Origin of the sequence: Duganella sp. CY15W (assembly GCF_009857555.1) — a bacterium.
Lineage (GTDB): Bacteria > Pseudomonadota > Gammaproteobacteria > Burkholderiales > Burkholderiaceae_D > Rugamonas > Rugamonas sacchari.
The window spans coordinates 736,399-792,587 of the sequence record NZ_WWCQ01000003.1; the positions used below are offsets into that span (position 1 = coordinate 736,399).

57 protein-coding genes and 1 tRNA gene (2 of these 58 only partly in view) are annotated in these 56,189 nt (G+C 57.4%); 30 read left to right on the forward strand and 28 right to left on the reverse strand.

Going from position 1 to position 56,189, the window contains the following annotated elements:
• A protein-coding gene (locus GTP58_RS18350) for a DUF3108 domain-containing protein (protein ID WP_161078653.1) crosses the window boundary here: on the reverse strand, nt 1-198 show its beginning. 456 nt of this gene lie to the left of the window's left edge; 198 of the gene's 654 nt are visible here — the first part of the coding sequence; it begins with the start codon at nt 196-198; the stop codon falls past the left edge of the window.
• Nucleotides 199-397: 199 nt separating this feature from the next.
• On the opposite strand from GTP58_RS18350, the gene GTP58_RS18355 reads away from it, so the two are divergent.
• A complete protein-coding gene (locus GTP58_RS18355; RefSeq protein WP_161078654.1) occupies nt 398-1,141 on the forward strand; it encodes a hypothetical protein in 744 nt (247 codons plus the stop codon).
• On the opposite strand, the gene GTP58_RS18360 is transcribed toward GTP58_RS18355, so the two are convergent.
• The gene (locus GTP58_RS18360) at nt 1,142-2,041 is read right to left on the reverse strand and encodes a LysR family transcriptional regulator (protein WP_161078655.1); all 900 of its coding nucleotides are present in this window, start codon (nt 2,039-2,041) and stop codon (nt 1,142-1,144) included.
• Nucleotides 2,042-2,147: 106 nt separating this feature from the next.
• On the opposite strand from GTP58_RS18360, the gene GTP58_RS18365 reads away from it, so the two are divergent.
• Both GTP58_RS18365 and GTP58_RS18370 read left to right on the forward strand, forming a co-directional pair.
• Complete coding sequence (locus GTP58_RS18365) at nt 2,148-3,002, forward strand: aldo/keto reductase family oxidoreductase (RefSeq protein WP_161078656.1); 855 nt, start codon at nt 2,148-2,150, stop codon at nt 3,000-3,002.
• A gap of 243 nt (nt 3,003-3,245) precedes the next feature.
• Nucleotides 3,246-4,829, forward strand: a complete 1,584-nt coding sequence (locus tag GTP58_RS18370) for an isocitrate lyase (RefSeq protein WP_161078657.1) — start codon at nt 3,246-3,248, stop codon at nt 4,827-4,829.
• A gap of 153 nt (nt 4,830-4,982) precedes the next feature.
• Here GTP58_RS18370 and GTP58_RS18375 read toward each other — a convergent pair whose 3' ends face one another.
• Together GTP58_RS18375 and GTP58_RS18380 are read right to left on the reverse strand one after the other, a co-directional pair.
• Entirely contained in the window at nt 4,983-5,588 is a 606-nt protein-coding gene (locus GTP58_RS18375; RefSeq protein WP_161078658.1) for an NAD(P)-dependent oxidoreductase, read from the reverse strand.
• Nucleotides 5,585-6,367: an inositol monophosphatase gene (locus GTP58_RS18380; protein ID WP_161078659.1), complete on the reverse strand. Its 783-nt coding sequence runs from the start codon at nt 6,365-6,367 to the stop codon at nt 5,585-5,587. The genes GTP58_RS18375 and GTP58_RS18380 overlap by 4 nt, the downstream gene beginning before the upstream one ends.
• A gap of 76 nt (nt 6,368-6,443) precedes the next feature.
• Here GTP58_RS18380 and GTP58_RS18385 point away from each other — a divergent pair, with 76 nt between their 5' ends.
• The gene (locus GTP58_RS18385) at nt 6,444-7,076 is read left to right on the forward strand and encodes a TetR/AcrR family transcriptional regulator (RefSeq protein ID WP_161078660.1); all 633 of its coding nucleotides are present in this window, start codon (nt 6,444-6,446) and stop codon (nt 7,074-7,076) included.
• Here GTP58_RS18385 and GTP58_RS18390 read toward each other — a convergent pair.
• Entirely contained in the window at nt 7,049-7,969 is a 921-nt protein-coding gene (locus GTP58_RS18390; RefSeq protein ID WP_161078661.1) for a LysR family transcriptional regulator, read from the reverse strand. The genes GTP58_RS18385 and GTP58_RS18390 overlap by 28 nt on opposite strands.
• A gap of 90 nt (nt 7,970-8,059) precedes the next feature.
• On the opposite strand from GTP58_RS18390, the gene GTP58_RS18395 reads away from it, so the two are divergent.
• From GTP58_RS18395 to GTP58_RS18405, 3 genes are read left to right on the forward strand one after another with little or no spacing between them, the layout of a single operon-like run.
• Nucleotides 8,060-8,668: a glutathione S-transferase family protein gene (locus GTP58_RS18395; RefSeq protein WP_161078662.1), complete on the forward strand. Its 609-nt coding sequence runs from the start codon at nt 8,060-8,062 to the stop codon at nt 8,666-8,668.
• A 1-nt stretch (nt 8,669) separates the two neighbouring features.
• Complete coding sequence (locus GTP58_RS18400) at nt 8,670-8,993, forward strand: multidrug efflux SMR transporter (RefSeq protein WP_072789821.1); 324 nt, start codon at nt 8,670-8,672, stop codon at nt 8,991-8,993.
• Between the two features lie 44 nt (nt 8,994-9,037).
• On the forward strand, nt 9,038-9,823 hold the full coding sequence (locus GTP58_RS18405; protein WP_229215632.1) for a class I SAM-dependent methyltransferase: 786 nt from the start codon (nt 9,038-9,040) through the stop codon (nt 9,821-9,823).
• A gap of 318 nt (nt 9,824-10,141) precedes the next feature.
• On the opposite strand, the gene GTP58_RS18410 is transcribed toward GTP58_RS18405, so the two are convergent.
• The gene (locus GTP58_RS18410) at nt 10,142-10,873 is read right to left on the reverse strand and encodes an Imm52 family immunity protein (protein ID WP_161078663.1); all 732 of its coding nucleotides are present in this window, start codon (nt 10,871-10,873) and stop codon (nt 10,142-10,144) included.
• 397 nt (nt 10,874-11,270) lie between these two features.
• Here GTP58_RS18410 and GTP58_RS18415 point away from each other — a divergent pair, with 397 nt between their 5' ends.
• Entirely contained in the window at nt 11,271-16,226 is a 4,956-nt protein-coding gene (locus GTP58_RS18415) for an AAA domain-containing protein (RefSeq protein ID WP_161078664.1), read from the forward strand.
• A gap of 10 nt (nt 16,227-16,236) precedes the next feature.
• Nucleotides 16,237-17,694 carry a hypothetical protein gene (locus tag GTP58_RS18420; RefSeq protein ID WP_161078665.1) on the forward strand — a complete coding sequence of 486 codons (1,458 nt, stop codon included), beginning with the start codon at nt 16,237-16,239 and terminating at the stop codon, nt 17,692-17,694.
• Between the two features lie 169 nt (nt 17,695-17,863).
• Here GTP58_RS18420 and GTP58_RS31950 read toward each other — a convergent pair whose 3' ends face one another.
• The 13 genes from GTP58_RS31950 to GTP58_RS18485 form a co-directional block, all read right to left on the reverse strand.
• A complete protein-coding gene (locus GTP58_RS31950; RefSeq protein WP_161078666.1) occupies nt 17,864-18,073 on the reverse strand; it encodes an AbrB/MazE/SpoVT family DNA-binding domain-containing protein in 210 nt (69 codons plus the stop codon).
• 236 nt (nt 18,074-18,309) lie between these two features.
• Nucleotides 18,310-19,323: a hypothetical protein gene (locus GTP58_RS18430; RefSeq protein WP_161078667.1), complete on the reverse strand. Its 1,014-nt coding sequence runs from the start codon at nt 19,321-19,323 to the stop codon at nt 18,310-18,312.
• 681 nt (nt 19,324-20,004) lie between these two features.
• Nucleotides 20,005-20,403 (reverse strand): AlpA family transcriptional regulator, encoded by a 399-nt coding sequence (locus GTP58_RS18435; RefSeq protein WP_161078668.1) that lies wholly within the window; start codon nt 20,401-20,403, stop codon nt 20,005-20,007.
• Between the two features lie 152 nt (nt 20,404-20,555).
• Complete coding sequence (locus GTP58_RS18440) at nt 20,556-21,539, reverse strand: hypothetical protein (RefSeq protein ID WP_161078669.1); 984 nt, start codon at nt 21,537-21,539, stop codon at nt 20,556-20,558.
• A gap of 126 nt (nt 21,540-21,665) precedes the next feature.
• The gene (gene rng / locus GTP58_RS18445) at nt 21,666-23,132 is read right to left on the reverse strand and encodes a ribonuclease G (protein WP_072789831.1); all 1,467 of its coding nucleotides are present in this window, start codon (nt 23,130-23,132) and stop codon (nt 21,666-21,668) included.
• Between the two features lie 20 nt (nt 23,133-23,152).
• Nucleotides 23,153-23,773: a nucleoside triphosphate pyrophosphatase gene (locus GTP58_RS18450; protein WP_161078670.1), complete on the reverse strand. Its 621-nt coding sequence runs from the start codon at nt 23,771-23,773 to the stop codon at nt 23,153-23,155.
• Between the two features lie 11 nt (nt 23,774-23,784).
• On the reverse strand, nt 23,785-24,255 hold the full coding sequence (rlmH, locus tag GTP58_RS18455; protein ID WP_072789839.1) for a 23S rRNA (pseudouridine(1915)-N(3))-methyltransferase RlmH: 471 nt from the start codon (nt 24,253-24,255) through the stop codon (nt 23,785-23,787).
• Nucleotides 24,256-24,261: 6 nt separating this feature from the next.
• Nucleotides 24,262-24,945, reverse strand: a complete 684-nt coding sequence (gene rsfS, locus GTP58_RS18460) for a ribosome silencing factor (RefSeq protein WP_161078671.1) — start codon at nt 24,943-24,945, stop codon at nt 24,262-24,264.
• The gene (locus GTP58_RS18465) at nt 24,945-25,604 is read right to left on the reverse strand and encodes a nicotinate-nucleotide adenylyltransferase (protein WP_161078672.1); all 660 of its coding nucleotides are present in this window, start codon (nt 25,602-25,604) and stop codon (nt 24,945-24,947) included. The genes rsfS and GTP58_RS18465 overlap by 1 nt, the downstream gene beginning before the upstream one ends.
• A gap of 2 nt (nt 25,605-25,606) precedes the next feature.
• On the reverse strand, nt 25,607-26,521 hold the full coding sequence (hemF, locus tag GTP58_RS18470; RefSeq protein WP_161078673.1) for an oxygen-dependent coproporphyrinogen oxidase: 915 nt from the start codon (nt 26,519-26,521) through the stop codon (nt 25,607-25,609).
• 1 nt (nt 26,522) lies between these two features.
• Complete coding sequence (gene purD / locus GTP58_RS18475; protein ID WP_161078674.1) at nt 26,523-27,791, reverse strand: phosphoribosylamine--glycine ligase; 1,269 nt, start codon at nt 27,789-27,791, stop codon at nt 26,523-26,525.
• Nucleotides 27,792-27,797: 6 nt separating this feature from the next.
• Nucleotides 27,798-28,523 (reverse strand): YebC/PmpR family DNA-binding transcriptional regulator, encoded by a 726-nt coding sequence (locus GTP58_RS18480; protein ID WP_161078675.1) that lies wholly within the window; start codon nt 28,521-28,523, stop codon nt 27,798-27,800.
• A 73-nt stretch (nt 28,524-28,596) separates the two neighbouring features.
• Nucleotides 28,597-29,706 (reverse strand): glycosyltransferase family 9 protein, encoded by a 1,110-nt coding sequence (locus tag GTP58_RS18485; RefSeq protein WP_229215633.1) that lies wholly within the window; start codon nt 29,704-29,706, stop codon nt 28,597-28,599.
• A 195-nt stretch (nt 29,707-29,901) separates the two neighbouring features.
• Here GTP58_RS18485 and GTP58_RS18490 point away from each other — a divergent pair, with 195 nt between their 5' ends.
• From GTP58_RS18490 to GTP58_RS18510, 5 genes are all read left to right on the forward strand, one after another.
• On the forward strand, nt 29,902-32,412 hold the full coding sequence (locus GTP58_RS18490) for an alkaline phosphatase (protein WP_161078676.1): 2,511 nt from the start codon (nt 29,902-29,904) through the stop codon (nt 32,410-32,412).
• 111 nt (nt 32,413-32,523) lie between these two features.
• On the forward strand, nt 32,524-33,429 hold the full coding sequence (locus tag GTP58_RS18495; protein WP_161078677.1) for a DMT family transporter: 906 nt from the start codon (nt 32,524-32,526) through the stop codon (nt 33,427-33,429).
• 9 nt (nt 33,430-33,438) lie between these two features.
• On the forward strand, nt 33,439-33,822 hold the full coding sequence (locus GTP58_RS18500; RefSeq protein ID WP_072789866.1) for a methylglyoxal synthase: 384 nt from the start codon (nt 33,439-33,441) through the stop codon (nt 33,820-33,822).
• A gap of 12 nt (nt 33,823-33,834) precedes the next feature.
• Entirely contained in the window at nt 33,835-34,809 is a 975-nt protein-coding gene (locus GTP58_RS18505) for a quinone oxidoreductase (RefSeq protein WP_161078678.1), read from the forward strand.
• 8 nt (nt 34,810-34,817) lie between these two features.
• Nucleotides 34,818-35,261, forward strand: a complete 444-nt coding sequence (locus GTP58_RS18510) for a DUF6328 family protein (protein ID WP_373924757.1) — start codon at nt 34,818-34,820, stop codon at nt 35,259-35,261.
• Between the two features lie 96 nt (nt 35,262-35,357).
• Here GTP58_RS18510 and GTP58_RS18515 read toward each other — a convergent pair whose 3' ends face one another.
• Complete coding sequence (locus GTP58_RS18515; RefSeq protein WP_161078680.1) at nt 35,358-36,035, reverse strand: DUF4136 domain-containing protein; 678 nt, start codon at nt 36,033-36,035, stop codon at nt 35,358-35,360.
• A gap of 206 nt (nt 36,036-36,241) precedes the next feature.
• On the opposite strand from GTP58_RS18515, the gene pepN reads away from it, so the two are divergent.
• From pepN to GTP58_RS18540, 5 genes are all read left to right on the forward strand, one after another.
• Nucleotides 36,242-38,884: an aminopeptidase N gene (gene pepN, locus GTP58_RS18520; protein ID WP_161078681.1), complete on the forward strand. Its 2,643-nt coding sequence runs from the start codon at nt 36,242-36,244 to the stop codon at nt 38,882-38,884.
• Between the two features lie 22 nt (nt 38,885-38,906).
• Entirely contained in the window at nt 38,907-39,911 is a 1,005-nt protein-coding gene (locus tag GTP58_RS18525; RefSeq protein ID WP_072789881.1) for a class 1 fructose-bisphosphatase, read from the forward strand.
• Nucleotides 39,912-40,017: 106 nt separating this feature from the next.
• A tRNA-Thr gene (locus GTP58_RS18530) sits at nt 40,018-40,093 on the forward strand.
• 510 nt (nt 40,094-40,603) lie between these two features.
• The gene (locus GTP58_RS18535; protein WP_161078682.1) at nt 40,604-41,242 is read left to right on the forward strand and encodes a tyrosine-type recombinase/integrase; all 639 of its coding nucleotides are present in this window, start codon (nt 40,604-40,606) and stop codon (nt 41,240-41,242) included.
• A gap of 14 nt (nt 41,243-41,256) precedes the next feature.
• On the forward strand, nt 41,257-41,787 hold the full coding sequence (locus tag GTP58_RS18540) for a hypothetical protein (protein WP_161078683.1): 531 nt from the start codon (nt 41,257-41,259) through the stop codon (nt 41,785-41,787).
• Nucleotides 41,788-41,928: 141 nt separating this feature from the next.
• Here the strand turns inward: GTP58_RS18540 and GTP58_RS18545 are convergent, their stop codons facing one another.
• A complete protein-coding gene (locus GTP58_RS18545) occupies nt 41,929-42,159 on the reverse strand; it encodes a hypothetical protein (protein ID WP_161078684.1) in 231 nt (76 codons plus the stop codon).
• Between the two features lie 198 nt (nt 42,160-42,357).
• Nucleotides 42,358-42,513, reverse strand: a complete 156-nt coding sequence (locus tag GTP58_RS31405) for an ASCH domain-containing protein (protein WP_229215634.1) — start codon at nt 42,511-42,513, stop codon at nt 42,358-42,360.
• 376 nt (nt 42,514-42,889) lie between these two features.
• On the opposite strand from GTP58_RS31405, the gene GTP58_RS18555 reads away from it, so the two are divergent.
• Nucleotides 42,890-45,355, forward strand: a complete 2,466-nt coding sequence (locus GTP58_RS18555) for a hypothetical protein (protein WP_161078685.1) — start codon at nt 42,890-42,892, stop codon at nt 45,353-45,355.
• Nucleotides 45,356-45,456: 101 nt separating this feature from the next.
• Here GTP58_RS18555 and GTP58_RS18560 read toward each other — a convergent pair whose 3' ends face one another.
• Both GTP58_RS18560 and GTP58_RS18565 read right to left on the reverse strand, forming a co-directional pair.
• Nucleotides 45,457-45,969 (reverse strand): DUF4142 domain-containing protein, encoded by a 513-nt coding sequence (locus tag GTP58_RS18560; protein WP_161078686.1) that lies wholly within the window; start codon nt 45,967-45,969, stop codon nt 45,457-45,459.
• Between the two features lie 140 nt (nt 45,970-46,109).
• Nucleotides 46,110-47,318 carry a sensor histidine kinase KdpD gene (locus GTP58_RS18565; RefSeq protein ID WP_161078687.1) on the reverse strand — a complete coding sequence of 403 codons (1,209 nt, stop codon included), beginning with the start codon at nt 47,316-47,318 and terminating at the stop codon, nt 46,110-46,112.
• A 232-nt stretch (nt 47,319-47,550) separates the two neighbouring features.
• Here GTP58_RS18565 and GTP58_RS18570 point away from each other — a divergent pair, with 232 nt between their 5' ends.
• Complete coding sequence (locus tag GTP58_RS18570; protein WP_161078688.1) at nt 47,551-47,817, forward strand: hypothetical protein; 267 nt, start codon at nt 47,551-47,553, stop codon at nt 47,815-47,817.
• Nucleotides 47,818-48,204: 387 nt separating this feature from the next.
• On the forward strand, nt 48,205-48,348 hold the full coding sequence (locus tag GTP58_RS31955) for a hypothetical protein (protein ID WP_373924759.1): 144 nt from the start codon (nt 48,205-48,207) through the stop codon (nt 48,346-48,348).
• Here the strand turns inward: GTP58_RS31955 and GTP58_RS18575 are convergent.
• Nucleotides 48,290-48,565 carry a hypothetical protein gene (locus tag GTP58_RS18575; protein WP_161078689.1) on the reverse strand — a complete coding sequence of 92 codons (276 nt, stop codon included), beginning with the start codon at nt 48,563-48,565 and terminating at the stop codon, nt 48,290-48,292. The two genes, GTP58_RS31955 and GTP58_RS18575, sit on opposite strands and share 59 nt — an antisense overlap.
• Nucleotides 48,566-48,696: 131 nt before the next feature.
• Between GTP58_RS18575 and GTP58_RS18580 the strand changes: the two genes are divergently transcribed.
• A complete protein-coding gene (locus tag GTP58_RS18580) occupies nt 48,697-48,978 on the forward strand; it encodes a hypothetical protein (RefSeq protein ID WP_229215635.1) in 282 nt (93 codons plus the stop codon).
• A gap of 46 nt (nt 48,979-49,024) precedes the next feature.
• Complete coding sequence (locus GTP58_RS18585; RefSeq protein WP_161078690.1) at nt 49,025-50,098, forward strand: diguanylate cyclase; 1,074 nt, start codon at nt 49,025-49,027, stop codon at nt 50,096-50,098.
• Nucleotides 50,099-50,274: 176 nt separating this feature from the next.
• Here GTP58_RS18585 and GTP58_RS18590 read toward each other — a convergent pair whose 3' ends face one another.
• Nucleotides 50,275-51,231: a LysR substrate-binding domain-containing protein gene (locus GTP58_RS18590; RefSeq protein WP_072789907.1), complete on the reverse strand. Its 957-nt coding sequence runs from the start codon at nt 51,229-51,231 to the stop codon at nt 50,275-50,277.
• Between the two features lie 100 nt (nt 51,232-51,331).
• Here GTP58_RS18590 and GTP58_RS18595 point away from each other — a divergent pair, with 100 nt between their 5' ends.
• From GTP58_RS18595 to GTP58_RS18605, 3 genes are all read left to right on the forward strand, one after another.
• On the forward strand, nt 51,332-52,528 hold the full coding sequence (locus GTP58_RS18595) for an aminotransferase class V-fold PLP-dependent enzyme (protein WP_229215636.1): 1,197 nt from the start codon (nt 51,332-51,334) through the stop codon (nt 52,526-52,528).
• A 90-nt stretch (nt 52,529-52,618) separates the two neighbouring features.
• Complete coding sequence (locus GTP58_RS18600) at nt 52,619-53,302, forward strand: hypothetical protein (protein WP_161078692.1); 684 nt, start codon at nt 52,619-52,621, stop codon at nt 53,300-53,302.
• An 18-nt stretch (nt 53,303-53,320) separates the two neighbouring features.
• On the forward strand, nt 53,321-53,974 hold the full coding sequence (locus GTP58_RS18605) for a TonB family protein (protein WP_161078693.1): 654 nt from the start codon (nt 53,321-53,323) through the stop codon (nt 53,972-53,974).
• Here the strand turns inward: GTP58_RS18605 and GTP58_RS18610 are convergent, their stop codons facing one another.
• Together GTP58_RS18610 and GTP58_RS18615 are read right to left on the reverse strand one after the other, a co-directional pair.
• A complete protein-coding gene (locus GTP58_RS18610; protein ID WP_072789916.1) occupies nt 53,975-54,160 on the reverse strand; it encodes a hypothetical protein in 186 nt (61 codons plus the stop codon). It abuts the gene before it with no gap.
• A 43-nt stretch (nt 54,161-54,203) separates the two neighbouring features.
• Complete coding sequence (locus tag GTP58_RS18615; protein WP_161078694.1) at nt 54,204-54,614, reverse strand: response regulator; 411 nt, start codon at nt 54,612-54,614, stop codon at nt 54,204-54,206.
• Between the two features lie 196 nt (nt 54,615-54,810).
• Between GTP58_RS18615 and msrA the strand changes: the two genes are divergently transcribed.
• From msrA to GTP58_RS18630, 3 genes are all read left to right on the forward strand, one after another.
• On the forward strand, nt 54,811-55,314 hold the full coding sequence (msrA, locus tag GTP58_RS18620) for a peptide-methionine (S)-S-oxide reductase MsrA (protein WP_161078695.1): 504 nt from the start codon (nt 54,811-54,813) through the stop codon (nt 55,312-55,314).
• Between the two features lie 110 nt (nt 55,315-55,424).
• Nucleotides 55,425-55,823: a DUF1842 domain-containing protein gene (locus GTP58_RS18625; protein WP_161078696.1), complete on the forward strand. Its 399-nt coding sequence runs from the start codon at nt 55,425-55,427 to the stop codon at nt 55,821-55,823.
• 300 nt (nt 55,824-56,123) lie between these two features.
• Nucleotides 56,124-56,189, forward strand: the 5' portion of a protein-coding gene (locus GTP58_RS18630; RefSeq protein WP_161078697.1) for a glycosyl hydrolase family 18 protein. Its footprint extends 1,674 nt past the window's final position; 66 of the gene's 1,740 nt are visible here — the first part of the coding sequence; the start codon lies at nt 56,124-56,126; its stop codon lies off the right edge, out of view.

The following is a 56,189-nucleotide window of genomic DNA, read 5'->3' on the forward strand; positions in this document are numbered from 1 at the left end:
GATGCCATTCTCATCCACGGCCGTCACTTCCATCCGATTGGTGTTGCCTTTCACACCCTTCCAGACATCGGTGTACTGGTAGGTCCACGAATCGCCGACTACAGGGGCCGGGGACGACACCGATTCGCGGCTGCCCGCCTGCGCCAGGGCGCACGGCAGGATGAAACAGAGCACTGCAAACGAACGTTTGATGGTCATGCTGTCTCCTTTGTTGTGATTTGTTTATTGACTATATCGCCAACATTGAAAGAGTGCTAGTAGCAGTGCAGCAAAAAATAATGATTAGGAGTCTTGATTAATTATGCCGAAGTGATATGCTTCGCTCTCGGCAACGGCGCATGCAGCGCCGTTTTTCAGGTGTAATATATTTAGGATTCCTAATCAATAAAGGCATGGTATGAAAATTATTCCGCTCATCGCAGCAACAGTTTGGAGTGTTTGGGCCCTGGCGGCACAGGCCCATGACGAGCACAAGGGTGGCATCGCCACCACCTCGGCGCCGGCGGTCAAGGCGCCGTTTGACATCGTCCACACCAAGATCACGACCGAAGGCAACCTGGCCATCTTCCACATGGCCGTCTCGGGCAAGGCCGGCCAGTCCAAACCGGGCAAAACTGGCAAGCTGGCGGGCAGCAGCGTGTTTTCCTATGTGTGGCCGACCACCATCGACCCGTCCGTGGTGGGCTTCGACAAGGGCGCCGGCATCCTGGCCTTTGCCGTGACCTCGCATCCGGATTTCGACGACACCCCGCTGTACGATGAGAACGGCGACGGCAACCTCGGCAACGACGGCGATGTGTGGCACTCGCACTGGGTGGTGCTGAAGCCGGACGACAGCTGCGGCAAGGGCGCGCTCAAGGTGGTCGACATCCCCGAAGGCAGCAAGCCGAAACTGCCGCGCACCTGGCCCGGCCTGCCGCTGCTCATCGACAGCCCCGGCTACACGCCCGTGTTCAAAGGCCAGACGGTGGAAGTGAAAGTGCCGTTTGACGACATCGGCGTGGTGCATGCGTCCGGCTTTGATGGCGTGACGGCGGCACTGCGCGTCAACGCCAGCGTGCACAATCCCCTGCTGTGCGTGGTCGATGTCTTCAAGGTCGCTTCCGGCAAGCTCAGCCTGCCGGGCAAGGTCAACCAGTAATCACCAGCGCATGGTCTGGATGAAGTCGACAAACGCCCGCAGCGGTGCGGGCAGGTAGCGGCGGCCCGGATAGTACAGCATCGGTCCCTGGAAGGCTGGCCACCAGCGTTCCAGCACCGGCACCAGCTCGCCGCGGTCGAAGTAGGGCTGCAGCCAGTCTTCAAACAGGTAGACCAGTCCCGCGCCGCCCACCGCCACATCGACCTTCAGATCGGCCGCTGCGCCGAGGTTGACGATGAGCGGGCCGCTGGGCTCGATCACCACCTTCTTGCCCTTGTGCTCGAACTCCCACGGCGGCATGGTGCCGCTGTTGAAACGGCCGCGCAGGCAGATGTGGTGCAGCAGGTCTTCCGGCTTTTTCGGCGTGCCGTGCTCCTGCAGATAGGCGGGCGCGGCGGCCAGGGCAAAGCGCTGCTCGCGCGGGCCGATCGGCATGGCCACCATGTCCTGCTCCATCCGTTCACCGTAGCGGATGCCGGCATCGCAGCCGGTGCGCAGCAGATCGACAAAGCTGTCGTCCACAATCACTTCCAGCGTGATGTCGGGGTAGGCCTTGTGAAACGGCGGCAGGATGCGCGGCAGCACCAGCTTGGAGGCACTGGTCGGCACATTCAGGCGCAGCCGTCCGGCGGGGCGGTCGCGGAAGCCGTTGACCACATCCATGGCCGTGGCCACCGCATCCAGCGCGGGCGTGAGCTGCTCCAGCAGGCGCTGCCCGGCATCGGTGGCAGCCACGCTGCGCGTGGTCCGGTGCAGCAGACGGACACCGAGGCCCGCTTCCAGCCGGCGTACCGCTTCGCTCAATTGCGACGGACTGTTGCCGGTCTTGCGCGCCGCCTCGCGAAAGCCGCCGTTCCTTGCGACGGCGACAAACGCGCCGACATCCTGTAAATCCGCCATGGGTGATTGTCCTGTTTTTCGTACAAGCTGTGCGATTGTGCTGTATTGTCGCACAGCGCAAACGCTCCTAGACTGTGTCCATCAACCCGTCTAAAGGAGAAACACAATGCGTACTTTCCAACTTGGTGACCTGACTGTCAAGCGCATGGGCTACGGCGCCATGCAACTGGCTGGCCCACACGCGTTTGGCGCACCGCAAAACCGCGAGGAAGCGCTGGCGGTGCTGCGCGAAGCGGTCGAGAGCGGCGTCAACCACATCGACACCAGCGATTTTTACGGTCCCCACATCACCAACCAGCTGATCCGCGAAGCGCTGCATCCGTATGCCGACGACCTGGTCATCGTCACCAAGCTGGGCGCACTGCGCGGCGCGGATGCGGCGTGGCTGCCGGCGCAGTCGCCGCAGCAACTGGAATCGGCCGTGCACGACAACCTGCGCAACCTGGGCCTGGACGTGCTGGACGTGGTGAACATGCGCCTGATGTTTGATGTCATGAACCCGGCCGAAGGCGATATCGAAGCGCACATCACCACGCTGGCGGAATTGCAGCAGCGCGGCCTGATCCGCCACATCGGCCTCAGCAACGCGACCGCGCAGCAGGTCAGGCAGGCACGCAGCATCGCCAATATCGTGTGCGTGCAAAACCACTACAACCTGGTGCACCGTCACGACGACGCCCTGATCGATGAACTGGCCAAGGAGGGCATCGCCTACACGCCGTTCTTCCCGCTGGGTGGCTTCTCGCCGTTGCAATCGTCGATCCTGGCCGAGGTGGCTGCCGAGCTGGACGCGACGCCGATGCAGACGGCGCTGGCCTGGCTGCTGCAGCGTTCGCCGAATCTGCTGCTGATCCCTGGCACCTCGTCGCGTACCCATTTGCGCCAGAACCTGGCCGCCGCCGAGCTGGTGCTGCCACCGGAGGCCGTGAGCAAGCTAAATAGTGTGATTACCTCAGTATAAGAAAAGTCGTTTCATAATACGGGATGCGGCATGGTGGACTGCCGCATCTTTTTTCTCATTTTTTGAAAAGGCGTTTCGTATAGCAAAAAATTATATCTATCTATTTGAAAAATAAGGAATTAAATTAAGTTATATGTCTTATATAAGACTTGGTGCAACGCATCAGAATGGCCTACTATTTAGTCATGCAGTTCGGCACTCGAAGACTTACTAATTCCGCTTTTTTCTTTTAGGAGATACACCATGTCCCAGTACCAAGACGACATCAAGGCAGTTGCTGGTTTGAAAGAGCAACAAGGTTCTGCCTGGAACGCCATCAATCCCGAGTCCGCCGCCCGCATGCGCGCCCAGAACAAATTCAAGACCGGTCTGGACATCGCCAAGTACACCGCCAAGATCATGCGCGCCGACATGGCTGCCTACGATAAAGACCCATCGAAATACACCCAGTCGCTGGGCTGCTGGCACGGTTTCATCGGCCAGCAAAAAATGATCTCGATTAAGAAGCACTTCAACAGCACCGACCGCCGCTACCTCTACCTGTCGGGCTGGATGGTGGCCGCACTGCGTTCGGAATTCGGCCCGCTGCCAGATCAGTCGATGCACGAAAAGACCGCCGTATCGGCACTGATCAAAGAGCTGTACACCTTCCTGCGCCAGGCCGATGCGCGCGAACTGGGCGGCCTGTTCCGCCAGCTGGACGCCGCTGAAGGCAGCGCCAAAGCCGCGATCCAGGACAAGATCGACAACCACGTCACTCACGTCGTGCCGATCATCGCCGACATCGACGCCGGTTTCGGCAACGCCGAAGCGACCTACCTGCTGGCCAAGCAATTCATCGAAGCAGGCGCCTGCTGCATCCAGATCGAAAACCAGGTATCGGACGAAAAGCAGTGCGGCCACCAGGATGGTAAAGTCACCGTGCCACACGAAGACTTCCTGGCCAAGATCCGCGCGATCCGCTACGCCTTCCTGGAACTGGGCGTGGACGACGGCATCATCGTCGCCCGTACCGACTCGCTGGGCGCCGGCCTGACCAAACAGATCGCCGTGACCAACGAACCTGGCGACCTGGGCGACCAATACAACGCCTTCCTGGATTGCGACGAAGTGTCGGCCGATGCACTGGGCAATGGCGACGTCATCATCAAACGCGAAGGCAAACTGCTGCGCCCTAAACGCCTGCCAAGCAACCTGTTCCAGTTCCGTTCGGGCAGCGGCGAAGCACGCTGCGTACTGGACTGCATCACCTCGCTGCAAAACGGCGCCGACCTGCTGTGGATCGAAACCGAAAAACCACACATCGCCCAGATCGGCGGCATGGTCAGCGAAATCCGCAAAGTGATCCCGAACGCCAAGCTGGTGTACAACAACAGCCCATCGTTCAACTGGACCCTGAACTTCCGCCAGCAAGTCTACGATGCCTTCAAAGCCGAAGGCAAAGACGTGTCGGCCTACGAGCGCGCCCAGCTGATGAGCGTGGAGTACGACACCACCGAACTGGCGATTGCAGCGGACGAAAAAATCCGCACCTTCCAGGCGGACTCCGCCCGTGAAGCCGGCATCTTCCACCACCTGATCACGCTGCCGACCTACCACACCGCCGCGCTGTCGACCGACAACCTGGCCAAGGAATACTTCGGCGACCAGGGCATGCTGGGCTACGTGGCTGGCGTCCAGCGCAAAGAGATCCGTCAAGGCATCGCCTGCGTCAAGCACCAGAACATGTCCGGTTCGGACATCGGCGACGACCACAAAGACTACTTCAGCGGCGATGCAGCGCTGAAAGCCGCCGGCAAAGACAACACCATGAACCAGTTCCACTAATCCGGTTCCGCTCCAACCAGGCCCGCCACTTCGGCGGGCTTTTTTTATGCAAACAACGGGGTCAGGTCCGTCATTTCTACACGAGCTCGACACTAACGCAGCGCTACGGCTGAGGACGTGTAGAAATGACGGACCTGACCCCGGATTCGTTGTTTATGCGGACACTACAGGCGCCTGGCCGGTGAATTGTCCGCTGACTGCTTCCTGCAAAATAAAGGCAGCGAGATCGGCGCGCGATAATTTGCTGGTGAGGCCCGGCTGCAAATCTGTGCCGACGCGATAGCGGCCCGTCTGCGCGCCGTTGCTCAGCATCGGTGGCCGCACCAGTGTCCAGCGCATGCCGCTGTGACGGACCAACACTTCCATAGCGTCCTTGTCGCGCATTTTGCGGGCGATGATTTTGCGGATCAGGCGGATGAAGACGGAGTCCTGCGCGCTCTCCAGTGCGCCATACGCGCTGAGGGCAATCAGCCGCTGCGTGCCTGTCGCGTTCATCGCCTGCAGGATGCTTTGCATGCCGTTGCTGCAGACCGGCGCTGGATCACCGCTGCGCATGCCGAGCACGCTGATGACCACATCCGCTCCATGCACTACGGATTGCACCGCTTCCGGTTGATGCAGATTGCCGGCGACGATATGCACTCCCGGCAAGCTGCTCGCGTTCCTCGCCAGGGCCGTGACTTGATGCCCGGCTTGCAGAGCCTGCTCAACCAGATGGCGGCCTGTCGCGCCGGTGGCGCCGAAGATAGCCAGTTTCATTGCGCTTCTCCCAGGACGGCAACGGCGGCGGCGGTCAGTCCCGGCGCGCTGGCCAGGAAGGCGCTGCTGCCGGTATGCCACGGTGCGCCGTGCAGATCGGTGATGCTGCCGCCAGCTTCGGCGACCAGCAAGGCGCCTGCCATGAGTCCTGAACGGACCTGGCTGTGCTGCCAGAACACGTCCTGGCTGCCGGACGCCACATGGATCAGCTGTAGCGTGGCCGGCACGGACACGCGTACCACCAGCGCCGCTTGCAGCATGGCGCTCACGGCCGATCCGATGCGCTGATAGGTTGCCGCGCCTTCGTCCGGGGTGGCTTGGCCCGTGCCCACCATGGCGGCCCGCAATTCGGTTTTCTGCGACGCCTGCAGGCGCCTGCCGTTGAGATGGGCGCCGCCGCCTGCGCTGGCGGTGTAGAGGTCGCCTGTCATCGGCAGATAGACGGCTGTCAGCACTGGCGCATTGTCGCGCACCAGCGTGGCGGTGACACTCCATTCGCCGAGCCCGTGGATATGGTTGATCGCGCCTTCGACAGGATCGACCACCCACCATTCGCCGCCGGGCAAGGCGCCGCTGCCGCTTTCGTCTTCGTCCCAGCGGGCAGCAGGGAAGACTGGTGATAGCTGCGCGCGCAGAATCCGCATGGAGATGTCGTCGTTGGCCTGGATCAGGCCGACGATGTCTTGACGGTCCTGCGGACGGGAGGTGATGGTGAAACGGGATTTGATGGCGTCACCTGCGGCCTGGACTGCAGCGACGACTTGATTGAGCTGATGCATAAGTGAACTCCTGAGTGCGTCAGAGACTGGAATTAGCTCTTGACGTGGTCAGGAAATAATATGAGCATAAGCTCATATGAACAACTCGCAATCCCGCAAGGCTGCCGCGCGCGGCCTGGCGCCAAGAAAGGCGCCATCCCAGTCCCGTTCCGCGCAGACGGTGGAGACGATATTGGAAGGGGCAGCTCACATTTTGGAGCAGCTCGGGCTGGAAGGCTACACCACCAATGCCATTGCGGCCAAGGCGGGCGTCAGCATCGGCTCGCTGTATCAGTACTTCCCCAGCAAGGATGCCGTCACCATCGCGCTGATCGAGCGCGAGTCGTCCGAACTGGTGCGGGAAGCCAAGGCAGCCTTGCTCGGCGACGACCGGCGCAGCGCACTGCGCCAGCTGATCGAGATTGCCGTGCGCTACCAGCTGCGCCGTCCCAGACTGGCAAAGCTGCTGGACTTCGAACAGGACCGGCTGGCGCCACTGCTGCCAACCTCCGGCAACGTCGCTACCCTGCACACCGCGCTGGTCGACTTCCTGAACGGCTGGCCTGGCGCCAGCGCACGCCAGCCGCAAGTAGCCGCATCTGACCTGATGGCGATCATGAGCGCTCTGACAGACAGCGCTGGCCGCAGGGGCACAATGGATGCGGCAAAACTGGCCAACAGCATTGAAGGCGCCGTGCTTGGCTATCTCGCCGAACCGACCACCGGCTGAGCGGTGGGAGCGAGGATGCTCGTGAGTTCTTCGTAGAGGAAGCTTGTCAGCGCCTTGATACGGGCGGTGTCTTTGAGGTCGCGATGGGTGAGTAGCCACAGGCCGGTATCAAAACGCGGGTCTGGTTCGGTGATGCGTTGCAGACGGCGGTCGTTGTCTGCGAGGTGGCACAGGAGTGGCGCCATGCCGAGGCCTTCGCGCGTGGCGTCGGCCATCGCCAGCAGGCTGTCGACGCGCATGCGTATGCGTTCGGGCGGCACTGTCTGCGCCAGCCAGCGCGCCTGCTCCAGGTGCGCCAGCGTGTCGTCCAGTCCTATCCATTCATGCGCGGCCCAATTGTCCACGGCGATGCCGCGCTTGACGGCCGCTTTCAGATAGCTGCGCGAGGCGTAGATGGCGCTGGAGAGTTTGCCCAGCTTGCGGCCGACCAGCGTGTCGGGCGGTGTGTTGGATGGCCGCAGTGCGACGTCGGCTTCGCGCCGGTTCAAATTCAGGAAGGCATTGTTCATCACCAGTTGCAGGCGCACGCCGGGATGCAGCTGCTGGAAGCGCGCCAGGGCCGGTATCAGCATGCTGCGCGCCAGCGTATCGGTGGTGGTGATGCGGATTTCTCCGCTCAATTCCTGATCGTGTCCGCCGACCGCGCTGTGTGCCGCCGCGATCTGTTCATCCACGCCTGCCAGCCGCGCCTGTAATGTCTCGCCCGCGGCTGTCATGACGTAGCCGGACTGGAAGCGTTCGAACAGGCGCGTGCCGAGCGCGCGCTCCAGGCTGTCCAGCCGGCGCAGTACGGTGGAGTGATTGACGTCCAGCGCACGCGCGGCTGCGGACACGCTGCCCGCCCGTGTCATGGCCACAAAACAGCGTAGATCTTCCCAATCCAGGTTATGCATTTTTGCGGAATGATTTGGTAAATTTCGCTAATTTTAATGCGTTTTCACACAGGGCATACTGGCTTCATCCAATCACGAAGGAGCTTGACCATGATGACCCTGTACACCGCCAACACGCCCAACGGCCAGAAGGCCACGATTGCCTTGCAAGAGCTGGAGCTGGCCTGCGAGGTGCGTCTGCTAAACCTCGGCGCCGGCCAGCAACACGCGCCCGAGTTTGTGGCGATGAGCCCCAATCACAAAATTCCGTTGCTGGTGGACGATGGCCAGGCGATCTTTGAATCCGGCGCCATCCTGATCCATCTGGCTGACAAGGCAGGGCGTCTATTGCCAAAAGATGGCGCGCCACGCAGCACGGTGCTGCAATGGCTGTTCCTGCAGGTGGCGAGCGTGGGGCCGATGCTGGGCCAGTTGTGGTGGTTCCGCCATGCGTGCACCGAGCGTAATGAACAGGCGCTGGACCGCTACGGTAACGAAGTGCGCCGTCTGTACGGCGTGTACGAACAGCGCCTCGCCAGCAGCGCCTATCTTGCGGGTGACGATTACAGCATCGCCGACATCGCTACCTGGCCGTGGCTGGCGTCGCACACGGAGCTGGGACTGGACATGACGGCCTATCCCGCCATCTCGGCATGGCTGGCGCGGATCGCGCAGCGCCCGGCGACGGTACGCGGCATGGCGATCGCGAAAGGAGACTGAGATGGCCTGGCTGATCCTGCTGGCCGCTGCGCTGGTGGATATCGCCATGGCGGTGGCGCTGAAATATGCGGAAGGCTGGACGCGCTTCTGGCCCAGCGTCGCCGGCCTGGTCTTTGCCAACGGCGCCATCGTATTGCTGACGATCGCGCTCCGGCAGCTGCCAGTCGGGACAGCGTTTGCGATCTTCACGGGCGTGGGCGCGGCGGGTATTGCCTTGATCGGCATGGTCACGTTCGGCGACAGCGCCAGCCCGCTGCGGCTGTTGTTGATCGCGACAATTATCGCTTGCATCGCCGGCCTGAAATGGACGGCAGGAGTAAGATAGCGCAGCCGCGTAATGTGCGCGGAAAATCAGGAAAGGTCAGATCCATGAAAACTGTATTGTTCTTGAAGTCTGCGCTCGCCACGCTGGCGGTCGCGCCCTTGCTGTTGTCCATGCCCGCGCAGGCGCAAGCGCCTTCGCCCGCTGTCGTCGCGGCGGTTGCCGACAAAACGCGGCCGGAAAAAGACACCCAGCAGGATGCGATTCGCCGTCCGGCGGAGCTGATCGCCTTCGCCAACATCAAGCCGGGCGATGTGGTGATGGATGTGTGGCCGGGCGGCGGTTACTGGTCGCGCGTGTTCTCCACGCTGGTCGGACCGAAAGGCAAGGTGTACGCGTACGTGCCGGCTGAAATCACCGGCTTCAAGTCCGACCCGCTGGCATTGGCGAAAGCGATTCCCGCCGAGCCAGGCCATGGCAATGTGGAAGCGATTTCCTACCCGGCAGCCGAGCAGCCGCAGTCCGATATGCTCAACAAGGTGGATGTGGTCTGGACGTTTGAGAACTACCATGACCTGTACGACAGCTTCATGAAAGGCGCCGACGTCAACGCCTTCAACCAGGCTGTCTTCAAGCGCCTGAAACCGGGCGGCTATTACATCATCGTCGACCATGCTGCGGTTGCGGGCACGGGCTTGAAGCACACGGAAGATCTGCACCGTATCGATCCGGCGACCGTCAAGACGGAAGTGCAGAAGGCAGGCTTTGTGCTGGACGGCGAATCCAGCGTGCTGGCCATCGCTGGCGATGACCACCTGCTCAAAGTGTTCGATCCCGCAGTACGCGGCAAGACCGACCGCTTTGTACTGCGCTTCAAAAAGCCGTCACATTAAGATAGGGGAAACTAATGCGGCGGAGGGTTTGCAAACCCTCCAGCTGCAACACTGGATACGGGCAGCGACAAGGCAAGCGACCCCGCCATTGACAAGCGGCGCGCGAAAGCACTGGCGGTGAAGGGCTGGATCATGCGTGAGCTGATTGACGACTACTGCGACAAGATCATGGTTAGCCTGGGAGTGAGTACGCAAAAGGGCTATAGCCGCAACCTGATTCGCACAGAGTCCCGTCTAGGCGCGTATATGGCGACGCAGGTAGTGCCTAGTTCGCTTACTATCGATAATGGCGGCAAGCGAATTTGAACGGATAGCGCGCTAAAACTTCGTCACAAACTCCCTCAGCGTTGGAAGCAGATCCTGGTCCACAAGCCGAGTTTCTATGGCGTTTGCCTTCTTCACGTGTTCTGGGTCATTCACATCGAACGTGTCAGCGACCGTTACGATTAATGTTCCTTGTTGCTTTTTCCCTTTGTCGTCCATGATGGGAATTACATGGGCCGCTTCCGGCACCTGTGCTGCCACGACCGTGTAGGGCAGGTAAATCATCCAGCCTGCCGATGGGCGATCTGGGAATATTTTTTTGTCGCTATAGTCATCCGGGTCAACCTGTACAAGCATGGGCTTCCAGATAGCGATAATTGTTTGTACCAGCTTCACGACATTGCCGTAGTCTTTTAGCGGGGCGATACCCTTGCTGCTGAAGTCCAGATTGGAAGGGATGTAGCCGGTGTCCAGAGTTGTGGTGAAGGCCATTCCACCTTCGCCCTCTGTTCCGTTCCAGACGCCCAGATTTCTGAGGTCAGAAGCAAGATTGGCTTTGTCCGCCTTCGCCATGGCGATTGCCGCAGTGCTCGGACCTCCGTCGTTGAATGCTTTGTTCAGGCGCGAGTTTGCCTCTGTGTCGGCAGGGGGGAACCATTCGTCGAGTGGCACGTTTATGGTTTCAAGAAACTTGGCAAGCCTCCAAAGGCTTTCATAGTGTTCCTCGATGGTGGGTAAGCTGGCACCTGCTCGAAAGTTCGCGCTAATTGTCAGATATTGGCTCATGGCGTTAAAAACGTAGTGATGGGAAGAAATTGAGCCTCGAATCTCTTGCTGAAGTAAGAATGGCTCAAGGGATAACAGCTGACTAACGAAAAGCCACCATTATCGATAGTCAGCCTCGCACCTCAAACGCCCAATACCAACGATGGCGCACGCCGGAATCAGATTTCATAAAGTCGGAATGAAACCTCATGTCGCAGGTACGAAGCGCTCAGCGGCACGCGATGCAAATGTGGAGTGTGCCAGACGGCCAAGGCTAGGGGTCAAGGCAGCCGGATATCTCAGTCCGACGCATTGCCCGCAAGCACTTGAAGTACGCTAAACTCTAGGTAAGCGTGCAGATACCGAAAGTATTTGCCGGCGTTCGCATTCAAACTGGAAAACCGAGGTAGAAATCAACTTGGACATCGAAATCTGGGACGGCGGTCTGCAAGAAGAAGAGATCGAAGCAATCGAGCAAATCAAGGCCGCTTTCGCGGAGAGTCCCTCTGATGGCAAATCGCTCGGCAGGGGTGGTTCGCTACGGGATCAACTTCAAAGCAAGATTACGCGTAACGGCATGTACCCTTGGAAGGGCTACGCTGGCTTCCGCTTTGTTGACGCCAAAGGTAAGGAGGGCGAGTTCGACCTGGTGATCGTGACGCACTGTAACGTCATTATTGTCGAATTAAAGGATTGGAACCACGCGCCGGTCACTTCACGTAAGGACATCTGGTTTAAGGGGACCAAGGACATGGGACGGTCGCCCGTCTCAGTTACCCGAAACAAGAAATTTTTATTGGAAAATAAGCTTAAGCGGTTTTCCTCACGTTTTACCAATAAGAACTTTATCCCCCGCGTACATTTTTTCGTCGTCATGACCGGAGATGCGGATTTCACTCGTCTTCCGGAAGTAGACTTGCAGCATACCAAGTCCTTGGCAGAATTCTTGAAGTTTTCGGACAAGGGATACTTCAACGATTTTTTCCGCCCGCACCCAGATGCACAAGTGCTGAATCAGGACTTTGCCATTTTCGATGAATTGTTCCTGCACTCTAATACAGGGCCGAAGGCATTGAAAATCGGTGGCTATAGCGCGGTCGAGGAAATATTTGAACACCCAAAACACGTATATAAGGAGTATTTAGCAACTTCCGAGCTGTCAAAAAGCACCGGAGCGCTGCTCCGCGTCTGGAATTTCAAGAAAGTCGAAGGTACTAAATCCTTTACACCTCAAGGCCGGGGCGAGATCGTCTCGCGCGAGCGCGAGATATTGCAGTTCATTAACCATCAGAACCGTGACCTTTATCACCATTGCCTCCGCTCGCTCACCAGTTTCGAGAAAGATGAGGTTACATCACAGTACAGCGAAGTGTATGAGCTTCCACCTGGCCACATGAGGTTCAATGAATTCGTTGGCAAGTATGGCCCAGCTCTACACGCTACCGACCGGCTGAACCTCGTTAAGCTATTGCTTGCAAAATTTAGCGACCTCCACGAGATCAGGATTGCTCACCGCGATATCGCCGACCATAGCCTCTGGTTGTCGCCGTCCAAAGAAATAGCCCTTTCCAGCTTTATCTCGGCTTACCACCAACCAATCGGAACGGTTGGCGATTACCGCAGCAGCCTATCGGTTGGTGCTGTTGAGGTGAAGGAAATGCTCGATGGAGTACCGCTGACTCCATTCCAGCAAGACGTTCATGCTCTCGGGCTCGTCTGTTGGCACTTGCTGACTGGGCAGCGAATGTCCCCCAAAAGCTTGGCGGGTGTCCAAGACGCGATGCTGGCAAGCAGCGAGTGGCACGCCGGTGTCTTGCTCAATGCGGTAACTGCAAAGTTCAAGGATGCGGAGGCATTCTTCGATGCTCTAATGCGCGCCGAGCCCCACAAAGAAATCGCGCCGACCTTTGATGACAGTGAGTTGGATGTATACCGCCGTCCGATCAATCACTCGCGTCAGTATCGAGAGGACGGTGAATTCCTACGCGAGACGACCGACAAGGAAGTCTACCTATCCGGTGGTAAGTTGGTTAAAGCCTGGTTGAATGTTGGGGGGGAAGGAAGCGATCCTATCGTCAATTTCCGCGTGCTGTCGTTTTTAAAGCGGGTCGATAAACTTTCGGCCGTCAACCCAGCATATTTACCCCGAGTCCTCGAGTACGGCCTCGCATCCAAGTCGTCTAGTCTGTATTTGGTAACAGATTTCATTGACGGTGCGACTTGGTCAGAGGCTGTCATCGAAGACGCAAAAAAAATGGACATCATTAGTAAACTGGTGTCTGCCGTCGAGCATCTCCATGGACTTGGAATTTCTCATGGAGACGTCCATCCGGGCAATGTCATGCTCGGAGGAGAAGACAGCAGCATTTACCTTATCGACGTCCCTGACTTTTCAGCAAACACGGCGGAGGTTAAAAACCAACGGTACAGTCCCGAACAGGTCGACGGGTGCTCGTCATTCCAGCGCGACATTTTCGCTGTGCTTAGAATGTCCAGCGAGTTGCTCGGGATCGCCTGGGGCGAGGACTCTCCCGCATACCCGGGGATTGCCGGCGCAATTAGAACGGAACTGGAAGATGTCGAATTCGGCTTCAAAGACTTGGGCCGTTTCAAGAAGGCGCTAACGCGAGGCGCAGACGCGCAGGCACAGCACCTTGTCGATGTTGCTGTGCCTAATGTCGAAGGCATAGTCACGATCTTGCCTGACAACGGACGCCTGTATGTTAAGGTCGACGCATCCTTGAAAGATGCGGACGAAGTGATTGTGACCTTTGCCGGGATTGGTGGGACCTTCTCTGCGTTCTACAACAAGGACCAGCGCTGCTTCGTGGGAGGACATCCGCCCCACGTACGTTCCAGCGTCAATTTCAGGGAAGCCCAAGAAAGCCAACTGGAAATAGGTATCGCAATCCGCATCACAGCTGGTCGTCCTGCCCAATTATCCCAATTGTCTGAGCTACTCCGCTATGACGAAGCGTTCGAGCGAGCAATCGAAATGCTCCACGAATCCCATCCCAAAGCTGTTGATGCGGAACTGAGCCAACAAGTTCAGGAGGCGTTCAACAGAGCCGAAGACCCGCAGGACACGGAGAGTGTTGAATTATCAGTCGAAATTTCGACGCAAGCACTGTGGCGTGCAATTCTTGACACAGAGACAGAATCCAGCCCGAATGTCGAGTTAAACGGGACGGCGTTGCCACCTGCCGATGCGGACGCTGAACTCATCCTCCCGTACGAAGCGGATATCGACCCGCTAGGTTCGTTCGCCAGTACAGACGAAGTCGAAGCACTCCTGATTGACCAAGATGGAAACGAGAAAAACCTTGGTGAGGTCTCACTTAAGAAATCTGCGCTGAACGAGGTGAGGTTGACCAGGATTCGGTCGGCCGCTCGCAGCCTCGGGGATGGCGACACCGTCTTCTTCCGAACCAAGCAGGATCGCGCATCCTACCGAAAGCGGAAAGTTGCCCTTGAAAGACTGCTCGACCGGGAAGGCGTTGTGCGAGATCTACTTGACCTGTTCGACCCCCGGTGTAAAACGGCCGCAACAAGTTACGACATCGAAGTTACCGACGCAGATTTTGCAAGGTACGACCGAGAAGACCAGCACGGAAACAAGATCAGTCTGAACGAGCAACAGCGCGAAGCGTTCAAGAAGCTGCTCAACTATGGCCCGCTGTCTCTCTTACAAGGGCCGCCTGGTACAGGAAAAACGGAGTTCATAGCGGCCTTCGTGCACTTTCTGGTCGAGAAACTCAATGTGAGACGTATTCTTCTAGTGAGTCAGTCTCATGAAGCGGTTAACACTGCGGCAGAACGCATCCGGAAGCACTGCGCAAGGCTGGGTACGTCGCTCGAGGTAGTAAGGTTTAGTAACCGAGAGGGCGCGGTATCCACTGGGCTCAAAGATGTCTATTCCCATGCCATTACGGCTGAAAAGCGGGAGCTATTCAATGCCGAGTATCGCTACCGCGTCGCGGCCCTTTCGGATGCGCTTGGACTCGAGCCTGAGTTCATCTCGAAGGTAGTCGATGCTGAGCTGAAGCTTTTCAAGCAAATTGACCATCTCGAATCCTTGCTCGCGCGCCTTGATGACATTGACGACAAAGAAGACATTAAATCTCTCAAGGTGATTGTGGCCGAGCTGGACGAGACCATCCGCGCGAAGCTATTGGCAGACTACGGTATCCCCTTGTCGAGGGAGTCCAGACTTTCGGACGCCAAGACCATTCTGATGTCACAGTTTTGCGCAGAGCACGGCGTGCGCCCGAACGAGGCGAGAAGAGTGCGTGCGCTAGCTAAGATTTCTGGGGACATGCGGGATGCCCTCTCAGCTGAGAGAGTCAACTGCGATGAGTTCTACGCGCGTTCGAGGCAGCTAGTCACTGGTACTTGCGTCGGCATTGGGCAAGGACACATTGGGATTCACGACAACGTATATGACTTTGTAATTATTGACGAGGCAGCGCGCTCCATCTCCAGCGAACTGGCGATTGCAATGCAATCTGCGAAACGCGTACTGTTGGTCGGTGATCACCTGCAGCTGCCGCCTCTGTATTCCGATGCACACAAGACGGCCCTTGCGCGACGCCTGGGTATCAACGATAAGCACACGGACCTCGATGTTGTACTGCGAAGCGATTTTGCGCGGGCATTCAATTCGGAATACGGCAGCCAAACTAGCGCCGCGCTGCTTACCCAGTATCGCATGGCCCCGCCCATCGGCAACCTGGTGTCGACTACGTTCTACGGCGGGAAATTACACAACGGCGCTCGGGCAATTCCCGACCTCTACCAGCACTCGCCCGACGCGCTTAGGTCAGCTGTAACCTGGCTGGACACCTCTCCACTCGGAGGACGTGCCTTTCACCAGAGCGACCGTGGAGTCAGCATCTACAACCGGTGCGAAGCCGAGCAGGTCATCGAAGTCCTCAAGCAGATTTCATTGAGTGGCCAGTTCCTCGCTAGCCTGCGTGAGCTCAAAGATAAGGAGGACGCACTTGTTGGCGTCATCTGCATGTATGCGGAGCAAAAACGGTTGATACGGCAGAAGTTCAACCAGGAGATCTGGACAGAGGGCTTTAAGGAACTAGTGAAGATCGATACAGTCGACAGTTACCAAGGCAAAGAGAACAGGATCATCATCCTGAGTCTTACCCGTTCTGATAAAGCTCGGACGCCCGGATTTCTGCGGACGCCGAACAGGATCAATGTCGCGATGTCGCGGGCAATGGACCGGTTGCTGATTATCGGGAACGCGGATATGTGGAGCAATCATAACAAGGACAAGCCGCTCGGCCAGGTTGTTTCTTACATGAGCGGTATGGGCGAGGGAGCCGGGTATCGGTTCGTGCCCGCACTAAATAAGCGCTAAGGTGGTGACATTGGAAAACAAGACGACTTATTATGAGATAGATTTCCTGTTGCCGGCTCAGCGCTTCAGCATCAGTTTTTCCTACATCACCCAAAAAGGCCTACCCTTCGTCCGCGAGTTCGTCCTGCGCCTGCTCCATATGGCACCGATGACGAAATCGCAGCTTGCCACATACTTCGGATTCAGCCGTAACGAAACCGAGGAAGCGATTGCCGATCTGGTTGACCGAGGAGAGCTAACGCTGTCCGACGTTGGCCGATTGATGCTTACCGACAAAGCCAGCGGATATTTCAACGACATCGGAGAGGCACCACGTCTATCCCAACTCCAAGACAGTGGAGCTTTCCTTGTCTTCGATCTGGCAACCTTTACTTGCCTCGGCAAGGACATCACCTCAGATAAATGGAAGACTGGAATAGCCATCCGGGTAGATGACGAGAATGTGTCAAGAAGTGAGGCACTGGCGGAAAAACATTTTCAACGGCAGTTCCATGACATTCTGGATAAGGGGCTGCTTTCAAAGTCCCTGGTGCAGGACGAGAAAGATTCGCTGACCGTGTACACGGTGAATTCGGTTACCAAGATCCGCCAGATGCCGTTTAGGCTTACCGTAAGATTTCAGTTGGACGAGGAGGGGCGAAGCGTAGAACGCGAAGACTTCGAGCTGCTAAATAGCTCAGACCAAGTTCATGAAAAAATCACGTTAGAACTTGATCGCTTGACGCGAAAGAGCAATGTGATGGAAATTGCCAAGGCCATGCTTGAGATTGGAGACGGCGACACGCTCAAATTGTTCGATTCGAGAAGCAATGCGCTGAATGTACAGTTCCTAGACGATCTAAGGCGACTCGAGGAGAACGGCGGCAATCAAAGAACCACCTTTGTTGGCTCTATCTACTCGGCCGCGAACTGGGACCTGCTCCAGAAAGCCTTAGCGCCAGTGCTCGCCTCTCGAATCAAGAGCAAAGCTGATGCAGGGCAGCCCCGGTTCTTATGGCTGGCACCAAGCGATCCGTATTGGTGCAAGAGCGCAAGGCTGTCGGTAGCACTGAGTGATTTCCTCAACAAAGCAAGCACGAAGGAGAAAAATCTCTATTCCCCCACGGTCTACTTACCGGTCTCGGGAAAGGATGACAAACGGACTGCCAAGCAGTGGGAACATGAACTTGACCTCCACGCGGCTAAGGCGCACGGGATAGTCGAAGGCTTCCTTGATGGAAATGTAGAGATTTTGCACTTCGATGGGGAACTTGTCGCTGTTGTGTATCACTTCTCGGTTCCCCCTGTTTACCCTGTGACGTTACCGCTTGGATTCATAAGCACCGATAAGAAGGTGGTTTCAGAAATAGGTCGCCTCGTCCAAGCGTACGTGGAGGGTAGCGCTGGGTATGAGCGGAAGAATGATTGCGGCCCGATAGCTAGACTTGGTCGGATTGAAAAAAATAAATCGCCTTTGTTGTCGAGATAGTGCGTCTTCCATCATCAAGATCCAAAGCTGTGATCAATGGCTTGGGTCATCGCACTGCTATGCGGAACCCGCTGCCGTTGTGCGGCAGCCGAATTACAGAGGCGGATTGCATCCACAACCGACTAAGAATGCGTTGATCTCTCTACTTCCAACGAGATGAGTGCAGGTCTCACCATTTTAGCTCTGGTCGGTCAACTTTCATTGGCCTGTGCTCTTGAGATATTTCGATTCGCTTCTTGCGCGGCGTCAATCTGATGGTGCCGTCGTCCATCAGGCGGCAGCCAATCTCATCCCCAACTCGTAGGCCCGCGGCCTCTAAAATAGATTTCGGTAAGCGGAGCCCTCCATCGGAATTCCCCCAACGTGTTAACCGTGCCATATCTGCCTCCGAGTGAAAGTGTATACATTGCGTACACTGCGAAATTGGCTCGGCCTGGTAGTGGCTGACATGCTGAAAATCCTCTTAGCACCGTCGAATGCTTTCTTACGGCGCATTTTGAGGTCTTCAGCATCGTATTAGTCAGAGAGCCATTTAGGGTGGGCGTTCCACGTCCAGATCGCTATTTTTCAAAGCAAATCAGCTAGAGCTCGGAATGGTTGGTGAACGGTATAGTTTTACCGCTCTAGCAGGGCAGCTATCAACCCATTCAGCTCATCTAGCTTTGCGGGAGCACTTCGCCTGGAGTAGATATATGGCTCAGCGCGCGAGTCTGGCTTGTACTCCCCGGGATATAGCAGCAACTGATCAAGCAAGGGATTGAGCAAGCTTTTTTGGGTCTCGTAAGCGATGTTGAAGTCGATCCCGACCCGGTCAAGAACCCGCAACCTGCACGCAGAGTAGGCCTTGCTGCGGCGGGGTTGATTCATGGATGAGAAGTGCTGATGGTCGAGCACCGTATCGTTCCCTTTGACGTGCCAAGCAAGCATGTCAGCATCAAGCTTGGACAGGTTTAGATTTTTATAGCTTGTAGATCTCAGCTGTGTTTTTCTGAAGTTCTGATCTAACTTCAGTATTTTTCGTACAAGCCCAAAGGCTTCCTCGTATGGATCCGACCACGTTGGATTGTGTGGCTCTGCTATCCAGTTTTCTACGTTGTCCAGATCTCGTTCGCTTAACCATTTGCCATGCAGTTTCGTGCCTACGCGAAGAGTGCGGGAAGCCTCCCTCTGCACAAGAAATTCGATATCCGACTCTTCAATAGGCGTGCAAAAACTGCCGATGCTATTTGGAGTCTTTACATACGCATCAATAAGGTATTCCCGTTGCCGAATATACGATGTGTAAGTGTAGGGCACAGTTACTCTTTGGTCCGGTTTCGGTGGGTATGAATAGGCTGGTTTTTTCACTGTCTCCTCCCGCCGATTGTTGAGCAGTGCTTCACTACGTGATCTTAATGCTGCCAAAGTGAGACGCGCCTCCATTTCGGTGGCGTGCTTGAATAGAAAGGTCGGGGTCACAGAGCTAATGACGATCTCTGCATTTTCGATTGCATCGTAGGCAGCAGCAGCGCCGCTGTTACTCAGTACCCAATAAGCCAATAGACGCAATCCCGTTCGGACGGCATAGGGCACTCCATTCACGAGTAGCCTATTATGTCCGACGATACAGGCTGGTGGATTGAACTCCACGACGTATCCTGCAATTCTGCCGTACATGCGTCTCTTTGTAACGCTATGCTTGTCGTGGGCATGGCCGGCCTGTGGCGTGCCTATTGGTGTGATCTTATAGCCTGCCCCAGTAAGTGGGCTAAGCGGGTATTGGTCCCTGAAGTCGTTACTGGAATCGTCCACATCTGAATGATCCCGCTCAGGGAAGTTGCATCGGTGGTAGTGTTCATCCGTCATCGGCGGCAGCCACACTATGATTTTGATTGAGTCACACACCCTACATTCCTTTCATGAGTTGCTCTGTGATTGCGCATGACGCTGTGCAGCTAGTCCGTGTTGAGGGGGGACTGCTGTGTACTATGGCTATGTCTGCATGTGTCAGTTAGCCGATGAGCAGCTGTCTAGCTATTCATTGTTTGCTATGGTCAGCTGTTGAGTGGTTAACTTCGCTAGTTACTTATGAGCGCAATTCAGCTCAGTCGGAATTCAATGGCAGCGTGCTGCACCTATTGATGCGCTATTGCAGCGGCCTGTGAAGCTCATTCGCTGTATCTCCATGGCGTGGACGCTGACAGCAAGTTCGCGTAGGCCATGCGCTGTTGCTTATGAAAATTGCGCCAATCAGCGATGAAAAATTCGTAGTGGTACCACGCATTTTTACAGTGAAATCTGCACACTGATCCGCAGAAAAATTCAGACGAATCAGTCGGCTGTTGGCATTGCCTGTTGTGTCGGCCTAAGCTGTTTTTTGCGAGACTGAACTAGTAAAGTGACGAATGCCTTCATGTCCACTGGGACTATGCTGCGAGATGCATACGAACGGGCGGCAATCCAAGCGTCGAGCTCATTCGCACTAAACCCTACCGCTCTGGCGCCGATTGCGAATGGCGGTGGAAAGACGCCCTTAGCAATGTCTAAGTATGTGGTTGGGATGGCGCGCCCACACCTGCCTTTGATGTCTTTGCGGCGGACGATACTATCGCTGGGCCGAGCTCTAATTTCCCGAATTATTTGCCTAAGCTCTTCGCAAATTTTGTCGTACGCATCTTGTGCCGGCGAACGCGGTAGATTGGATTGGTGTAGGGTTTCATTGCCGTTCATTGGTGTGTCCTTTCATCTAAGAGTGTGACGAAAGGATATCCGCGGCTGAAATTTAACTCGACTCCCCCTGACGCGCAAAGGGGGGTTATTTGGACGCGAGAACTCTGCTAAATGGTGATTTAACTTTTAGGACGGGGTTAAACTACGCCGCTCTATTTGGGGGCGTAGCGTGATAGCGACTCCCATTGGTAGTCTTCGAGAAGATTCGGTATCTCCAACGGCTCAAGTCTTTCTTCTCGAAGAATCTCGATGTCGTAAACGCCCTGTTTCAGATACATCGGTCTTTTTGCAGAAGTCTTGAGGGGCGTTATACGTCGCCTAAATTCGAGGAAAGTATTTGCGAGTCGAACAAGCTGATCCATGTCAGGTTCGCAAAGCAAGTTGAGCATCAAGCTCTCGCTGAACCGTAGTGGCGACTTGGTCAGGGTTACGATGGCAGCCCAAAAGTGCGAATCGTTGAAGTGATCTTTCCAATGTTCCTGTATGCGTCCCCATTTGCCACGTGGAGTGTGTTTATCAGAAGCTGGCTTACGTAATGGGGCGTTTTTTACTAGCCAGGCTGCTTTGCTAAGGGACGGATGTTCCGCAATATTGCGGTCACACATCTGCTGGTATAGGTATAGTGACGAGCCGACATCAAATGCTGCAGATGCGCGACTAAACCCCATGTTTAAGATGTCGACCGTGTACTGCCCAAGATAGGCCTGCGCGTCTGCTCGATCAGGCACCTGACGTCGTTCGTCCCAAGGATTAATGCCGAACGTCATCACATAGTGATGAAGTCTCGAACGAAATACGCTTCGCTGCTCCTGAAATTTGTTGTATTCCTGGGTGTAGTAGTTGTTTGCGTCGTATTGCAAAGGTTTGAGTGATTTGCTTTGCTCCTTGCCCATACTGTATTTGGATGTGGCACGGCGCGGATGCTCTTTGGTTGGTGGTGGCGGAGCAAACTCATGATCATCGACGTATAGAAGGTCGGCGAGTAGTATGCAAATGTCGCGCAGATCCTTTCGGCGTTTTACATACTCAGGGATAGCATTTAGACGCGCGGACTCCTCTTGCGACTTACGCAGATGCTTCGCGTCTTCCGCCTCGTCCATACCCCATCCAGGAATGTAACGTTTTTGGATAGTCATGTCTGGATCTATGATGCCCTACATACGCATTAGCGAGCTAATGAATCCTGTGTAGCTAGCTGTGTAGCTACATGCTGATTTTTTGGTTTTTATTTATTAAGTATTTGATTTTAAATGATTAAAAACTTACATTAAAATCACGTCGTACTGCTCCTGATGGTAGCTGTTCTCGACTTGTAGCGAGATCTTCTTGCCGATGAAGTCACCCAGCATCGCAAGGTGCTGGGATTCCTCTTCCAGGAACATGTCCACCACTTCCTGTGAGGCGAGGATGCGGAATTCACGCGGGTTGAACTGCTTGGCTTCACGCAGCAGCTCGCGCAGGATTTCGTAGCAGATGGTGCGCGAGGTTTTGACCTGGCCACGGCCATTGCAGGCCGGGCACGGCTCGCACAGGATGTGGGCCAGCGATTCGCGCGTGCGCTTGCGCGTCATCTCCACCAGGCCCAGTGCCGAGAAGCCGCTCACCGAGACCTTGGTGCGGTCGCGCGACAGGGCTTTCTTCAACTCTGCCAGCACCGCGTTGCGATGCTCGGTGTTTTCCATGTCGATGAAGTCGAGGATGATGATGCCGCCCAGATTGCGCAAGCGCAGCTGGCGCGCAATCGCGTGCGCCGCTTCCAGGTTGGTCTTGAAAATCGTGTCCGCGAAATTGCGGCCGCCGACAAAACCGCCCGTGTTGACGTCGATGGTGGTCATGGCCTCGGTCTGATCGACGATCAGGTAGCCGCCGGATTTCAGGTCCACGCGGCGGCCCAGCGCGCGCAGGATTTCCTCTTCCACGCCGTACAGGTCAAACAGCGGACGCTCGCCCGTGTAGTGGTGCAGCCGTGGCAGCACGCCCGGCGTGTAAGCCTGACCGAATTCCTGCAGGTTCACATAGTTTTCGCGCGAGTCGACCTGGATGGTGGCCGTTTCGTCGTGCACGAAGTCGCGCAGCACGCGCTGCGCCAGGCTCAGGTCCTGATGCAGCAAGGTGGTGGCAGGCCTGGTGCGTGCGCCGTGGGTGATGGCGGCCCAGGTCTTGCGCAGGTATTCGACGTCGGCAGCGATGTCGGAGTCCGACGCATCTTCCGCCTGGGTACGCACGATGTAGCCGCCTTTTTCCTCTTTCGGCAGCAGGTTTTGCAGACGCGTGCGCAGCGCTTCGCGGTCCGCTTCCTTTTCAATTTTCTGCGAGATGCCGATGTGGCCATCCTGCGGCAAATAGACCAGCATGCGGCCGGCGATCGAGATCTGCGTCGACAGGCGCGCGCCCTTGGTGCCGATCGGGTCTTTGATGACCTGTACTGTCAGCACCTGGCCGTCGAACAGGGTTTTTTCAATCGGTGTGGGCGGCGTGTTGCTGGCGCCATCGTGCGATCGCGCTTCCCAGATATCCGCCACGTGCAGGAACGCTGCGCGCTCCAGGCCGATGTCGATAAAGGCCGATTGCATGCCAGGCAGTACCCGCACGACCTTGCCGGAGTAGACGTTGCCAGCCAGGCCTCGGGTGAGGGTACGCTCAATGTGGAGTTCCTGCACGGCGCCCTGCACGATGAGGGCGACGCGGGTTTCCTGCGGAGTGATATTGATCAGGATATCTTCATTCATGCCCCGATCATACACGGGCCTCAGGGCAGGGGCAAACCCGCCTGACGCAGCAGTTGTACGGTTTCGTAGATGGGCAGGCCCATGATGCCGGAATGGCTGCCGGCGATGTGTTCGATGAATTGCGCCGCCGGGCCTTGAATGCCGTAGCCACCGGCTTTGTCGTATGGCTCGGATGAGGCGCAATAGGCGGCGATGGCCGCCGGTGACAGCACGCCAAAGCGCACCTCCGACACCTGCGTGATCTGGCCCGAGAACGAGGGCGACGCCACCGCAATCGACGTCAGCACCTGGTGGGTGCGGCCCGACAGCTGCTGCAGCATGGCGCTGGCTTCAGCCGGATTGGCCGGCTTGCCGAGAATCGCGCCATCGATGGTGACGGTGGTGTCGGCCGACAGCACGGCGCGCGGCGCCATGCGGCGTTTCACCACCAGGTCTGCCGCAAATGCCGCCTTCTCACGCGCCACGCGGGCGACGTAATCGAGCGGCGCTTCGCCGGTATGCACTTCTTCGGTGACGTCGGCGCCACGCGGGCCGTCGCTGCGCAGCAGCAGCAATTCAAAGTCGATGCCGACCTGGCGCAGCAGCTCGCGGCGCCGCGGACTTTTTGAGGCGAGATAGATCTTCTTTTCGACCGGCTTCATGTCGTTATGTTTTAAACGCGGTGATAAGGGTGGTTCTGCGTAATGGTCCAGGCACGGTACAGCTGCTCGGCCAGCATCACGCGCACCATACCATGCGGCAGCGTCATACTGGAAATCCGTATCAAACCTTCCGCGCGCGCCTTCAGCGCAGGATCGAGACCGTCGGCGCCGCCGATCAGGAAGGCGGTGTCGCGGCCATCCTGCTGCCAGGCTTCCAGCTGCTGCGACAGGCCCACCGAAGTGAGGTCCTTGCCGCGTTCATCGAGCGCAATGATGCGCACCGATTTCGGCAAGGCCGCTTCGATGCGCTCACGCTCGAGCGCCATGGCGGTAGCCGCAGTCTTGCTGCCCGAACGTTCGACCGGCTTGATTTCCTTGAGCACGATCTTCAGTTCCGGCGGCATGCGCTTGACATACTCGGCGTAGCCGGTTTCGATCCAGGCCGGCATTTTATGGCCGACCGCAGCGATGATCAGCTGCATACAGATTTACTCAGCAGCTTTTTTGATACGCTTGATGACGGTCTTGGCCGGCGCTTCTTCTGCCTTCGGCTTGGCTGCGCGTGGCTTTGGTGCTGCTTTCAGTGCTTTGACGGCAGCGACGGTCGCTTTTGGCGCGCCGACCTTGACCCGCTTGCCCGCTGGGACGGCGGCCGGTTTGGCAGCGGCTTTCTTGGCGGTGGTGGTGGCTTTGGCAGCAGCCGGCTTGCGCGCGGTGGTCTTTTTCTCGACCACGGCTTCAGCGGCAACCGCCTTTTTACCAGCGGCCAGGTGGCTGCTGATTTTCTTCGGTGCGTCGGCTTCTTCGCCTTCCTTGGTCGACTTGCGCTTGGCGGCGCCCAGTTTGACTGGCTTGTCGCCCCAGATTTCTTCCAGGCGGTAGTAGGCGCGGATTGGCGCTTGCATGATGTGGACGATGATGTCACCCAGGTCGACCAGCACCCATTCACCGGTGTCCTCGCCTTCCATGCCGTAGACTTCGCCGCCGGCGGCTTTGACCTTGTCGCGTACCGAGGCGGCCAGCGCCTTGGTCTGGCGGTTCGAGGTACCGGAAGCGATCGCGATGCGGTCGAACAGGCTGGTCAGGTGGGTGGTGTCGAACAGGGCGATGTCTTGGGCTTTAACGTCTTCGAGAGCGTCAACGACCAGGGTTTGCAGTTTTTTGATGTCCATTAGCTTTTGTATAGATGGTGTTGTTCAATATAGTCTAGCACTAGCGGCGGGATAAGCGAGTTTGCCTGTTCCCCCCGTTGTAATGCCGCACGTATCTGGGTAGCGGAGATATCCACCGCGAAGTCTTGTGCCAGATAAGTCAGACCATGCGGCGTGTTACGGATTTGTTCAGGCGTCGCCAATCGCTTGGAAAACGCCTCTGCCACCGCTGGCGGCAAGCCAGCAGTCGCAAGGTTATAGCCGGGGCGCGCAGCCACGCAGATATGCGCGTAGCTGAACAACGCCTGCCATTCGTGCCAGGTGTCGAGCCGCTGCAACTGGTCGGCGCCCATCAGGAAGGCGATGGATGCCTGCGGCCCCAATTCGTCGCGCACATTGCGCAGCGTATCGATGGTGTAGGTGGCCAGCCCCTGGGCGCCACGCGCGATTTCCTGCATGTCCACCGCCACGCTAAACGGCTGGCCGGCAAACGCCAGCGCCACCATGTCGGCGCGTTGCTGCGACGAGGCTTTCAGCGTGGCTTTCTGCCACGGCAGTCCGGTAGGGATCACGCGCAACTGGTCGACCTGCAGCAGATTGGCGAAATACTCGCCCAACGCGACGTGACCTAGATGCACCGGATCGTAGCTGCCTCCCAGCAGTGCGATGCGGTATGCCATCGTTATGCAGCGAGCCAGTCGCGGTGTGGCAGGAAGTCGGTGTACAGCGCCGCTTCCGGCGAGCCGTCTTCAGGTTCCCAGCGATAGCGCCATTTCACGATCGGCGGCATCGACATCAGGATGGCTTCGGTACGGCCGCCTGATTGCAGGCCAAACAGCGTGCCACGGTCGAATACCAGGTTGAATTCGACATAGCGGCCGCGCCGGTAAGCCTGGAAGTCGCGTTCGCGCTCGCCGTAAGGCGTGTCCTTGCGCGACTTCAGGATAGGCAGGTAAGCCTTGAGGAAGGCATCGCCGACGCTTTGCGTCATGGCGTAGCTTTGCTCGAAGCCTGCGTCGTTGTAGTCATCAAAGAAGATGCCGCCCACGCCGCGTGCTTCCTGGCGGTGCTTCAGGTAGAAATACCCGTCGCACCATTTCTTGAAGCGGTCATGCAGGTCTTCGCCAAACGGCGCCAACGCGTCACGACAGGTTTGATGGAAGTGTTTGACGTCTTCCTGATTGCCGTAGTACGGCGTCAGGTCCATGCCGCCGCCAAACCACCACACCGGTTCGCCCGCCGCATTGGTGGTACTGAAGAAGCGCACATTCATATGCACCGTCGGCGCATACGGATTGCGGGGATGGATCACCAGCGACACGCCCATGGCTTCCCATGGATTGCCGCCAATATCCGGGCGGTGCGCTGCAGCCGATGGCGGCAGCTTGGCGCCCAGCACGTGCGAGAAATTCACCCCGCCGCGCTCAATCACATTGCCTTCTTCGACCAGACGTGAAACCCCGCCGCCGCCTTCGGCGCGCTGCCACTCATCGCGCAGGAAGGATTTGCCGTCGACGGCTTCCAGCGCTTGCACAATGCGGTGTTGCAGATCGAGCAGCCAGGCTTTGACTGCTGCGGTGTCCGGGGCGGAAGACATCTCAGTGTTTCAGACCGCGCCAGCCGATATCGCGGCGGCACTGCATGCCTGCAAAGCTGATCTGGTCGACCGCTTCGTAAGCCTGTTTCTGCGCCAGCTTGACGCTGTCGCCCAGGCCGACCACGCACAGCACGCGGCCACCGGTCACTTGCAGCTGGCCATTCACGTCGGCGGTGCCAGCGTGGAAGGTCACCGATTCCGGTGTTTCGGCCGGGATGCCATCGATCACAGCGCCTTTCTGCGGCGTGTCCGGATAGCCTTCAGCGGCCAGCACCACGCCAACGGCGGTGCGGCGGTCCCATTCCAGTTCGATCTGGTCCAGCGTGCCGTTGACGGCGTGTTCCATCACCGCCACCAGGTCGGTCTTCAGGCGCGACATGATAGGCTGGGTTTCCGGATCGCCCATGCGGCAGTTGAACTCCAGCGTGCGCGGATTGCCGGCAGCGTCGATCATCAGGCCGGCGTACAGGAAGCCGGTAAAGACGATGCCGTCTTTCGCCATGCCGGCGATGGTCGGGTTGATGATCTCGCGCATCACGCGTGCATGCATCGCAGGCGTCACGATCGGGGCAGGGGAGTATGCGCCCATGCCGCCCGTGTTCGGGCCTTCGTCGTTGTCCTTGAGGCGCTTGTGATCCTGGCTGGTAGCCAGCGGCAGAATGTTTTTGCCATCGCACATGACGATGAAGCTGGCTTCTTCGCCGGCCAGGAATTCTTCAATCACGATACGCGCGCCGGCGTCGCCGAAGCGGTTGTCGGCCAGCATATCGTCCACCGCGCGGTGGGCTTCTTCCAGCGACAATGCCACCACCACGCCTTTGCCGGCAGCCAGGCCGTCGGCCTTGATGACGATAGGTGCGCCGTTGGCGTCGATGTAGGCGTGTGCTTGCGCCACGTCCGAGAAGGTCTGGTATTTGGCAGTCGGAATGCCGTGACGGTGCATGAAGGCCTTGGCGAAGTCTTTCGACGACTCCAGCTGCGCCGCTTCCCTGGTCGGGCCGAATACTTTCAGGCCGCGCGCGCGGAACAGGTTGACGATGCCGCCAGCCAGCGGGGTCTCCGGACCGACCACGGTCAGGCTGATGCCTTCGCTTTCCACGAAGTTGGCCAGTTCGAGCAGGTCGGTGATGTTGACGTTGACCAGACGCGCGTCGCGCGCAGTGCCGCCGTTACCCGGGGCCACGTACACCATCTGAATGCGCTCGGACTGCGCCAGTTTCCAGGCCAGTGCATGTTCACGGCCGCCGGAGCCGACTACCAAAATTTTCATAAGTCCTCAGTCTTCGATTTCAACGTTGGAATACACTTCCTGCACATCGTCCAGGGCTTCCAGCGCGTCCAGCAGCTTCTGCATCTTGACCGCATTGTCGCCGGTGACGCCGGTAACGGCATCCGGCTTCATGATGATCTCGGCCACTTCGGCCTTGAAGCCCTTGGCTTCCAGCGCATCTTTGACGCCAGCGAAATCGTGCGGACCGCACAGCACTTCAATGCCGCCTTCTTCATCGGTGACGATGTCTTCGGCGCCGGCTTCCAGCGCGGCTTCCATCAGCGCGTCTTCATTGGTGCCCGGCGCGAACAGGAACTGGCCGCAGTGCTTGAACATGAAGGCCACCGAGCCTTCATTGCCCATATTGCCGCCGTTCTTGTTGAAGGCGTTGCGGACTTCGGCCACGGTGCGTACGCGGTTGTCGGTCATGCAGTCGACGATGATGGCGGCGCCGCCGATGCCGTAGCCTTCGTAGCGCACCTCTTCATACGAGGCGCCGTCTTCGCCGCCGGTGCCGCGCGTGATCGCGCGTTGCACGTTATCCTTCGGCATATTGGCGTCGGCCGCCTTGTCGATGGCCAGACGCAGGCGCGGGTTGGAGGTGATGTCGCCGCCACCCATGCGTGCAGCAACGGTAATTTCCTTGATCAGGCGAGTCCAGATCTTGCCGCGTTTCGCGTCAGTTGCTGCTTTTTTGTGCTTGATGTTGGCCCATTTGCTGTGTCCAGCCATGTTCGGTCTTCCTTCGACGGTGTTTCGCTCGTTAAGCGTTGATAATCGTTGGTGCTGCGGTGAGGGCGGTATTCTAGCATAGGGGCCGGGCCAAAACTTTTTCCATCACCTCTGGCAGGCCGATTTTGTCGACCCAGTCGCCGAATTGCCTGACATGGATAACGGTGCTGTTTTCGCGGTCGATCGGCACCCATTCCGGGTTGTTCTGGCGCATCAGGGCAATCACTGGCACGTGCACCGCATTCGCCAGGTGCATCACGGCAGTTTCCACCGTCACGATCAGGCTGCACAGGCTCAGGATGGCCGGCAGCTGGAAGAAGTTGTCGACGGCCGAGAACAAATGCGTGCCTGGCATGGCCATCTTGTCGTACAGCGCCTGGGCGGCCGGCAGTTCTTCCGGTACAACGTTGATAATAAAGCCAGCATCCTGCCATGACGCGTGGCTGCGCATTTCCTCAATCAGCGCGAATACGCGTTCCAGCGGCCAGCAGCGTTCCTCGCCCTTGGAGTAGGCGTTGACGAAGACTACCTTGGCCCCCAGCTTCCAGTCCGCCAATTGCTGGCGCGCGTAATCCATCCACTGGTCCGGGATGTGGATGTCCGGGTAGCGGTCCTGCGGCGGGATGCTGAGGCCAAAGGCGCTGGTGAACCACTGCGCGTAGATGTCGCTCACGTGCGGCACGTTGGCTTCCTGCGATTCGTACAGCGGAATGGTGGCGTTGAACTTGAGGATGCTGAGGATCTTGGACAGCTCGAAGAAACGGTACTTATGCTTTTTCAGACCGACGATATAACCGCGCGGGCTGATCTCGCGCGCCAGCCGCGCGTAGCGGTGGCAGGCCATGTGGGTGAACGACACCACCAGCGGATAGTCCTCGCGCTGCGCAGCGGCGATGGATTGCGCATACAGCGCCGGGCTGTAGGTCTCGGTATAGGTCTTGTCGATGTAGGGGCTGGCGGCAAGCCAGTCAAACAGCGAATAGTTTTTCAGATGCGGCCATTCGGCCGGGTTATCCGTGCGCCGCCGCTCGTCCACCCACAGGTCGATCTCCAGATGCGGATACGCGCGCTTCAGTGCGCGAAAACACATTTGCATGTAGGTGAAATCGCCGATGGCCATGTGGGTGATCACCAGGATTTTTTTCGCTTGCGCGAGCTGCGGTGCAGAAATTAATTGTTTCATTTTCAATAAGTCGTAAAGCGAAATCGCGTCGAGCTTGCCAGCATTTGAGATTATTGCATACTGGGAAACAAGTTAAAGTGTGTTAAGAATGACTTAAAGTTGCTTATAGAGGAGCTCCTCCACTTTTTGTAGAGAAGCTGTCATATCCTCCTGCTACGGTTTACCTTTTGACATCATCGTAGTACGGGAGCAGACATGGATCGACGGCAGTTTCTGAAGTTCGGCAGCTTTATCACGGTATCGGCAGCATCGGGGATGGGCCTGACGGCCTGCGGTGGCAGCGACAGCGCACCCGCTAGCGGCTTGCCGCCAGCCAGCGGCGCCTGGAAATTCCCACAGAGTGTGGCCTCGGGCGATCCGCGTCCGGACAGCATCCTGCTGTGGACGCGCGCCGTGCAAGCCTCGGCCGACGCAGTGGCCGTTGCCACGGGCAGCGACGCCTCCATCCGCCTGATTGTGACGTCTATCGACAACAGTGCCGCGCTGGGCAGTAACAAAGAGTTAAGCGGCGCCACGGTGGCCGATGTGAGCCTGCCGCTGCAAGTCCAGTACGACAACACCATCCGCCACAAGCTGACCGGCCTGACCGCCAGCACCACCTACTACTACCAGTTCATCGCGGGCGACAACCGCTCCAACGTCGGCCGCTTCAAGACCGCGCCAGCCGTGGATGCGGACGTCTCGCAGCTGCAGTTCGTCTACATGACCTGCCAGGACTGGAGCGTCAACCACTGGGGCGCGATGTCGTCCATCGCTGCCGAGAACCTGGACTTCATCGTCCACCTGGGCGACTACATCTACGAGACGGTCGGCGACGACTTCCAGCTGGGCGCGGTGGAAAGCCGCCACGACACGCTGGTGCTGCCGGATGGCCTGTACAAGAGCGGCAACGCGGGCGCCAAGTACGCCAACTCGCTGGCCGACTACCGCTACCTGTACAAGAAATACCGTACCGATACGCGTCTGCAGGCGCTGCATGAGCGCTTCGCCTTCATCGCCATCTGGGACGACCACGAGTTCTCCGACGATGCGTGGCAAGATGCGCAGACCTACGACAACAGCTTCAACGCCGACGGCTCGGACCTGCACCAGCCCTCGCGCCGCCGCAACGCCAACCAGGCCTGGTTTGAATTCATGCCGGCCGACGTTTCGCTGGATGCGGCCAACACCACCTTCCAGAACATCAAGATCTACCGCGACTTCCAGTTCGGCAAGCTGATGCAGCTGGTGATGACCGACGAGCGCCTGTACCGCGCCGACCACATCATTCCGGAATCGGCGATCAATCCGGCCACCGGCAAACCGCTAGGCCGCATCGGCTCGCGCTACCTGGTGCCGCAAGACCTGTTCAACTCGGTGGAAGCGCAGAAGATGGCCGGCGCCAAAACCATCGGCCTGGACCCGCTGACCACCGCCACCATGCTGGGCAATACCCAGCGCCAGTGGTGGATGGACAAGATGAAGGCCGCTACCTCGACCTGGAAAGTGTGGGGCAACGAAGTATCGCTGCTGCGCATGGGCCTGAATGGTGTGGACGCGATTGCCACGCTGCTGGCCCTGAATGCGGTCACCACGCTGGCTACGTCGGTGGGCACCACTGCAGCTGCAGCGGGCGGCAATTTTGCAGTGGCTGGCGCCATCGTTGCTGCGGCGACCGCAGGTGCTTCCGCCGCGGTGGCGCAAGCAGGCGCCGTGGCGATTGCTACTGCTGCCGCGACCGGCGGCGCAGCCGATGCGCAAGCTGCGGCTGGCGTAAAAGCTGGCCTGAGCACCGCCCAGGCGACGATTGCGGTGGGCACTTTTGCCAAAGTGGCGGCCGCTGCCTCGGCCGGCCAGACCGGCGCGGCACTGGCGGCCGTTGCTGGCCAGACCATCGCGTTTGGCTACATCAAACCGGACGTGCAGGCCAAGAAAGCCGATTCGGTGTTCGTGGCGGCATCGGGCAAGAAAGACGCGCTGTCGGCGTTCTTCACCAAATTCCTGTTCAACTGCGACCAGTGGGACGGCTATAACAGCGAACGCAAGGCGCTGATGTCGCACCTGAAAACCAACAACGTCGGCAACGTCGTGGCGATTACCGGCGACATCCACTCCTTCTTCGCTGGCACCGTCAACGATGATTTCGACGCGGCCAATGGCGGCACGCCTGTGATGGTGGACCTGGTATCGGCCGGCGTCAGTTCGGATTCGTTCTTCAGCTACCTGCGCGATGCGGCCTCGACGCTGGGCGACATCAGCACGCTGGTGTCCTACCCGCTGGCCGTACCGGTGCCGGGCCTGGGCACGGTCAACCTGAGCTTCAACCTGCTCGACTACACCATGGGCAAGGCAGTACCGACGGCGGCCTCGCTGGCCGAACAGACCCGCGTGCAGCTGCGCGGCGCGCTGGCGGCCAAGGGTGTGCCTGAAGCGCAACTGGATGCCACGGTCGGCGCCGTGCTGACCGGCCTGCAGGCCAACAGCGACTTCAACACCAGCCTGCTGGGACTGGCGCAGCAACTGGCCTCGCTGGGCAACAACCCGTGGCTCAAGCACCTGAACACGGACGCCCAGGGCTACACGCTGGTGACGCTGACCCCGGGCAAGATGACCGCCCAGTTCCGCCAGGTGAACAAGCTGGTCGGCACCACCGCGCCAGGCACCATCGTCGCCCGCACCACCACCGCGACGGTGACGGCAGGTTCGCCTTCTGTAGCGATCAGCTAACTGCTACCCCGGACGCGCTGCTGGCATGCCGGCAGCGCGTCCACGGAGCTGACCCCGCCTTGCCGGGGTGGCCGTCAGCAACCATTCCCGTTTGCCCGTACAATCTTGCGTATGGACAAAAGCATCACACACGGCGGTTTGACGCGGGCGGCTTTTCTGAGCGGGTTGGGGATCGCGGTAGGCGGTTCTGTTCTGTTTTCTACCAAGGCCATCGTCGCCAAGCTGCTATACCGCTATCACATTGATGCGGTCACGCTGATTGCCTTCCGCATGCTGTTCTCGCTGCCGGTGTTTGCTGCAGTCGCGCTCTGGAAGATGCGGACCGGGGCGCCGCTCAGCACCAGCGACCGCTGGCGCATCCTCGGCCTTGGCCTGGTCGGCTACTACCTCTCCAGCTTTCTTGATTTCCTCGGCCTGCAATACATCTCGGTCGGCCTTGAGCGCCTGATCCTGTTCCTGACGCCGACCTTTGTCCTGCTGATCAGCTCCACCTTCCTCAAGCAGCACATCAGCCGCAAGCAGTGGATGGCGTTGCTGACGTCCTATTGCGGCATCGTGCTGGTATTCGTGCACGACCTGCAAGGCGGCCGCAATGTCGTGCTGGGCGCCGCGCTTGTCACCGGCTCGGCTGCCGCCTACGCTGCCTATCTGCTGCTGTCGGGCGAAATGGTAAAACGATTAGGATCATTACGGCTGGTGTCCTACGCCATGTGCGTGTCCACCGTGGCCTGCGTGGGCCAGTTCTTCCTGCTGCGTCCAGCGGAACTGCTGCTGCAGCCGCTGCCCGTGTACGCCCTGTCGCTGACCAACGGCCTGCTGTGCACCGTCGCGCCCGTGTTCATGACCATGATCGCGGTGGAGCGCATCGGCGCCGGTACCGCCTCGCAGGCTGGTATGATCGGCCCGGTTTCCACGCTGTTCCTGGGCGCGTTGCTGCTGGGCGAGCCCGTCACCTCCTGGCAACTGGGCGGCACCGCCCTGGTGTTGGCCGGGATCTATCTGCTGTCTAAAAAATAAGGGATCTACATGAAATTCCGTATCGCGCTCATCGCTCACGATAAGAAAAAAGACGACATGATCGCCCTGGCCGGTGAATACAAGGCCTTCCTCTCGACCTGCGCGCTGGTTGCCACCGGCACCACGGGCGGGCGTCTGGCCAATGAGCTGGGCCTGGAGGTCGACCGCAAGCATTCCGGCCCGTTCGGCGGCGACTTGCAGATTGGCTCCCTGCTGGTCGAAGGCATGATCGATGCGGTGATCTTCCTGCGCGACCCGATGACGCCGCAGCCGCACGAGCCCGACATCAACGCCCTAGTGCGCGCCTGCGACGTGCACAATACGCCGTGCGCGACCAACGTGTCGTCCGCACATCTGGTACTGTCTCAGCTTCAGCAACAAGCGGCCAAATAAACGGAGGCAATCATGGTCAAGGCAATCCGCATGCAGCGCGTGGGCGGTCCGGAAGTAATGGAACTGGTGGACGTCGACCTGCCGCCACCCGGCCCCGGCGAAGTGCGGATGCGCCATGAAGCCATCGGCCTCAACTACATCGACGTCTACCACCGCACCGGCCTCTATCCGCAACCGATGCCCGGCGCGCTGGGCGTGGAGGGCGCTGGCGTGGTGGAAGAAGTGGGCGAGGGCGTGACCGACCTCAAAATCGGTGACCGCGTGGCCTATGGTGGCCGTCCGCTGGGCGCCTACTCGGAAGCGCGCAACATCCCCGCCGCGCAGCTGCTGGTACTGCCCAAGCAAATTGAATTTGACACCGCCGCCGCCATGATGCTGCAAGGCCTGACGGTGCAGTATCTGTTCCACCGCACCGTGCCGCTGAAAGCGGGCGACACCATCCTGTTCCACGCGGCAGCGGGCGGCGTCGGCCTGATCGCCTGCCAGTGGGCGCGCGTGATGGGCGTGAACCTGATCGGCACCGTCGGCTCGGAAGAGAAGGCCGCGCTGGCCATCGAAAACGGCGCCAGCCACGTCATCAACTACAACCAGGAAAATTTCACCGAGCGCGTGAAGGAGCTCACCGACGGCAAAGGCGTGAGCGTGGTGTACGACTCGATCGGCAAAGACACCTTCATCGGCTCGCTGGACTGCTTGCAGCCGCTGGGCATGATGGTCAGCTTCGGCAATGCGTCCGGCCCCGTGCCGCCGTTTGGATTGAATGAACTGGCCAGCCGTGGCTCACTGTTCGTCACGCGCCCATCGCTGATGGCTTACACCGCCAAACGCGAAGACCTCGAAGCCTCGGCCCGGTCGCTGTTTGGCGTGGTCAGCAGCGGCGAAGTCAAAATCGACATCCGCCAGCGCTACGCCCTGGCCGACGTCCAGCAAGCCCACCGCGACCTGGAAGCGCGCAAGACCACTGGCTCCACCATCCTGCTGCCATGAGCGAGCGCGTGACGGAAGACGAAAGCGAAAACGGCGACCTGACCGACCTGCTGAGCGAAACCCGGATCCTGCTGCCGGGTGCGCAGATGCTGTCGGCCTTCCTCATCATCCTGCCATTCAACGGCGGCTTCGCCCAGATCGACCATACCGAAAAGCTGCTGTTCCTGGCCACCTTCTTTTTCTCGCTGACCAGCCTGGTGCTACTGAGCGCCCCGGCGATCCAGCACCGGCTGCTGCGGCCGTTAAAAGACCGTGCCCGCTTCAAGCATGTCGCCACACGCCAGGTGGTGGCAGGCGCTTTCACGCTGGCCATTGCACTGGTGCTGGGAACGGAACTGGTGATATCGGAAGTGTTTGGCGCCACCGTCGGACTGATCATGGCAGCGCTGATGGCAAGCTTGATACTCTGCGCCTGGTGGCTGCTGCCACTGTACCTCAAGCGCAGATTCTAAAACCATCCGGGGTCAGTTCTTGCAATCCAACACGGGCTCTGCCGTAGCGACGCTACGGCAGAGCCCGTGTTGGATTGCAAGAACTGACCCCGGATTTCAGCCCGCTTTAGGCGCAGCCTTGGTCTCGACCGTCTCGGTCTTCGGCTCGATGGTGATGTCGATGTTACGTGGCACGCCGTTCTGGCCCGGGAAGCCGGTGAACGCGCTTTGCACCAGCGCCGGCATCACGTGCGGCGTCGCCTGCACGGTGCTGGTGTTTTGCACCGTAACGTCATACAGCTTGCGGCCTGACGTATTGTTGATGGTCACGCGCAGCTGGCGCTGGTATTGGTGCTTGACGCGCTCTTCCACATAGGTCGGGCCGAAACGCCATGGGTCGTAGTAGAACGGACGATAGGCCCAGCGCGAATAACCCCAACCATAGTAAGGCCGGCCAAAGCCGGGACCCCAGTACGGTCCCATAAACGGATCATCCGCCTGCAGCACCCGTACCGGATGGTCGATCGTGAAAAATTTCATGCCAACGAGCAACTTCGGCTGCTGGTTGTCGCTGACCTGGTGGAAGCCCAGCTTGCCCAGCTCATTGGCGACCAGCACCTGGTAATTGCGGAATTCCAGCGTATCGTCCGCGCCCTGTGGCGCTTCAAACGCATAGCCTTTATCCTGGATGTCGGCCGGCCAGTCGTTAAACGCGGTCACATTGCTATGGATGGTGGTGGCGCAGCCGCTCAACAGCATGACGGCGGCAGTCGCCAAGGTGGCGAGATATTTCATGATGATGCCCTCTCAGGTAAGACGGTATTTCCAGAACTAGTGTATGACGCACGTCTGGTGCTTGCTCGATTATTACAGAATGTTACCGCATCGTGGAAAGCAGCAACTTACAGCTATGTAAGCTTTGGCAAGAATGACAATTTGCGCATCAGCCCGCACTGGTATTGGTAAAATAAGCCTTTGCCTCCGTCCTTACCGAGCCTCCAATGCGCACAGACAGCAGCCCAACGACGATTTTCCGCAAAGATTACACCCCTCCGGCCTACCTGGTGGACACCGTAGAACTGGGTTTCGACCTGGCGCCGGCGCGCACCATCGTTGCCAACCGCATCACCCTGCGCCAGAACCCGGCGTCGAAGAGCCATGACATCGTGCTGCACGGCGAAGAAATCGAACTGGTCCAAGTGCGCCTCAACGGCAAACTGCTGGGCCAGGCCGACTACGACCTGACCGCCTCCACGCTGACCATCCCCGATGCGCCCGCCGACGTGGTGCTGGAAATTGAAACCCTGTGCGCCCCGGTAGAAAATACCACGCTGTCCGGCCTGTACGTTTCGAACGGCAATTTCTTCACCCAGTGCGAGGCCGAAGGCTTCCGCCGCATCACCTTCTTCCCGGACCGTCCGGACGTGATGGCCAAGTATACCGTGATGCTGCGCGCCGACAAGGCCGCCTATCCGGTGCTGCTGTCCAACGGTAACCTCATCGAAGAAGGCGATCTGGACGATGGCCGCCACTACGCCAAGTGGGAAGACCCGTTCAAAAAGCCGTCCTACCTGTTCGCGCTGGTCGCGGCCAGACTGGTCTGCCAGGAAGAACAATTCACGCTGGCCGATGGCCGCGAAGTGCTGCTGCAAGTGTGGGTGGAAGAGGGCAACCTCGACAAGACCGACTACGCCATGCAGTCGCTGAAGAACTCCATCCGCTGGGACGAAGAACGCTTCGGCCTGGAGCTGGACCTGGACCGCTTCATGATCGTCGCGGTTGGCGACTTCAACATGGGCGCGATGGAAAATAAGGGCCTCAACATCTTCAACACCAAGTTTGTGCTGGCCAACCCGCGCACCGCCACCGACATCGACTACGCCGGCATTGAAGCCGTGGTCGGCCACGAATACTTCCACAACTGGACCGGCAACCGCGTGACCTGCCGCGACTGGTTCCAGCTGTCGCTCAAGGAAGGCCTGACCGTATTCCGCGACCAGGAATTCAGCGCCGACATGATTGGCACCGACAGCGGCCGCGCCGTCACCCGCATCGACCAGGTACGCACGTTGCGCCAGGCCCAGTTCCCGGAAGACGCCGGCCCGATGTCACATCCAGTACGCCCGGACTCCTTCGTCGAGATCAACAACTTCTACACCGTCACCGTGTACGAAAAAGGCGCTGAAGTGGTACGCATGTACCAGACCTTGCTGGGCCGCGACGGCTTCCGCAAAGGCATGGACCTGTACTTCGAACGCCACGACGGCCAGGCCGTTGAATGCGACGACTTCCGCGCCGCCATGGCCGACGCCAACCAGCGCGACCTGACCCAGTTCGAACGCTGGTACTCGCAGGCCGGCACGCCGGTCGTCAGCGCGCGCACGCGCTACGACGCCGTCAAGCGCAACTTCGACATCATCCTGTCGCAGCGCGTGCAAGCCGACCAGCAGCCGTTCCACATTCCCGTGGCCGTCGGCCTGCTGGACGCCAACGGCAAGGACCTGCCACTGACGCTGGAAAACGGCAAGCACGCCAAGGGCGCCACCACCGTGGTGCTGGAACTGATCGAGCAAGAGCAGATCTTCCGCTTCCGTAATGTCGACGACCGTCCGACGCCATCCATCCTGCGCGACTTCTCGGCGCCGGTGATCCTTGAATACGACTACACCGACGACGAACTGCTGCACCTGTTCAGCCATGACAGCGACCCAGTCAACCGCTGGGAAGCCGGCCAGCGCCTGGCGATGGAGCGCCTGCTCAAGCTGACCGCGCAAGTGGCAGCCCATGGCGACGCCCACCTGAAACTGGACAACACCTTCATCAACGCCATGCGCGCTGTGCTGACCGAGGACACGCTGGACCCGGCCTTCCGCGAACTGGCGCTGATCCTGCCATCGGAAACCATCATCGCCGAGCAGATGGACGTGGTCGATCCGCAAGCCATTCACACCGCGCGCCAGTTCATGCGCCGCACCATCGGCGCCACCTTGAAGGCCGAACTGCTGGCGCAATACCACGCCAACCAGACGCCCGGCGACTACAGCCCGGATGCACTGTCGGCCGGCAAGCGCGCGCTGAAAAACCTGTGCCTGTCCTACCTGATGGTCGCGCCGGAACTGGCCGAACTCAAACTTGCCCAGCAGCAGTTTGAAAACGCCACCAACATGACCGACCGCTCGGCCGCACTGGTCGCCATGATCCACAGCGGCGCCGAAGCAGGCCCGTACCTGAAGGCGTTCTACAACGACTTCGACAACGAAGCACTGGTCATCGACAAATGGTTCGCCATGCAGGCATCCGCCCCAACCACCAACGTGGCCGCGATCCGCAAGCTGATGGAGCATCCAGCGTTCACGCTGAAAACGCCGAACCGCGCACGTTCGCTGATCTTCAATTTCACCGGCGCCAACCCGTCGCAGTTCCACGCGGCCGATGGCAGCGCGTACGAATTCTGGGCCGAATACGTGATCAAGCTCGATGCGATCAACCCGCAAGTGGCAGCCCGCCTGGCGCGCGCCATGGACCGCTGGCGCCGTTATGCGCCGGCGCTGCAGGCCAAGATGAAACAGGCCCTGGAAAAAGTCGCCGCCCGCAAGCTGTCGAACGACGTGTCGGAAGTGATCACCAAGGCACTGGCCAACTAATTACAATCAACCAAGGGTACACATGAAACGAGTCAGCCTCACACAATATCTGGTGGAAGAGCAGCGCCTCCACAACTCGATCCCGGCCGAACTGCGCCTGCTGATCGAAGTGGTGGCACGCGCCTGCAAAACCATCAGCCACTCGGTCGGCAAAGGCGCGCTGGGCGAAGTGCTCGGCTCCGCCGACACCGAAAACATCCAGGGCGAAGTGCAGAAGAAACTGGACATCATCTCCAACGAAATTCTGCTCGAAGCCAACGAGTGGGGCGGCCACCTGGCAGCGATGGCATCGGAAGAAATGGAATCCATCCACCCGATTCCAAACCGCTATCCAAAAGGCGAATACATGCTGCTGTTCGACCCACTGGACGGCTCCTCCAACATCGACGTCAACGTCTCCATCGGCACCATCTTCTCCGTGCTGAAAGCACCGGAAGGCATGGATCAGCCGACCGAAGCTGACTTCATGCAGGCAGGCTCCAAACAGGTCGCCGCCGGCTACGCCGTGTACGGCCCGCAGACCATGCTGGTGCTCACCACCGGCAATGGCGTCAACTGCTTCACGCTGGACCGCGAGATGGGTTCGTGGGTACTGACCCAGCGCGACATGCAGATCCCGGCGAAGACCAAGGAATTCGCCATCAACATGTCCAACCAGCGCCACTGGCACCCGCCGGTGCAGCGCTACATCAGCGAACTGCTGGCCGGCGACACCGGCCCACGCGCCACCAACTTCAACATGCGCTGGATCGCCTCGATGGTCGCCGACGTGCACCGCATCCTGAACCGCGGCGGCATCTTCATGTACCCAGCCGACCTGCGCGACACCTCCGTGCCAGGCAAACTGCGCCTGATGTACGAAGCCAACCCGATGGCCTTCATCGTCGAGCAGGCAGGCGGCGCGGCCACCGACGGCAAACAGCGCATCATGGACATCCAGCCGACCAAACTGCACCAGCGCGTGCCGGTGTTCCTGGGCTCGCGTGATGAAGTAGCCGTGGTTACCAGCTACCATCAAGAGGGCTGAAAAGCTTAAAAATCGCAGAAAGCAATGCCATTTTTGCACGCTAGACTGAAAATAATGGTTTTGGGACTAGCGTGCGAGGATCGGCTTTGTTAGAATGCGGGTCGTCGCCGCTTTAGCTCAGTTGGTAGAGCAGTTCATTCGTAATGAAAAGGTCGCCAGTTCGATTCCGGCAAGCGGCACCAAGATACATCCCGGCAAGTTCCGGCAAAAACCGCCTTACCCTGTTTTCATAGAGGGAAGGCGGTTTTTTTATATCCGGCCGTTTTGCAAGAACCGGCATACTTCGGCAAAATCTTGATACCATTTGCCAAAAAATGGCAACGGATTTGGCAAAATGGAGGCTCCTCAGAAAACTGGCACTGTGTGTCGACATCGGGTGATGGTCGCCGGCAGTCGCTACTCCGGCACCTTTGCCACCAAGGCCGCAGTGTTGGCCTGGAGGGGGAGAAGCGTGTCACCACGTCAAAGGGCAAACTTGGCCTCACCAAGACCTGCGCCGACCCCTTCGAGAAATACGAGCTGGAGGTGTCGAAGAACAAACGCGGGTATCGCTGGGAGGCTCGCTGTGCCTGGCCGCCATGGCCGAGACCGACTTCGGCAAGGTCAAGGTGGCTGACGTCCGTACCACGCACGTGGCTGCTTGATGCGATCAGCGGCTCAATGAGGTTGCGCCCTGCTCGGTGACGCGGGAAATGACTCTGCTCTCGAAAGTGTTGGCCGTGGCGCGCAAGGAGTGGAAGTGGATCAGCGAGAGCCCAACCACCGATGTGGCGAGGCCGAAGGCACCGCCGGCGCGCAACCGGCTTATCTCTCAGGTTGAGATCGAGGCGATCTGCGTGGCGCTGAACTGGCGCCACGATATCGTTGGCGTGCCGCCGACGACGAAGCAGCAGTGTATTGCCTTGGCTTTCCTGTTTGCGATCCAGACCGCGATGCGCGCCGGCGAAATATGCGGTTTGAAGAAAGGGGATGTATCTGGGCGGGTCGCGCGGCTGCACATGACCAAAAACGGTTTGCTGCGGGGCGGTCCGTTGTCAGCCCGCGCGCTGGAGATTTGGGAGATGATATCGGACGGCTTCGGTGTGACGTCTGCCATTCTCGATGCGATGTTCCGCAAGGCGCGGGAAAAGCAGGCATCGAGGGGCTGGCCTTCCACGATACCACGAACGAGGCAATCACTAGGTTGGCGAAAAAGCTACACGTGTTGGACCTTGCACGAATGGTCGGACACTCGGATATCCGGCAACTGCAGACCTACTACAACGAGACTGCAGCCGACATTGCATCGCGCCTATAGTTTTGCAGTGGTGACTGGCACATTTATTTACTAGAGCGGAGGGGCATTATGGCTATTATGGAAAATCATCTGTCGTCGGCATTGGGAAGCTTTGGACTGCATTCTCCATACGACATGCTCAAAAAAGCATGGCGTGAGTATGAACGTTGCACTAAATCCGACAATGACGACGACCGTCGCGATGCTGCGATTAATGGAGCCATTACTCTTTGGCATATGAACGACTGGGTGTGGAACGGAATAACCGACTATGGCCGTAAGAAGGATGAGGTAAGAGCATTATTAGGGGTCACAGGGCCTCGTGCGGAAAAAGATGACTTAGTAAAATGGGCCGTAGGAAGGTGCCCCGAGTTGGCTATTTGTCAGTCGATCTGCAATGGATCGAAACATGTAGTTTGTATAGGGATCAAGGAAGCGAATTTAGTCTCAAGTAATCCAAACTCGCCAAATGTGAAGACGACGCCGGGTCGCCTCGAAATTGTCGATGGCTCTGGAAATACGCTGGACGCCCCTGATGTGCTCCGAAAGGCATTCGACTTTTGGTACCATCACGCAACTAATGCCAATGTCTTGAAGTAATCCCTCATGCATAAATTATCGACACCGTTGTAGAGTGCAAAAAACTAAACAACGGAGGCTGCACTGATTGTTATGAGAAGCACGATGTGTGCTCAATCATGTATCCGCACGCGAATGTGGGTTGCACGATAAGTTAACTCATTATTTCCAAGCAATCACTTCCCTTGCCTTATACAACGCTTGCGCACGCCCTTTTACTGATAATCGGTTCGGCTTCGGGAAGGTCGGCAGACATACAATATCGCTGTAGACGCGGTCCTTCGACCGATGCAAGTAGGCCGCCAGCGCAATCGAAATTGGCTGTTGAGTAGGCACTGGGTGCGGCTGACTCAGTTTTTCCAGGGTCTTGGTCAACAATTCTTCGGTACTCATTTTAGTATCCGTAATTCGCGAATTAAAGTTGTCTGCCATCAGTTAAAAAAAACCAACGCACCTTTTCGTGGAGCGAACGGTAACGGCTTCGCGTCGCGTAGCTCGAAACCGTACTTCTCGAAAAACCGTGGCGACTTCGACGCGGTGCTGCAGCCGGAGATGATGACCCGTCCGACGATTTCGCCGCGCAGTAGCAGCTCAAACGCCGGCATCCGGATGTGTTGCAGGCGCGCCTTTGCTGGCGTGAACCAGCACCTTGCCGCGCACATTCGTCGACCAACTGCGGTTCTCGATGTCCTTGTAGCCATTGACTATGAGCCATGCCCAAGGTTGGCGGATCGATAAGGCCTTCATGACACAGGTCCCTCCTCGATCTGAATTACTCGATACTCGATGTTGATTTCCCAGGCTCAGCGTGTGGGCAATACCAGCGCAACTACTGAACATCGCAGCCGTCGCGCAACCAGCACTTGCCGTCGGAGGTGCCGGACGGGGAGGTTCTTCTTTGCTGAACAGCCTAGGCTAGGAAGTAAATAAAAGCGTCTCAATAACCTCGTTCTTGGAGATTTCTCGCGCTGCTTGTTGAGCTTTCTAAGAATTCAAGACAGGTCATCATATGAGTTGAGTCTACGGTAAATCAGATAATACTAGTTGTTAATTTGCAACTTTAGGTATACGACCGGATCAGTTTGACTTAGAGTGATGTATCACATAGATAACGCATCCTCTTATGACAATCGAGTTCAGCCTAGCAGAACAGGTGTTTCGCGAACTAGTAGACGAGTTCGCTGCGATCATCCTAGACGCAAATGAAGCGCAAACGCGATTTGCGTTTATAGATCGACTCTTAGTGGAGAGTCTGGGATGGCCTCGTGAGCACATCAAAGTTGAGGTTTATGAGGGCGGGGACCGAAGTGATTATGAATGCGGCGCTCCTCGCCAAATGATAGTTGAAGCAAAAAAGGCCAGCTCATCGTTCAGCTTCCCACCAAGAGCATCAAATTTTGCAAATAAACTTAAGCTGTTGTCGTTAATGGCATTCAATGATTCGACAAAATCAGCTATTGAACAGGTATACAAATATTGTCAAGATCGAGGTGTGCCTGTAGCTGCAATTTGCAATGGGCCACAAATTATATTTTTTCTAGCGTCACGGCTTGACGGAACTGCACCCCTCGATGGTCATGCATTTGTATACGATTCCTTCGATGCTATGAAGAAAGGATTCAATACTATATATGAAGCCTTATCACCTGAAGGAATTAGAGAGAAGCGACTATCAATCATGCTGGGGGCCACGAATGGTGGTGCCTTACCTCCTAAGTTATCAGTCGCATGTTTGAATTATTTTGAATATAAACATAGTAGTAATTTTCAAGAGAATTTACGAAATGCGTCTTCGCTTGTTATTGAGGATATAGGGAAAACAGCAGAGGTAGAAAAAGACTTTCTTGCTGAATGTTATTGTGAAAGTGGGCCATTATCGCAATATTCATTAGTTGGGAAAAACATACTCAGCACGCGCTACTCTTCATTATTTTCATCAAAAGAATCTGGTAGTCGAATTGAAGAGGTTAATCCTCGTGGTCCCACAAAAAAGTTGAGTGAAAAGGTTATTGCGGAAGCGATTGGCCGTAGGCCGATAGTTTTATTAGGGGACGTTGGTGTAGGAAAAACATCATTTTTAAAGAATCTTATTCAAATTACCGCAAAACGTGAATTTGGAAATGCGATTTTTATATATTTTGACTTGGGATCTCAAGGCGCATTAGCGACGTCTACTCGTTCAGCATTACTAAAAGAAATAGAAAAAACTTTAAAAAATACGTATAATGTAAACATTTTTGAAAAATCTCTTGTAGAAAAAATTTATAAAGACCAACTTACAGATTTTGATGAAGGCTTTATTGGTGAAATTAAGTATTCACAGCCAGAAGTTTTTTCGAAAAAGCGTATCGATTTTCTTGAAAAACTCGTAGCGGATAGAGAAAACCATCTTAAAAATTGTTTGAGTGTACTTTCCTCGCAGAAGCACGCACAAGTTATTATCGTCATTGATAATGCTGATCAGAGAAAATTATCGGTTCAGCAAGATTCTTTTTTGATTGCAAATGAACTTGCTTCAAATTGGAATGCACTAGTATTTCTTTCTCTTCGACCTCAAACTTTTCACGCGTCAAAGCGTAGTGGAGCAATCTCAGCTTATCCTCAAAAAGTCTTCGTAATTCCTCCACCAAAACTTGAAGATGCCATAGAAAAGCGCTTGATTTTTGCAGCAAAGATAGCTGATGGACGGCTACCCGTAGCGAAAATTAAAGACTTATCTATGCACATAGAGAGTCTCGCGATATTAATTAAAGTTTTGCAAAGTTCTTTGCGTATAAATAATGATTTATATGAATTTATAGTTAATGTTAGTGGTGGAAACGTTCGTGTAGCAATTGAGCTAATATCGAAATTCATCGGAAACCCAAATGTTGAGTCAGAGAAAATAATAAAAACAATAAACGAAGGCGGTAAATATGTTATACCTTTGCATGAATTTGCTAAAGGTGGACTGCTGGGAGACTATGCTTACTTTCAAGAAGAATCGTCATATGCCCACAATATATTTGGAGTAATTTTCGCAGACAAACGAGAACATTTTTTATCGTCGTTTCTCTTGGGTTACTTGGGATGGGATGGGGCCATCGCCCGACAAACAGATGGGTTTGTAGGACTAGCTGCAATTTTGGAAGAAGGACAATGTAATGGTTTCAGTACTGAGCAGACTAGCGCTCATTTGCGAAAATTAACAAGAAAGAAACTTGTTGAAACTACTGAGCGTAAATTACTTGACGATGAAGATAGCGTTGGAAGTGCGGAGCTCCCAGAGTCATTTCGGCTAACTCCCCTAGGCGCTTACCATCTTAAAAGATGGGCTTACGATTTTTCTTACCTGGAAGCCATGTCATTCGATACTCCTATATTTTCAGTTGAGGTTTATACATCATTGGCTCAACAAGTAAATAATTTAACTTTAACTGCACGTTATATTAGAGCTGTTACTTTTAAAAATTACCTTGGGGAAATTTGGAAAGGTTTTGCTATTCGACCTTATTTTGATTGGAAACAATTTCAAACCTATGGTGATAAATCTTTTGATCGTGTTAAAAGACGTATTATAGATTTAGGGCTGCCAATTCCAAATATATAAATAAAATTGAATTTACAAATTATATTTGTAGTGATTTTTATTTAATAAAATGGGCGCTATTGATCTTCAGCCTTAGACCACAGGCTATCCAATCATATGAGTTATTGAAGTTTGGCGTTCAGCTTCTTGGCCATCTCTTCATGGTGGCCAACTGTGGGCTCCAGCTTGCTTGCCAGTGCCTTCACATCCGCATCTTTCGCGTTCGCGATGTCCTTCTTCAGCGCGGCGTGCACTTTGGTGTGATCGGCCACGCCTGCTTTGCTGACATACTGCTTGTCGAACGCTGCGCCGGACAGTTTTTGTAACTCGTCGGCTATCTTCTTGTGCTCGGCATCCGTGTCGGATGGCAGCGTGATGTTCTTTGCGGCCGCGACTTTTTTGGTTTCATCCAGACCTTTGCTGTGGTCGTCAATCATCATCTGGGCAAATTCTTTGACGTCGGCATTGCTGCTTTTATCGAGCGCCATCTTACCGGCGGCGACTTCGGCGATGTTTGCTTGGGCGATTGCGACCAGGCGGTCGGCATCGGCTTTGGCGATGGTGGTTTGTGCGGACGCGACATTGGCGATGGCGAAGCTGGTGGCCAGAATGGCGTATAGACGAGTGCGGTGCATGAGGATCTCCAGTGTGAGCAGGAATAGCCGTAAGAAATAAGAACTGCACATTAACGGCAAGGCTTTAATGTGCAGTCATCTTTCTTCGTTTCCTGCCGACAGACTGTGCGGCATTTCGCTTACTGCGAAAGCGATACAGGTCAGAACGGCCGCGCTTCTATGCGCCGCTCGACAAAATCGGCTGTCCGGCAACGGTAGGTGAAGGTGGTTGCTGTGGCAGAGGAGGCCACTTCGAGTGTGCCGCCGTGCGACACTGCGATTTCTGATGCGATGAACAGGCCCAGTCCAAGTCCTTCGCTTACGTTGGCCGTGGTGGATTTCCAAAACGGTTTAAATAGTTTAGCTTGTATTTCTTCTGGTATCGCTGTTCCGCTATTGGTAATGGCCAGCTCGAAAATACCGTTCGATATTTTTGCGTTCACATACACCGGCGCAGCCTGGTTGCCGTGAACAATCGCATTCTTCAACAGATTGGATAACAGTTGCACCATGCGTTGACCATCACACAGCAGGCTAATGTCGACAGGGATGTCTGAGACAATTTCCCGGCCGGGATAGACCCCGCGCAATTCCTCAACCGCCTGGTAGAGGAACTCCGCCACGCTTTTTTCATGGCGGATATTGAGGGAGATGCCGCCACCCATTCGTCCGCGGGTAAAGTCGGTGACATCGTCAATGAGCGCGGCAATGCGCTGTACGCTGCGCTGCATGATCGCTAACAATGGGGCAATCGCTGGCGGTGCTTGCTGCTTTAAAATCTCGGTGCCATTGCTGATGGTGCTGAGCGGGGTCCGGATGTCGTGCCCCAGCATGGCGATGAATTGCTCGCGCAATTTGGAGGTTTCCTTCTCATCGCTCAGGGCGGTCTGCGTCGTTCGCATGGCGCTCTCTGCGGCGAGTTGGCGGCTGATGAGTTCAGCGAATAAGGATAAGGTCTTGCTCGTTGAGCTTTGCGTCAGCTCTGCCTTGTTCGGGTCGAGCCCGCACAAGGTGCCGAAGTACTCGCCGCTGGGCCGGTGCAGTGGAATCGAAAAATAACTCTGGAATCCGTAAATCCGTGGTGTCTGATGGTCGCAGTATTGCGCGCTATCCCGCACCGAATCGATAATGATGGCGGCATTGGTATCCCGGACTTCTTCGCACAGCGTGGTGGTGACGTCCAACGCATCGCCCACTTTCAGTCCGAAGCCGAGTTTGTCTAACACGGCACACGTGTGCCAGGAATCAGCGGTGACTCGGGCCACGCACACAAAGCCCAGGCCGGTGATTTCTGAAACAGCCTCGAGAATGGTCGGCACAGCAGCGATCTTTTCGACTGCGGCAATATCTTTTTCAAGTGACAGGGTCATCGGATTCTTTCTGCCGTTGAGTTACCCCAACTAGTGTCAGCCTTCTGGGAGTGGGGAGCGTGGTGCGGCCATGTAGAGATACCCCGATAGTGTACAGCAAGCCAGTCGTCCCGCTCTACCAGCGGGTGCCTTGCTCGGACATAAAATAAGTTCTTTCCGCCATGTGTGAACTGACGTACCGAGGAATGCGCGCAGCCAGCCGACAATGATGTTTTGTACAACGGGGCAGCCTATGAACGCCAACCTCATCCCTGAGCGGAATGCAGGCGAACCCGATCGGCGCCACGATGGTCCGGTTGAAACGATCGACGCGGCGGTGGTGCTGGCGTCAGTTGATGGCGTCGGACCCGCTCTGGATTACATGTCCACCAACGGTATTCCCCACGCGACAGCGCTACGCGTCCTGGCTGGCCCGCGATATCACCGGCAGCCGGACATGCGAACTATCGGCACGGTTCTCGATCAGATTACTGCGAAAAAGCGTGGCCGGGCGAGCTGAGCTCCCGCCGCAAAGCGCCGTTTCACGCGGGCTTCATCTGTCTAAAATAACTGCGCCGATAAGTTGGCCCGATCAGGACGCGTTCTGACACGTCCCGTGATATCCCTCGGCGGTGCATATAGTAAAGTGCCGCGCCCATGCCTGACTGTCTGGCCAGCCAAATAGCGTTCTCTACCACCATGGCGGCGTCAACGCGCTCGCGTCGCTCAAAGAAAGTCATCGGCATCTCCTTTAGTAATGAGCCCACTTTAATAGGTGACGCGCAGTCAATCTGTTAGCTAATGCATATAACGCGTGCTACAGCGAATAGGAGAATCGGCTGATGGTCTTTTAATCGTTGGCCTGCTGCTGCGTGCCGGTGCCGATGGGCGCCGGATCACTGGCGCGATGCGTGGCATCCCTTTGCACGAGGCCAGCTATTTCGGCCATGCCGATGTGCTGCGGGTATTGGTCGCACTGCCGGACCGGCGGATCAGGTGTTATTGGCTGCAGGTTCAAAGCGTGGCAAGCGCGCCAGCGGATGGGTGTTGATGATGGCGGAGATGCGATACAGCTCGCTGATGGCGGGAAGGACGTACTCATCAATGGGATGGTCAAGCCGCCAGTGTTCGATAATCTCCAGCCGGCGCGCCGGATCGCAAGTGAAGGACGACTCGATCGCGACGATGTAATCGACCATCGCAATATGCCTGAAGTCATGCGCAATGTCGCGCACCCTGTCAGCCAGCAGTAAATCAAACTTGTCCATCGAGACCTCCGTGAGGGCAGTAAAACACAGTAACACACATATGTGGAATCGTTACTGCTATTGGCGTGCGGCGCTTTGTAAGAAGTGCTAGGTAGGAAGCCGACATAGGTGTATTGTCTGCTTTGAATTGGATGACGTTCGCCAATCGTGACTGGTGCACTACTAGCGGCAAGAAAATGAATGAGCGTCAAAAGCGGTCTGATGAATGTATGGCAAATGCGGTCGAGCGCGGCATCAATATCCTGGCCGTACGCAACCGCACACTGGCACACAACTACATGCAATACAAACGGGTTCCCGCAGAAGTGATCGCGCGCGTACTCGATCCCACATTGCCCCGTCGTACCGCCAGTGCTGAACAGGCGGTGTCCGAAGCACTTATCCCCTTGCCGGCGAGTGATAAGAACGCATAGCAGAACAATGATCGGCTCCTGCGCGACGGCAATTTGGGAGGCAGCCATGACGAATAAGCCTGTGAAAGTGCGACAACTGAGCGCGGTGCAATTACGCATCCTGCTGACACTGTCACGTGAATTGCTGCAGACGGATGACGTCCGCAGTTCGCTGGCCCTGGTCGGGCGCGTGCTGGTGGAATTGATGTCGCCGGATTCTGCTTTGTTGCTACTGCAGGATGACCGACTGGATGTGGTCTGCTTTGACCGCCGTGGCGTAGCCCATCCGGCAGGAACGGACCATACGTTGTACCAGGCGGCTGCGGCCTTGTTGCCGAGCACGCGTCATGCCGCAGCAGACATGGTGCGCGATCAGACGTCACCGGTGCATATCGGGCCGCACGCATTGGCGGTAGCGGTGCCGGCCCACGCGGCGGTAGCGGTACTTGCGGTGTCCTGGACACACGAGCTGGCGTCAATGGCGCCGGAAAAATGCGGACCGCTTCTGACATATATCCTGGAATTGGCGACGGCAGCGCTGGGCAAGATTGCAGCGCGCAGCTCGCTTGAGCAGCTGCTGTGGCAGCAGTGCGAACAAATCGCCAGCTCTTCCGTGGCGCATGCCGCCGAGCTGGAGCGCCGGGAGCAGGCGGTCACCGAACTGCGCGTGCTGGCGCTGACCGACGTCCTGACGGGGCTGTACAACCGCCGTGGCTTCTTCATGCAGGCGGAGCAGATCTTCAAGGTGGCACAGCGCAAGCGTGCCGACAGCGCGGTCATTTTCGCGGACATCGATGGCCTCAAGCACGTTAATGATGAGCTTGGGCATGATACTGGTGACGCCCTGATACGGGATGCGGCGTCGGTATTTCGCCAGTCGTTCCGTGAAGCGGACGTGGTATCCCGACTGGGCGGCGACGAGTTCGTCGCCTATACCCTGGACGATGCGCGGCCCGAAATCATCCTGCAGCGCATCCGCGACAACCTGCATGCCTTTAACCTGATGCAGGAGCGGCCGTATGCCGTGGCGATCAGTGCCGGTATCGTGCGGTGTGAGCCTGGCGGCAAGCAGGTTTTGTCGGATTATGTGTTGCAGGCAGATGAGCAGATGTACGCTGAAAAGCGTAGTCGGTTGCACTAGACCAGTATCAGTCCCACCAGCTCGCGTGCGCGCAGGCATTGCTGGCCGCCCGCTTCCATACTGTGGCAGGTGCTGGAGCGCGCCTTTCATCGCGACGTGATAGGGCGACACGGGCGTAACCAGCTGCTCGGGCACCGTGCTTTGTGGATGGGCGGTGGTTTCGCTCCAGTCGAAGCTCACCCGCTTATTTTGGTCAGGCTGTGCAAGGGACCGATGTCGCCACCTGCCATGCTGTGCGACAGCGTATGCATATCCACCTCCAGCCGCTTGCGCATGGCGCCCAGCATCATGCCGACAAACGAGGACGCCGGTTGTCCGGCTGGCTGCACGGTCAGCGAAGTATAGGTCAGCTGTTCAGAGAAGGGCCGGAACACCAGTCCCGCATGCAGGTAATCATAGGCGGTCACGGGATTGACGATGGCCACGCCCACCTTGTTGCGTACCAGTTCGCACTGGCTGATGGTGAACGGACACTCCACCACCGTACGCAGTTCGACGCCGTGGTTGCGGCAGATGCGGTCCAGCCGCAGGCTGACGCTGTCCTCGGGATTCAGGGCGATGAAGGGATGCTTGCCCAGCATGGCGGGCGTAATGCGCTTGTGCCGCGCCAGCGCGTGGCCTTGCGGCAGCGCCACCACGCCGAAGTAATGGGCGAACAGGGTGGCTTCGATGCCGTTGGTGGAGACATCGTCCGCTACCACGCCCAATTCGGCCTCGTTGCTGAGCAGGCATTTGCGGACGTCGGCCGATCCCATAATCTGTAGTGATACCAGCGTGCGTTCGCGCTCGCGCGACAGATCGGCCAGCACGCGCGGCAGGAAGCCGACGCCAACGCCGGGGAAGCTGGCGATGCGTACGCGGCCGACGCCGAACTGGCGCAATGCGCGCAGGCGCTGTTCAATCACCTCCATGCCGACGAAGTGGCGGTCCACTTCTTTCAGCAGCGCCTGCGCCTCCTGTGTGGGCAGCAGCTTGCCGGCGCTGCGCTGAAACAGCGCGAGTCCGGCGGACTGCTCCAGCCGGCGCAATGATTGGCTGATGGCCGGCTGGCTCATGTTCATGAGCCTGGCGGCCTTGGTGGCGGACCCTGTGGTCATCACAACGCGGAAGATCTCGATTTCCCGGCTCAGCATGTGCATAACTAAAATTTATGGAATGATAAATAATAGCCGATGCACGGACCTTGTGCTTCTTTATACTTGGCGCATCAATCAATCTCTGGAAGAGGCGGGCATGAACGAACATCAAGCGGACCGGAAAAAACTGTTGGCGCCGGACTGGGAGCAGATCGCGCAGAGTTACGACGTCGCCAGCGATTTCATCAATCTGGAGAACGGCTACTTCGGCATCATGGCGCGCCCGGTGGCGGAGGAGTTCAAGCGCAATATCGATTATCTGACGCGTTACAGCTCCTATCATCTGCGCCGCAAGTTTGAGCGGGCCGGCGTCGACCAGATTCGTACCGAGCTGGCGGCGCGTACCGGTGTCGCCATGGAGGAACTGGCGCTCACGCGTGGTGCGACGGAATCGCTCCAAAACCTGATCTGCAATTACCGCCTGCTCAAGCAGGGCGATACGGTCATGTACAGCAATCTGGATTACGATGCCATGCAGTACGCGATGAACGATCTGGCGCAACGGCACGGCGCCAAGGTGGCGGTGGTGCAGATACCGGAACCGGTGTCGCGCCAGCTGGCCATCGACGTGTATGAGAAGGCACTGCGCCAGCATCCGCGCACCCGCTTGCTGCTGCTCACCCACCTCAATCACCGCACCGGTTTGGTGTTGCCGGTGGCGGAGATCATCAAGCTGGCCAAGTCGCGCGGTGTTGATGTGATTGTGGATGTGGCGCAGTCCTGGGGGCAGCTGGATTACAAGCTGCCGGACCTGGGCGCGGACTTCGTGGGCACGAATTTGCACAAGTGGGTGGGCGCGCCTTTAGGTACGGGCTTTCTGTACATTCGCAAGGAACGGCTGGCGGATATCGGCGTGGAGCGGGGCGACGAAGATCACCCAGCGACCGACATCCTGTCGCGCGTGCATTCGGGCACCGTGAATGCGGCCGCGCTGATGACGATACCGGCGGCACTCAAGCTGCATGATGAAATCGGTGTGGCGAATCGGGGCCGCCGTTTGTGCGAGCTGCGTGACTACTGGGTGCATCAGGTGCGCGATGTGCCGAATGTGGAGATTCTCACGCCGGATGAAGCGGGCAGTTATGGCGCGCTGACATCCTTCCGCGTGCGCGGACACACAACGTTTGAAGCGAACAATGCGCTGGTGGACCGCCTGATGGCGCAGTACGGCATCTTCACCGTGGCGCGCAAGGGACCCGTGGGTGGTAGCGTCATCCGCGTTACGCCCGGGCTCTTCACGCGCACCGCTGATCTCGACAAACTGGTCACCGCCATCCGCGAGCTGGCTGCCTGACGCGCTGGCGGCTTACTGATGAGTAGTGCGCGGCTATTTCTTTAAATGATGTACATTGTTTTTATAACATCATTCTAGAAGGATGTCCCGATGAAATATACCGCCACTGTCGCGGCCATGATGCTGACCGCGCTGCTTTCCGCTTGCCACAAAAAAGAGAAGGCCGAAGAACCACCGGTCGCTGCCACGCCCGCCCCGGCGCCAGCGGCCGCACCAGCGGCGCCGGCGCCTGCCGCGGACCCGACACCCGAACAGCAGGAGCTGGCGAAGAAAAAGTCCCTGCTTGAATACGGTGTGATGGAAGACAAATACCTCAACGATCCGCGTGGCCAATGGGCGACGGAAGCCAAGGCTAGCTCGGTCTTCGGTGACGACAACGGCCGCAAGCCGAGCGAAAGCAATCTGGCCGTCCGCGCCACCGGCGCCGCGGACGATCACAGCTGGACCAACAACAATATCGATAAAGGTTTCGACTGGCTGGAGCTGAGCTATGCCAAGCCGGTCAATGCCACCGAAGTGCGCGTGGTGCTGCCGGGCGGTAAAGGTGCGGAGGCCATCAACAAGGTCGAGCTGCAAGACACCGACGGCAAATGGAACACGGTCTGGGAAGGCATGAGCGAAGTGAAGCGCGATCAGCGCGGCAGCCGTACCTGGTTTGTCCGCACCTTTGACAAGACCGCGTACAAGGTCAAGGGCGTCAAGATCACGCTGGCCAACAATCTCCAGCGCGAGTACAAGGAAGTCGACGCGGTGCAACTGGTCGGCGACCAGTAAGCAGGCTATCATCACGGCATGAACAGAAAAATGCTTGCCGTGGCCGGTGTGGCGGCTGTGTTTGGCGCGATCAATTTCGCGAGCCGGGCACAGTCAGGCCAGTCGCCTCAGCCTTACTACAAATCGCTGGTCAGCTCGCCCACCTGCATGCAGCCGCAATGGCCCAGGGAGGCGCTGCGCTACGAGATCGATGGCACCACCATCGTGCGTTTTGAAATCGGTCTGGACGGCAAAGTGATCCGCCCAGCGGTAACCCAAAGCAGCGGCTGGAAGATACTGGATGACGCCGCCGTGCATGGCTTGTCACAATGCCTGTTCCAGGCCAATCTGGACGAAGCGAAAAGCAGCCAGCAGCTGCCGTTGAAATTTGTCTGGTCGTTCAGCGACGCGCCGGCCGCGCGGCCGCTGCTGGTGGCGGACAGCTGCCCGCCATCGACGCGCTTTGCGCGCTTCAGCCAGTCAGACCGCCGCACTAGCGGGGGCGATGGCGTGCTGCTGCGCTTCATCGTCAATGCGGAAGGTGCGCCGCAGCGCATCGTTGCCGAACCCGGCGCGCAGCAGGAAGTCGCCGACGCGGCGGTGGAATATCTGCAAGGCTGCCGCTTCGCCCACGACGCAGGCGTAACGGGGCCGCGCACTGACACGGCCTATGGCCGGGTGCAACTGCAATAATCAGCGCAAGTCTTCGGCCCGGCGTTTCTCAGGTTCGCTCAGCACGCGGGCGATGACCGGCAAGGGCACGCCTGCGTCCTCCAGAAATTCGGCTGCCATTTCGCGGCCTTGCTTCTCAGCCATGGCAATCCCTGCATTGACCGCGACCGCCTTGGTGCGGTCGGGGCGTGAGCGTCGTTCGATCATGGTGATACCTCCTGTCTGAGCCGAGACAGTATCACAAATGCAATTACGATGCGCTGACGGTACTGGTTTGCTCGCGCTTTTCCATGGCATTGTGGACGGCCGCCAGAATGCGTTCCAGATTGGCTGGCTTGATCACATGCTCGTCAAAGCCGGTATCAATCACCCGCTGGCGCGTCACCACATCGCCCCAGGCGGTGAAGGCGATCAGCGCGACCTGGTCGAAGTCCGGCACCGCGCGCAGGGCGGCGGCCACCTGGTAGCCGTCCATGCCGGGCATGCCCAGATCGAGCAGAATGGCATGTGGCTGGAAGGTGCGCGCCGCGTCCAGGCCTGGTAGGCCGGCATAGGCCACGGCGGTCTGGTAACCGTGCAGTTCAAGCAGTTCCGCCGAAATGTCTGCGGCTTCGGTGTTGTCGTCTACGACTAAAATACGTTTGGAAGTGGTCTGGTCCATGATAATGAACGAAAAGTAACATGACGTTCGGCTGGGTCCAGGCCGGGGGAGAGGTGGCGCGCGGGTAGGGGGCACGCAGGGGAGGGGCCATATAGGCTTTCCTGTCGTTAATTATAGTTGGATTTTCGCCGTTTGCTTGAAGAAATATGTATCTGTCTCCAAATTGTCCACAGACCTCATGGAAAGGGAATCGAATATGACGACAACAACGGAAACGGCCATCCTGGCCGGCGGCTGCTTCTGGGGCGTGCAGGACTTGGTCCGCAAGATGCCTGGCGTACTGACAACCCGGGTCGGCTACAGCGGCGGCGACGTGCCGAACGCGACCTATCGCAATCATGGCACCCATGCCGAGGCGATTGAAATTGTGTTTGATCCGGCGGTGCTCAGCTACCGCAAGATCCTGGAATTTTTCTTCCAGATTCACGATCCGAGCACCCGCAACCGGCAGGGCAATGACATCGGTTCGAGCTATCGCTCTGCAATTTTTTATTCCAATGAGCAACAGAAGGCCGTGGCGGAAGATACCATTGCCGACGTCAATGCATCGGGCTTGTGGCCTGGCAAGGTGGTGACGGAACTGGCGCCGGCAGGGCCATTCTGGCAGGCCGAGCCGGAGCATCAGGACTATCTGGAGCGCATTCCGAATGGCTACACCTGCCATTATGTACGTCCGGACTGGGTACTTCCCATGCGTTAAAAACTGCGTGTAAACAATGACTTAGGATTCAGAAGGTATTCGGAAGGAAAGTTTCTGGGGGCAGACCTACAGTGAGAGCCATGTTTCACCTCTTCACGTTAGGAAATGCCATGAGTCAGTTATTTGCTGCCGTTTATGAAATCCAAAGCGCTACCATCGGCCGTCCGATGTTGCGTCTGAACCTGGTCGTTAATCGCGACAATGCCAGCGTGGTGGGCACCGCCACGCTGGAAAGCGTCACCGGCGATGTGCATGAAATGTCGGTACGCGGCCACCTCATGGAAATCGAAGGCGATGCGCCGCTGGAGGCGATTGTGCTGGCCGGTACGCCACCGGTATTTGCCGTGCTCGACGAAGAACCGACCTCCTTCCAGCTACTCATGGTATTGCCGACTGCCTGGAAAAATGGCCAGGCTTGTTTCAAAATGAGTATTGGAAAGCTTTACCCTCGTGTCGTGGATATCCGCGATGGCATCGCCCGCGCTGTTTTACCGGAAGCAGCGTACTGACGTTTGTAGATACCACTTTTGTCTCCCTTCAAATTGGTACTCACTTTTGTTGTGGAATGCGTAACGTATCGCATTTCATGGTGGGTACCAATCTTTTCTATACAAGCTCGGTACAGCTGTTAGTAAGCACTCACACTTCGTGACCTAATCTATAAGCAATCTTTCCGGAAAAACTGTTCCCTCAACGGAACTGGTATTTGAGTGCACGCAATTTACAAAACCACTTGACTACCACTTTCCCAAGGTGGATTCTGAAAAAATAACAACAAACGCAGTTCACACCCACCGGAAGGAGAGACGATGAAACATGCAGTTAAGGGGAACGCGGCCGTTATGGGCCTGATTGCCAGCATGCTGGCAGCTTGC

Excerpts from the sequence above, each read along its gene's own strand:
- GTP58_RS18355 (WP_161078654.1), top strand. The coding sequence starts at position 398 with ATGAAAATTATTCCGCTCATCGCAGCAACAGTTTGGAGTGTTTGGGCC.
- GTP58_RS18360 (WP_161078655.1), bottom strand. The coding sequence starts at position 2,041 with ATGGCGGATTTACAGGATGTCGGCGCGTTTGTCGCCGTCGCAAGGAAC.
- GTP58_RS18365 (WP_161078656.1), top strand. The coding sequence starts at position 2,148 with ATGCGTACTTTCCAACTTGGTGACCTGACTGTCAAGCGCATGGGCTAC.
- GTP58_RS18370 (WP_161078657.1), top strand. The coding sequence starts at position 3,246 with ATGTCCCAGTACCAAGACGACATCAAGGCAGTTGCTGGTTTGAAAGAG.
- GTP58_RS18375 (WP_161078658.1), bottom strand. The coding sequence starts at position 5,588 with ATGAAACTGGCTATCTTCGGCGCCACCGGCGCGACAGGCCGCCATCTG.
- GTP58_RS18380 (WP_161078659.1), bottom strand. The coding sequence starts at position 6,367 with ATGCATCAGCTCAATCAAGTCGTCGCTGCAGTCCAGGCCGCAGGTGAC.
- GTP58_RS18385 (WP_161078660.1), top strand. The coding sequence starts at position 6,444 with ATGAACAACTCGCAATCCCGCAAGGCTGCCGCGCGCGGCCTGGCGCCA.
- GTP58_RS18390 (WP_161078661.1), bottom strand. The coding sequence starts at position 7,969 with ATGCATAACCTGGATTGGGAAGATCTACGCTGTTTTGTGGCCATGACA.
- GTP58_RS18395 (WP_161078662.1), top strand. The coding sequence starts at position 8,060 with ATGATGACCCTGTACACCGCCAACACGCCCAACGGCCAGAAGGCCACG.
- GTP58_RS18400 (WP_072789821.1), top strand. The coding sequence starts at position 8,670 with ATGGCCTGGCTGATCCTGCTGGCCGCTGCGCTGGTGGATATCGCCATG.
- GTP58_RS18405 (WP_229215632.1), top strand. The coding sequence starts at position 9,038 with ATGAAAACTGTATTGTTCTTGAAGTCTGCGCTCGCCACGCTGGCGGTC.
- GTP58_RS18410 (WP_161078663.1), bottom strand. The coding sequence starts at position 10,873 with ATGAGCCAATATCTGACAATTAGCGCGAACTTTCGAGCAGGTGCCAGC.
- GTP58_RS31950 (WP_161078666.1), bottom strand. The coding sequence starts at position 18,073 with ATGGCACGGTTAACACGTTGGGGGAATTCCGATGGAGGGCTCCGCTTA.
- GTP58_RS18435 (WP_161078668.1), bottom strand. The coding sequence starts at position 20,403 with ATGAACGGCAATGAAACCCTACACCAATCCAATCTACCGCGTTCGCCG.
- GTP58_RS18440 (WP_161078669.1), bottom strand. The coding sequence starts at position 21,539 with ATGACTATCCAAAAACGTTACATTCCTGGATGGGGTATGGACGAGGCG.
- rng (WP_072789831.1), bottom strand. The coding sequence starts at position 23,132 with ATGAATGAAGATATCCTGATCAATATCACTCCGCAGGAAACCCGCGTC.
- GTP58_RS18450 (WP_161078670.1), bottom strand. The coding sequence starts at position 23,773 with ATGAAGCCGGTCGAAAAGAAGATCTATCTCGCCTCAAAAAGTCCGCGG.
- rlmH (WP_072789839.1), bottom strand. The coding sequence starts at position 24,255 with ATGCAGCTGATCATCGCTGCGGTCGGCCATAAAATGCCGGCCTGGATC.
- rsfS (WP_161078671.1), bottom strand. The coding sequence starts at position 24,945 with ATGGACATCAAAAAACTGCAAACCCTGGTCGTTGACGCTCTCGAAGAC.
- GTP58_RS18465 (WP_161078672.1), bottom strand. The coding sequence starts at position 25,604 with ATGGCATACCGCATCGCACTGCTGGGAGGCAGCTACGATCCGGTGCAT.
- hemF (WP_161078673.1), bottom strand. The coding sequence starts at position 26,521 with ATGTCTTCCGCCCCGGACACCGCAGCAGTCAAAGCCTGGCTGCTCGAT.
- purD (WP_161078674.1), bottom strand. The coding sequence starts at position 27,791 with ATGAAAATTTTGGTAGTCGGCTCCGGCGGCCGTGAACATGCACTGGCC.
- GTP58_RS18480 (WP_161078675.1), bottom strand. The coding sequence starts at position 28,523 with ATGGCTGGACACAGCAAATGGGCCAACATCAAGCACAAAAAAGCAGCA.
- GTP58_RS18485 (WP_229215633.1), bottom strand. The coding sequence starts at position 29,706 with ATGAAACAATTAATTTCTGCACCGCAGCTCGCGCAAGCGAAAAAAATC.
- GTP58_RS18490 (WP_161078676.1), top strand. The coding sequence starts at position 29,902 with ATGGATCGACGGCAGTTTCTGAAGTTCGGCAGCTTTATCACGGTATCG.
- GTP58_RS18495 (WP_161078677.1), top strand. The coding sequence starts at position 32,524 with ATGGACAAAAGCATCACACACGGCGGTTTGACGCGGGCGGCTTTTCTG.
- GTP58_RS18500 (WP_072789866.1), top strand. The coding sequence starts at position 33,439 with ATGAAATTCCGTATCGCGCTCATCGCTCACGATAAGAAAAAAGACGAC.
- GTP58_RS18505 (WP_161078678.1), top strand. The coding sequence starts at position 33,835 with ATGGTCAAGGCAATCCGCATGCAGCGCGTGGGCGGTCCGGAAGTAATG.
- GTP58_RS18515 (WP_161078680.1), bottom strand. The coding sequence starts at position 36,035 with ATGAAATATCTCGCCACCTTGGCGACTGCCGCCGTCATGCTGTTGAGC.
- pepN (WP_161078681.1), top strand. The coding sequence starts at position 36,242 with ATGCGCACAGACAGCAGCCCAACGACGATTTTCCGCAAAGATTACACC.
- GTP58_RS18525 (WP_072789881.1), top strand. The coding sequence starts at position 38,907 with ATGAAACGAGTCAGCCTCACACAATATCTGGTGGAAGAGCAGCGCCTC.
- GTP58_RS18535 (WP_161078682.1), top strand. The coding sequence starts at position 40,604 with ATGACTCTGCTCTCGAAAGTGTTGGCCGTGGCGCGCAAGGAGTGGAAG.
- GTP58_RS18540 (WP_161078683.1), top strand. The coding sequence starts at position 41,257 with ATGGCTATTATGGAAAATCATCTGTCGTCGGCATTGGGAAGCTTTGGA.
- GTP58_RS18545 (WP_161078684.1), bottom strand. The coding sequence starts at position 42,159 with ATGAGTACCGAAGAATTGTTGACCAAGACCCTGGAAAAACTGAGTCAG.
- GTP58_RS31405 (WP_229215634.1), bottom strand. The coding sequence starts at position 42,513 with ATGAAGGCCTTATCGATCCGCCAACCTTGGGCATGGCTCATAGTCAAT.
- GTP58_RS18555 (WP_161078685.1), top strand. The coding sequence starts at position 42,890 with ATGACAATCGAGTTCAGCCTAGCAGAACAGGTGTTTCGCGAACTAGTA.
- GTP58_RS18560 (WP_161078686.1), bottom strand. The coding sequence starts at position 45,969 with ATGCACCGCACTCGTCTATACGCCATTCTGGCCACCAGCTTCGCCATC.
- GTP58_RS18565 (WP_161078687.1), bottom strand. The coding sequence starts at position 47,318 with ATGACCCTGTCACTTGAAAAAGATATTGCCGCAGTCGAAAAGATCGCT.
- GTP58_RS18570 (WP_161078688.1), top strand. The coding sequence starts at position 47,551 with ATGAACGCCAACCTCATCCCTGAGCGGAATGCAGGCGAACCCGATCGG.
- GTP58_RS31955 (WP_373924759.1), top strand. The coding sequence starts at position 48,205 with ATGCGTGGCATCCCTTTGCACGAGGCCAGCTATTTCGGCCATGCCGAT.
- GTP58_RS18575 (WP_161078689.1), bottom strand. The coding sequence starts at position 48,565 with ATGGACAAGTTTGATTTACTGCTGGCTGACAGGGTGCGCGACATTGCG.
- GTP58_RS18580 (WP_229215635.1), top strand. The coding sequence starts at position 48,697 with ATGACGTTCGCCAATCGTGACTGGTGCACTACTAGCGGCAAGAAAATG.
- GTP58_RS18585 (WP_161078690.1), top strand. The coding sequence starts at position 49,025 with ATGACGAATAAGCCTGTGAAAGTGCGACAACTGAGCGCGGTGCAATTA.
- GTP58_RS18590 (WP_072789907.1), bottom strand. The coding sequence starts at position 51,231 with ATGCTGAGCCGGGAAATCGAGATCTTCCGCGTTGTGATGACCACAGGG.
- GTP58_RS18595 (WP_229215636.1), top strand. The coding sequence starts at position 51,332 with ATGAACGAACATCAAGCGGACCGGAAAAAACTGTTGGCGCCGGACTGG.
- GTP58_RS18600 (WP_161078692.1), top strand. The coding sequence starts at position 52,619 with ATGAAATATACCGCCACTGTCGCGGCCATGATGCTGACCGCGCTGCTT.
- GTP58_RS18605 (WP_161078693.1), top strand. The coding sequence starts at position 53,321 with ATGAACAGAAAAATGCTTGCCGTGGCCGGTGTGGCGGCTGTGTTTGGC.
- GTP58_RS18610 (WP_072789916.1), bottom strand. The coding sequence starts at position 54,160 with ATGATCGAACGACGCTCACGCCCCGACCGCACCAAGGCGGTCGCGGTC.
- GTP58_RS18615 (WP_161078694.1), bottom strand. The coding sequence starts at position 54,614 with ATGGACCAGACCACTTCCAAACGTATTTTAGTCGTAGACGACAACACC.
- msrA (WP_161078695.1), top strand. The coding sequence starts at position 54,811 with ATGACGACAACAACGGAAACGGCCATCCTGGCCGGCGGCTGCTTCTGG.
- GTP58_RS18625 (WP_161078696.1), top strand. The coding sequence starts at position 55,425 with ATGAGTCAGTTATTTGCTGCCGTTTATGAAATCCAAAGCGCTACCATC.